Annotated in this window: 56 protein-coding genes and 3 pseudogenes (2 of these 59 cut by a window edge); 20 read left to right on the top strand and 39 right to left on the bottom strand. The window is 50.0% G+C overall.

All coding sequences use genetic code 11. The features are described from left to right. Positions 1-64 carry the 3' portion of a protein-glutamate methylesterase/protein-glutamine glutaminase gene (locus ACTQ33_RS06215; protein WP_441463069.1) on the top strand. It extends 983 nt beyond the left edge of the window, so only the last 64 of its 1,047 coding nucleotides appear in the window; the start codon falls outside the window, past its left edge; it ends in the stop codon at positions 62-64. Positions 65-326: 262 nt separating this feature from the next. Here ACTQ33_RS06215 and ACTQ33_RS06210 read toward each other — a convergent pair whose 3' ends face one another. The 31 genes from ACTQ33_RS06210 to ACTQ33_RS06060 all read right to left on the bottom strand — a co-directional run bounded on the left by ACTQ33_RS06210 (position 327) and on the right by ACTQ33_RS06060 (position 28,437). Continuing rightward, positions 327-821, bottom strand: coding sequence for an ATP-binding protein (locus ACTQ33_RS06210; protein ID WP_441463177.1), 495 nt, complete (start codon positions 819-821; stop codon positions 327-329). Between the two features lie 19 nt (positions 822-840). Next, positions 841-1,068, bottom strand: coding sequence for an ATP-binding protein (locus tag ACTQ33_RS06205; RefSeq protein WP_441463067.1), 228 nt, complete (start codon positions 1,066-1,068; stop codon positions 841-843). Positions 1,069-1,070: 2 nt separating this feature from the next. After that, entirely contained in the window at positions 1,071-2,069 is a 999-nt protein-coding gene (locus ACTQ33_RS06200) for a Mu transposase domain-containing protein (RefSeq protein WP_441463065.1), read from the bottom strand. Positions 2,070-2,116: 47 nt separating this feature from the next. Then, complete coding sequence (locus ACTQ33_RS06195; RefSeq protein WP_441463063.1) at positions 2,117-2,395, bottom strand: hypothetical protein; 279 nt, start codon at positions 2,393-2,395, stop codon at positions 2,117-2,119. Between the two features lie 147 nt (positions 2,396-2,542). Then, entirely contained in the window at positions 2,543-3,769 is a 1,227-nt protein-coding gene (locus ACTQ33_RS06190) for a DUF362 domain-containing protein (protein ID WP_441463061.1), read from the bottom strand. Beyond that, positions 3,762-4,784, bottom strand: coding sequence for an asparagine synthase-related protein (locus ACTQ33_RS06185; RefSeq protein WP_441463059.1), 1,023 nt, complete (start codon positions 4,782-4,784; stop codon positions 3,762-3,764). Before ACTQ33_RS06185 ends, ACTQ33_RS06190 begins: the two co-directional genes overlap by 8 nt. A gap of 829 nt (positions 4,785-5,613) precedes the next feature. After that, complete coding sequence (locus tag ACTQ33_RS06180) at positions 5,614-6,081, bottom strand: adenylyltransferase/cytidyltransferase family protein (protein ID WP_441463057.1); 468 nt, start codon at positions 6,079-6,081, stop codon at positions 5,614-5,616. Positions 6,082-6,119: 38 nt separating this feature from the next. Continuing rightward, positions 6,120-6,914: a radical SAM protein gene (locus ACTQ33_RS06175; RefSeq protein WP_441463055.1), complete on the bottom strand. Its 795-nt coding sequence runs from the start codon at positions 6,912-6,914 to the stop codon at positions 6,120-6,122. Positions 6,915-6,929: 15 nt separating this feature from the next. Continuing rightward, the gene (locus tag ACTQ33_RS06170; protein ID WP_441463053.1) at positions 6,930-7,781 is read right to left on the bottom strand and encodes a TylF/MycF/NovP-related O-methyltransferase; all 852 of its coding nucleotides are present in this window, start codon (positions 7,779-7,781) and stop codon (positions 6,930-6,932) included. Continuing rightward, positions 7,765-8,811, bottom strand: a complete 1,047-nt coding sequence (locus ACTQ33_RS06165) for an asparagine synthase-related protein (RefSeq protein ID WP_441463051.1) — start codon at positions 8,809-8,811, stop codon at positions 7,765-7,767. Before ACTQ33_RS06165 ends, ACTQ33_RS06170 begins: the two co-directional genes overlap by 17 nt. A 284-nt stretch (positions 8,812-9,095) precedes the next feature. Beyond that, positions 9,096-10,004, bottom strand: coding sequence for a LicD family protein (locus ACTQ33_RS06160; RefSeq protein ID WP_441463049.1), 909 nt, complete (start codon positions 10,002-10,004; stop codon positions 9,096-9,098). A gap of 135 nt (positions 10,005-10,139) precedes the next feature. Next, a complete protein-coding gene (locus ACTQ33_RS06155; RefSeq protein WP_441463047.1) occupies positions 10,140-11,249 on the bottom strand; it encodes a saccharopine dehydrogenase NADP-binding domain-containing protein in 1,110 nt (369 codons plus the stop codon). Continuing rightward, positions 11,231-12,019: a DUF6564 domain-containing protein gene (locus tag ACTQ33_RS06150; protein WP_441463045.1), complete on the bottom strand. Its 789-nt coding sequence runs from the start codon at positions 12,017-12,019 to the stop codon at positions 11,231-11,233. Before ACTQ33_RS06150 ends, ACTQ33_RS06155 begins: the two co-directional genes overlap by 19 nt. Continuing rightward, positions 12,004-12,954, bottom strand: a complete 951-nt coding sequence (locus ACTQ33_RS06145; protein ID WP_441463043.1) for an NAD-dependent epimerase/dehydratase family protein — start codon at positions 12,952-12,954, stop codon at positions 12,004-12,006. Before ACTQ33_RS06145 ends, ACTQ33_RS06150 begins: the two co-directional genes overlap by 16 nt. An 18-nt stretch (positions 12,955-12,972) precedes the next feature. After that, on the bottom strand, positions 12,973-13,668 hold the full coding sequence (locus tag ACTQ33_RS06140) for a metallophosphoesterase family protein (RefSeq protein ID WP_441463041.1): 696 nt from the start codon (positions 13,666-13,668) through the stop codon (positions 12,973-12,975). 2 nt (positions 13,669-13,670) lie between these two features. Further along, a complete protein-coding gene (locus ACTQ33_RS06135; protein ID WP_441463039.1) occupies positions 13,671-14,729 on the bottom strand; it encodes a thiamine pyrophosphate-dependent enzyme in 1,059 nt (352 codons plus the stop codon). Further along, entirely contained in the window at positions 14,726-16,318 is a 1,593-nt protein-coding gene (aepX, locus tag ACTQ33_RS06130; protein WP_441463037.1) for a phosphoenolpyruvate mutase, read from the bottom strand. Before aepX ends, ACTQ33_RS06135 begins: the two co-directional genes overlap by 4 nt. Next, positions 16,311-16,607, bottom strand: a complete 297-nt coding sequence (locus ACTQ33_RS06125; RefSeq protein WP_441463035.1) for a hypothetical protein — start codon at positions 16,605-16,607, stop codon at positions 16,311-16,313. Before ACTQ33_RS06125 ends, aepX begins: the two co-directional genes overlap by 8 nt. Positions 16,608-16,733: 126 nt before the next feature. Then, positions 16,734-17,387, bottom strand: coding sequence for an IS5 family transposase (locus ACTQ33_RS06120; protein ID WP_441463033.1), 654 nt, complete (start codon positions 17,385-17,387; stop codon positions 16,734-16,736). A gap of 42 nt (positions 17,388-17,429) precedes the next feature. Continuing rightward, positions 17,430-18,875: a CDP-glycerol glycerophosphotransferase family protein gene (locus ACTQ33_RS06115; RefSeq protein WP_441463031.1), complete on the bottom strand. Its 1,446-nt coding sequence runs from the start codon at positions 18,873-18,875 to the stop codon at positions 17,430-17,432. A gap of 14 nt (positions 18,876-18,889) precedes the next feature. Then, entirely contained in the window at positions 18,890-20,086 is a 1,197-nt protein-coding gene (locus ACTQ33_RS06110; protein WP_441463029.1) for a hypothetical protein, read from the bottom strand. A gap of 41 nt (positions 20,087-20,127) precedes the next feature. Continuing rightward, on the bottom strand, positions 20,128-22,245 hold the full coding sequence (locus tag ACTQ33_RS06105) for a glycosyltransferase family 2 protein (protein WP_441463027.1): 2,118 nt from the start codon (positions 22,243-22,245) through the stop codon (positions 20,128-20,130). 152 nt (positions 22,246-22,397) lie between these two features. Beyond that, positions 22,398-23,222: a flagellin N-terminal helical domain-containing protein gene (locus tag ACTQ33_RS06100; RefSeq protein ID WP_441463025.1), complete on the bottom strand. Its 825-nt coding sequence runs from the start codon at positions 23,220-23,222 to the stop codon at positions 22,398-22,400. A 248-nt stretch (positions 23,223-23,470) separates the two neighbouring features. Then, complete coding sequence (locus ACTQ33_RS06095) at positions 23,471-23,659, bottom strand: YjfB family protein (protein ID WP_441463023.1); 189 nt, start codon at positions 23,657-23,659, stop codon at positions 23,471-23,473. A 6-nt stretch (positions 23,660-23,665) separates the two neighbouring features. Continuing rightward, positions 23,666-23,914, bottom strand: a complete 249-nt coding sequence (locus ACTQ33_RS06090; RefSeq protein WP_441463022.1) for a carbon storage regulator — start codon at positions 23,912-23,914, stop codon at positions 23,666-23,668. Beyond that, entirely contained in the window at positions 23,914-24,360 is a 447-nt protein-coding gene (gene fliW, locus ACTQ33_RS06085) for a flagellar assembly protein FliW (protein ID WP_441463020.1), read from the bottom strand. The genes ACTQ33_RS06090 and fliW overlap by 1 nt, the downstream gene beginning before the upstream one ends. 22 nt (positions 24,361-24,382) lie before the next feature. Then, positions 24,383-24,988: a DUF6470 family protein gene (locus tag ACTQ33_RS06080; RefSeq protein WP_441463018.1), complete on the bottom strand. Its 606-nt coding sequence runs from the start codon at positions 24,986-24,988 to the stop codon at positions 24,383-24,385. Between the two features lie 63 nt (positions 24,989-25,051). Next, positions 25,052-26,110 carry a flagellin N-terminal helical domain-containing protein gene (locus ACTQ33_RS06075; RefSeq protein ID WP_441463016.1) on the bottom strand — a complete coding sequence of 353 codons (1,059 nt, stop codon included), beginning with the start codon at positions 26,108-26,110 and terminating at the stop codon, positions 25,052-25,054. Between the two features lie 21 nt (positions 26,111-26,131). Beyond that, on the bottom strand, positions 26,132-27,796 hold the full coding sequence (gene flgK / locus ACTQ33_RS06070) for a flagellar hook-associated protein FlgK (protein WP_441463014.1): 1,665 nt from the start codon (positions 27,794-27,796) through the stop codon (positions 26,132-26,134). A 13-nt stretch (positions 27,797-27,809) separates the two neighbouring features. Next, entirely contained in the window at positions 27,810-28,277 is a 468-nt protein-coding gene (flgN, locus tag ACTQ33_RS06065) for a flagellar export chaperone FlgN (RefSeq protein ID WP_441463012.1), read from the bottom strand. A gap of 1 nt (position 28,278) precedes the next feature. Further along, positions 28,279-28,437 carry a flagellar biosynthesis anti-sigma factor FlgM gene (locus ACTQ33_RS06060; RefSeq protein ID WP_441463175.1) on the bottom strand — a complete coding sequence of 53 codons (159 nt, stop codon included), beginning with the start codon at positions 28,435-28,437 and terminating at the stop codon, positions 28,279-28,281. A 438-nt stretch (positions 28,438-28,875) separates the two neighbouring features. Between ACTQ33_RS06060 and ACTQ33_RS06055 the strand changes: the two genes are divergently transcribed. From ACTQ33_RS06055 to ACTQ33_RS06040, 4 genes are all read left to right on the top strand, one after another. Further along, the gene (locus ACTQ33_RS06055) at positions 28,876-29,274 is read left to right on the top strand and encodes a bacteriohemerythrin (RefSeq protein ID WP_441463010.1); all 399 of its coding nucleotides are present in this window, start codon (positions 28,876-28,878) and stop codon (positions 29,272-29,274) included. A gap of 41 nt (positions 29,275-29,315) precedes the next feature. After that, positions 29,316-33,053: an EAL domain-containing protein gene (locus tag ACTQ33_RS06050; protein WP_441463008.1), complete on the top strand. Its 3,738-nt coding sequence runs from the start codon at positions 29,316-29,318 to the stop codon at positions 33,051-33,053. A 66-nt stretch (positions 33,054-33,119) separates the two neighbouring features. Continuing rightward, a complete protein-coding gene (locus ACTQ33_RS06045; protein WP_441463006.1) occupies positions 33,120-34,889 on the top strand; it encodes a methyl-accepting chemotaxis protein in 1,770 nt (589 codons plus the stop codon). Positions 34,890-35,071: 182 nt separating this feature from the next. Further along, positions 35,072-36,346 (top strand): DUF1576 domain-containing protein, encoded by a 1,275-nt coding sequence (locus ACTQ33_RS06040; RefSeq protein WP_441463004.1) that lies wholly within the window; start codon positions 35,072-35,074, stop codon positions 36,344-36,346. Between the two features lie 55 nt (positions 36,347-36,401). Here the strand turns inward: ACTQ33_RS06040 and ACTQ33_RS06035 are convergent, their stop codons facing one another. Together ACTQ33_RS06035 and ACTQ33_RS06030 are read right to left on the bottom strand one after the other, a co-directional pair. Beyond that, the gene (locus tag ACTQ33_RS06035) at positions 36,402-37,766 is read right to left on the bottom strand and encodes a uracil-xanthine permease family protein (RefSeq protein WP_441463002.1); all 1,365 of its coding nucleotides are present in this window, start codon (positions 37,764-37,766) and stop codon (positions 36,402-36,404) included. A gap of 95 nt (positions 37,767-37,861) precedes the next feature. Then, positions 37,862-38,704, bottom strand: a complete 843-nt coding sequence (locus ACTQ33_RS06030; protein WP_441463000.1) for a pyridoxamine kinase — start codon at positions 38,702-38,704, stop codon at positions 37,862-37,864. 143 nt (positions 38,705-38,847) lie between these two features. Between ACTQ33_RS06030 and ACTQ33_RS06025 the strand changes: the two genes are divergently transcribed. Beyond that, the gene (locus ACTQ33_RS06025; protein WP_441462998.1) at positions 38,848-39,648 is read left to right on the top strand and encodes a polysaccharide deacetylase family protein; all 801 of its coding nucleotides are present in this window, start codon (positions 38,848-38,850) and stop codon (positions 39,646-39,648) included. A 48-nt stretch (positions 39,649-39,696) separates the two neighbouring features. Here ACTQ33_RS06025 and aspS read toward each other — a convergent pair whose 3' ends face one another. The 5 genes from aspS to ACTQ33_RS06000 all read right to left on the bottom strand — a co-directional run bounded on the left by aspS (position 39,697) and on the right by ACTQ33_RS06000 (position 44,577). After that, positions 39,697-41,478, bottom strand: coding sequence for an aspartate--tRNA ligase (gene aspS, locus ACTQ33_RS06020; protein WP_441462996.1), 1,782 nt, complete (start codon positions 41,476-41,478; stop codon positions 39,697-39,699). An 86-nt stretch (positions 41,479-41,564) separates the two neighbouring features. Beyond that, positions 41,565-42,911 carry a histidine--tRNA ligase gene (hisS, locus tag ACTQ33_RS06015; RefSeq protein ID WP_441462994.1) on the bottom strand — a complete coding sequence of 449 codons (1,347 nt, stop codon included), beginning with the start codon at positions 42,909-42,911 and terminating at the stop codon, positions 41,565-41,567. A 79-nt stretch (positions 42,912-42,990) separates the two neighbouring features. Next, positions 42,991-43,404: a methylglyoxal synthase gene (locus ACTQ33_RS06010; protein WP_441462992.1), complete on the bottom strand. Its 414-nt coding sequence runs from the start codon at positions 43,402-43,404 to the stop codon at positions 42,991-42,993. A 46-nt stretch (positions 43,405-43,450) separates the two neighbouring features. Next, complete coding sequence (locus ACTQ33_RS06005; RefSeq protein WP_441462990.1) at positions 43,451-44,194, bottom strand: nucleotide-binding protein; 744 nt, start codon at positions 44,192-44,194, stop codon at positions 43,451-43,453. Between the two features lie 206 nt (positions 44,195-44,400). Beyond that, the gene (locus ACTQ33_RS06000; protein WP_441462988.1) at positions 44,401-44,577 is read right to left on the bottom strand and encodes a DUF362 domain-containing protein; all 177 of its coding nucleotides are present in this window, start codon (positions 44,575-44,577) and stop codon (positions 44,401-44,403) included. A 172-nt stretch (positions 44,578-44,749) separates the two neighbouring features. Here ACTQ33_RS06000 and ACTQ33_RS05995 point away from each other — a divergent pair, with 172 nt between their 5' ends. From ACTQ33_RS05995 to ACTQ33_RS05930, 14 genes and pseudogenes are all read left to right on the top strand, one after another. Beyond that, positions 44,750-45,151 carry a Fur family transcriptional regulator gene (locus tag ACTQ33_RS05995; protein WP_441462986.1) on the top strand — a complete coding sequence of 134 codons (402 nt, stop codon included), beginning with the start codon at positions 44,750-44,752 and terminating at the stop codon, positions 45,149-45,151. A gap of 63 nt (positions 45,152-45,214) precedes the next feature. Continuing rightward, the gene (locus ACTQ33_RS05990) at positions 45,215-45,784 is read left to right on the top strand and encodes an NADH peroxidase (protein WP_441462984.1); all 570 of its coding nucleotides are present in this window, start codon (positions 45,215-45,217) and stop codon (positions 45,782-45,784) included. A 352-nt stretch (positions 45,785-46,136) separates the two neighbouring features. Beyond that, a complete protein-coding gene (locus tag ACTQ33_RS05985; protein ID WP_441462982.1) occupies positions 46,137-47,309 on the top strand; it encodes a tyrosine-type recombinase/integrase in 1,173 nt (390 codons plus the stop codon). A gap of 110 nt (positions 47,310-47,419) precedes the next feature. Continuing rightward, positions 47,420-48,232 (top strand): ParA family protein, encoded by an 813-nt coding sequence (locus ACTQ33_RS05980; protein ID WP_441462980.1) that lies wholly within the window; start codon positions 47,420-47,422, stop codon positions 48,230-48,232. Then, positions 48,192-48,563 (top strand): ParB/RepB/Spo0J family partition protein, encoded by a 372-nt coding sequence (locus ACTQ33_RS05975; protein ID WP_441462978.1) that lies wholly within the window; start codon positions 48,192-48,194, stop codon positions 48,561-48,563. Before ACTQ33_RS05980 ends, ACTQ33_RS05975 begins: the two co-directional genes overlap by 41 nt. 348 nt (positions 48,564-48,911) lie before the next feature. Next, complete coding sequence (locus tag ACTQ33_RS05970; protein ID WP_243129000.1) at positions 48,912-49,169, top strand: helix-turn-helix domain-containing protein; 258 nt, start codon at positions 48,912-48,914, stop codon at positions 49,167-49,169. Positions 49,170-49,323: 154 nt separating this feature from the next. Beyond that, positions 49,324-49,539: a helix-turn-helix domain-containing protein gene (locus ACTQ33_RS05965; protein ID WP_118748396.1), complete on the top strand. Its 216-nt coding sequence runs from the start codon at positions 49,324-49,326 to the stop codon at positions 49,537-49,539. Continuing rightward, positions 49,529-50,809: an AAA family ATPase gene (locus ACTQ33_RS05960; RefSeq protein WP_441462976.1), complete on the top strand. Its 1,281-nt coding sequence runs from the start codon at positions 49,529-49,531 to the stop codon at positions 50,807-50,809. Before ACTQ33_RS05965 ends, ACTQ33_RS05960 begins: the two co-directional genes overlap by 11 nt. Positions 50,810-50,819: 10 nt before the next feature. Then, a complete protein-coding gene (locus ACTQ33_RS05955) occupies positions 50,820-51,482 on the top strand; it encodes a retron system putative HNH endonuclease (protein WP_441462974.1) in 663 nt (220 codons plus the stop codon). A gap of 93 nt (positions 51,483-51,575) precedes the next feature. Then, positions 51,576-51,875, top strand: coding sequence for a helix-turn-helix domain-containing protein (locus ACTQ33_RS05950; RefSeq protein WP_441462972.1), 300 nt, complete (start codon positions 51,576-51,578; stop codon positions 51,873-51,875). Positions 51,876-51,937: 62 nt separating this feature from the next. Next, positions 51,938-52,074 (top strand): annotated as a pseudogene (locus tag ACTQ33_RS05945) (NADH peroxidase); the annotation flags it as partial. Between the two features lie 352 nt (positions 52,075-52,426). Next, positions 52,427-52,528: pseudogene (locus ACTQ33_RS05940) on the top strand (Arm DNA-binding domain-containing protein); the annotation flags it as partial. Between the two features lie 233 nt (positions 52,529-52,761). After that, a pseudogene (locus tag ACTQ33_RS05935) lies at positions 52,762-55,476 on the top strand (DEAD/DEAH box helicase family protein); the annotation flags it as partial. Continuing rightward, positions 55,473-57,371, top strand: coding sequence for an NlpC/P60 family protein (locus ACTQ33_RS05930; RefSeq protein ID WP_441462970.1), 1,899 nt, complete (start codon positions 55,473-55,475; stop codon positions 57,369-57,371). The pseudogene ACTQ33_RS05935 and the gene ACTQ33_RS05930, both read left to right, overlap by 4 nt. Positions 57,372-57,578: 207 nt before the next feature. Here ACTQ33_RS05930 and ACTQ33_RS05925 read toward each other — a convergent pair whose 3' ends face one another. Further along, positions 57,579-57,671, bottom strand: the final stretch of a protein-coding gene (locus ACTQ33_RS05925; protein WP_441462968.1) for a hypothetical protein. Its footprint extends 1,173 nt past the window's final position; the window shows 93 of its 1,266 coding nt (coding positions 1,174-1,266); the start codon falls outside the window, past its right edge; its stop codon occupies positions 57,579-57,581.

Here is a 57,671-nt window from a genome sequence, read left to right as displayed (position 1 = left end):
GACAATTCAGGCATCCTGTGATAATATTGCATCGGTGCTGTTGCAGCATCTGAAAACTATGTAGATACGAAAATCCGGGCGAACCGTCAAGCGGTTCGCCCGGATTCTTCCTGGTCGGTCAGGTACAGAAAGGCCCTGTTGACAAAATCCCCAGATGTGCGTACGACGGGTCAAAACTACACCTTGGCCGTTGGTAGTCCTACACCCTGACCGCACAAAACAGACACCCTCGCCGCCGGTCCGACACCGGCACAATGATGCACCCATTCCGCCGAAATGGTGCATGGTGGCCGTAGGCGTGGTGCACGGGGCCGCCATGGGGAAAATTACTCGGGGATGCTCTTGCGCTTGCGCATGGACTCGCCCTCGATCTGGATGGTATAGGCGTTGTAGATGATCCGGTCATAGATGGCGTCAGCCAGGGTCAGGTCGTATAGGTTTTCGTGCCACTCGCTGGTGTCGTACTGGGAACAAAAGATGGTGGACGCCACCTTGTTTCTTGCCTCTACCAGTTCCAGCACATCCCGGGCCTCTGCCTCCTTGAGAGGGTAGAGCAGCCACTCGTCCAGAATAATCAGCTTCTCTTTCCTGATCTTTTTCATATAATCCCGGTAGGTTCCGTTAGCCCGGGCCACAGAGATCTCCACCAGTAGATCCGGCAGGCGGATATACTGCACGGAATAAAAGCTGCGGCTGGCGGCCATACCAAGGGCGCAGGCCAGGTAGGTCTTTCCGGCCCCAGTGGCTCCCAGGATGATGATATTGTGTGCTTCCTGGAGATAGGCACAGGATGCCAGACGCAGGGTCTGTTCCCGGTCCAGCCTTCGTTCCGGATGGTACTCAATATTCTCGACACAGGCGGCAGGGGTCTGCGTAGCCAGCGTTGCGGATAAGCCGGGTCAGGCGGTTGCTTTTCCGGGCGCTCCACTCCGCATCTACCAGCATGGCAAAGCGGTCCTCAAAGGACACCGTCTGGAACTGCGCATCCTCCAGTTGGGCGGAGCAGGCCTCTGCCATGACGCCCAGGCGCATTTCATGTAATTTCCGTACCGTTTCATTGCTCAGCATGGTCATTCCCTCCTCTTGTAGTAGCCGACGCCCCTGGTAAACTTATGAGCCTTTGGCTCTTCCGGCCTGGCCGGAGCGTCCTCAGCAAGCAGCTTGTCCTGCCCGGATTTCAGGATGGACTGGACGCTTTTGAGGCTGGGGGAAGCGGTGTAAGAGAGGGCTTTCGGGCAGGCACTCTTCAGCCGCTGAGAGGAATAGCGGTCCGCCAGTTTCAGGAGGGCCATACAGGACTTGTAGTCCTGCTGCTCCACCTTATGGGCGGAGAGAAAGAGCCGCACCACGGCAGCGGTATGCTGACCAATCTGTTCCGCCCAGCGGATGAAACGCTCGCCGTTCCATTGCAGGTAGGTCTGGTGGTCCGGCGGCATATGGTCCTCCACCGTGCTGTACTGATTGGGACAGCCATGGAGACGCAGGTGAGAGGCAATTCGGGTACCAGAGAAGAAGATTTCTACTGTGGTCCGGGTAAGGCGCACATCCACTTGCTGCTTGATATACTCATACGGCACGGAGTAGTTCATGCGCTCCACACTGATATGGTAATTGTACTGGACAGTGGCGACCTTCCAAACAGCCAGCTCAAACGGCGTAGCAGGAAGAGGCAGCAGAAACAGCTTCTCGTCCTCAAAGCAGGACGCCCGGCTGCCCTCCCGTTTCTGGAAGGGCTTGTGGTTGAAGGCCTCCAGTTTTTCATGGATTGCTTCATTCAGTTCCATAAGAGATAGAAATTGGCGGTTACGCAGGGCTGCCAGGATCCAGGTAGAGACCACGCCAACGGAACCCTCCACAAAGGCCTTGTCTTTGGGGCTGCGGGGACGGGCTGGAAGAATAGCGGTGCTGTAGTGCTCTGCCATCTCCTGGTAGGACTTGTTGAGCACAGTCTCTGTCCGGGAATTCCTGACCACACCGGTCTTGAGGTTGTCCGGTGTGCAGATGCGGGTGACGCCGCCGAAATACCGGTAGGCGTTGACATGACCGGTGATCCAAGCCTCCTGTTTCATGTCCAGAAAGGCCTCTGTGTAGGCGTAGCCGCTGTATGGCAGTACAGCTACAAAAGATATGCGTCCAGCCGTTCCCCGGTGTCTGTGTCCATTAGAGCCGCCGTCTGGCCCGCCCAGTCCACCTGCATAGTTTCACCGGGTTTGTGTTCCAAGTGCATGGTGGCTTTGGTTTTGTGGACATAGTCTGCGTAATACTTGTTGAACTGAGTGGATTTGTAGGGCAGCTCACCGCTCTGGCGGCATTGCTCACAATATTCCACCCATAGCAGACTCAGGGTGACGCCGCTCTTCTGCATCTCACGGTGTACCCATTCATAGTCTGGCATTTTATAGTGCTGGCCCAGTGCAGTGATCTTTTCTATGATCCAGACAGCGCTGGAAAACCACCTGGAGCCCTACCGCTACTTGACCTGGCTGCTGAAAGCAGCCAACGGCGCAGATTTGACCAGACAGGAAATACTACGGAGTCTCCTCTATTTGCACTCAAATTTTATACCCTTCCAATTATTTACAACATAAAAGTCTTTATATTTTGTCGCTGACGAGAAAAAATTTGGGCATGGAACTCCGTCAATTGTAACAGAAATGTCTTGATCTAACTGAATCTTATTTTCTTCAATAAAATACTGAAGATATTTAATTTTTTCTGGGTCAATGCCCATATAACGAACGCCCACCAAATCCGCCAAAAGAAGGTCCGTGCTTCCAATCAAGCAAGAAGCATACTTTGCCGTAACACAAAATGGTCCCTGACCTTCGCCACCCATTATGCCATCAATAATAGTGATGCATTTACGTTCTTTTTTCATAAACGAGTGATACAAATCAACTACCATTCGCCAAATAGTGTCATTTCCGGGCCATGCGCCTCGATGTGTAACTTTTGCACGCCGTGCTTGCTCATAGCTTCTCATATCTGGATATTCGTCTCCGCCAGCTTCCGGAGTGCCAACTCGCCAATGAACAAGCTGATTTTTTTGTGTAATTGCTCCAACCAACCCTTTTAGATTGAGAGTTGCTCCGACCTTCTGGTGGGTCTTTAACTTAGGAATAGAAATATACACATCAGCCGAATAAATACTATTAGCAAATGTATATAATTGCATTTCTCCTGTATGTGCAGAAACTGTCTCCTCTCGTTCCTCAAAAACCCCTCTAAATAAAGACGAATCAACATCATATAATAATGAGTCTTTTCCTAAATTAACTTTATATTCCCCATTTGGATCGCCTTTGGAAGCAACCATTTCCTCTTTTTTCCCATATACATCGAGGGATGGACAAATTAAGGGTCTTAAATCGCAAATACAGCAAGGGACATCGTATTTTTTTTCAAGTCTCTTTATTCCAGTATGTTCCATCAATTCTGCAAAATCAGCATCAATCGATGGATTATCTCCTATAATAATTTCACCTTTTCCTTTTAATGCAACAGCTACTCGATCCGCTACCGCCTCTATTACAGCAGGATGTGTAATCACACAATACAAGTCATCTATATGGCTACACGACTCCCTCCATCGGGACGCAACCCAATTTGGCTTAATAAAAACACGCATCCCCGGCTTTATTAAATCTGCAAACGGATTTGACGGATCAAGACCCAAACTCTTAAACAAAATATCAAGTGCCTCTGATATACTATTGTCCCTGTAGCAATCACATGATACTATCCCAACTGTATTTAACATATTATTCATTATTTTTTGCTTCTTCCTCTTCTATTAAATCTAAAAACTTCTCAAGGCAGCAGACTAGCCATTTTTGGTCTCCAGACATATGATCCGTACTATGTGGCCAAAATTCTGCTCTTCGAGGACCCTCCCAATTTTTGAGCCACTCATTCATCGGGCGTGGCATAGGTGTTTTAGGAGGAATCTCAAAGCCGTTGTACAGGCGATTAAATATTTCACGCACTAAGTACTTATTTTCCCCACTTCGGATGCGATTATAGTCCAAAGAATTACCCATATATGTGTGTGCATAGGGTGTGACCAAATCTATTTGAGCTGTGCTTGTCGCATTTTCATAGCTTCCCATTGCTTCAATAAAAAATGGATTTCTACAAAATTCATGCACATCAATATATCCATCATTTTCAAATGCAAGAATTGTATCCAACACGAGTTGAGACTCCTTAAGAACCTCAAATGGCATCACATATGAATATCTCTTAATGAATTCTCCAATTGTCCAGTCCCGTGAAAGCAAATCACTTAATCCACCAAAGTTTAAGTCTGCGCTTTCTCCAAAAATTAACTTTGTAAATCCGTCCTGTTTTGCGCGGAGGGCCGCCTTGTATATTTGGACTTCTATGGAATGAATCGGTGCTCCTTTATGTTTCATCAAAGGTAATGTATACTTCTCAAAATCATCCCAGTATATTTCAATCACTTGATGGTTTAATCCACATTCTTTAGCATACTTGGCTGCTATTATCGTCTCATCTGTAACTTTAACGCCTGGCACAATACATTTAAACGTATATACAGTCGATCCTCTTGGCATAAATTTAGCTAATACTGCTGAATCTATGCCGCCGCTCAATGCCAATGCTGCTTTACCATCAGCTGTAGCTTGTTCTATCTGGTTGCGCAATTCATTCTCTAATTCATAACTATCGTAAATTGGTTTTCGTTCTATGTCGCAAATATAAAATCTTGGCGGCAAATATTTAGAAAAAGCTTTGGAATGATCAGCAATCGTACGCAGCATCAGGTAAGAACTCATACAATACTTTTTGTCTATCATAGCTATTCTCTTTCTTATACCTCAAAATAACTATATTTTGGCATATATTGACCAATTTTTACACTTTTAGAGGATCTCCAGACCGTAAACAGGTGTATGTGCCCTTGGCTAGTCAATACTCATCCTCTCTATGAGCCATCGGTGCCATTGGAGAATCGAAGCTCTGATCGCATTCTCATTTCTGTGCCATAGCATACACGTTCCCTCTGCTATTTATAGGTAACACGCTCAAGCCGCTTTTGCTGTACTCAAATACGAATTGGTCTACTGTGCCGGTCTGTTTTGCTTGCTGTATACTCGTAGTGCACTATTTATAAGAATACCTCCGCTTCGCCGACAGTATACGACACTGTCACACACTGTCCGACACTACACGGAGGTACTGTTTCATATTGCATGTGCTGAAACAAGTTGTGGTAAATTTGCGTTTACATTTGAACCAGTTCAAATACTTTTTTCTGCCACTTATAGAGCGTGAACGCGCAGGAAGGTTCTCACAGCACCGCCCATTCTAGTTGTCCTAGCCACTATTCCAACAAGCGGAACTTCGGTCGGCTGCTATTGCCAGTTTCGCTTGCTGATTCAATGTGCGTAATTCTCTTCTATAAACTCACCTTCGCATCTCGGTCGCAAAATAACTCACGGATACTATCTGGAACAATACGAGAACATTGTTTCATGCAATATGAGAATTTACAATTCGTAGTAGATTGGACGGTTTTGGGAAAACTGCTCGTCGGGGAGAGCTTTATATTTTTTATTATTCTCTTGACAAGGTGAGGTTTGCAGGTGTTTATAATTCCGCTCTTAGTTTTAACAATGTTTCATTCAATAAAGTGGAAGACGTATTTCTTGTATACGGAAAATAGACGATATCTACTCCGATAGCATTAAATTCTTTTTCATAGTTATTCCATTTTTCTGTGTTTTTCCAATCATCTCCGACAAACATTACGTCAAAATGATATTTTTCCCACGCTTCCATTTTATTCATATTATATTGCGGCACAGCTTGATCTACGTACCTAATCGACTGTACAATCTGGATTCTCTCTTCAAAAGGAATTACAGCCCGCTTATTTTTATATGACACTAATTCGTCACTACTCACTCCAACAATTAAATATTCGCAGCGCTCTTTTGCCCTTTTTAGAAGATTTAAGTGCCCAATATGGAATAAATCAAAAACACCTGTTGTATATCCGATTTTATATTTCTCCATTTCTACTCCGTTCTTTTTGGCATCCGCACATAAATCCAAGCATATCACCTTCTGTACGCTAATACCAAACTGTCATTTTATAAAAAGTCTTCCCATTTATCTCCTGAGTTCATCTGTACTGCTGGTTCGACCTGTATCGTATTGTCTGTCCCGTTACAGTGTCTGCATGCCTCCATAAAATGCGGATGTTGAACATAATTTTCTAGCTCTTCCCGTAATCCAGGTCGTTCTGAAACAAGAATATAATCTCCCTTTTGGATTGAGTCCTCCAGATCATACCCTTGTATTTTCCAAGATATCACAGATCTGGCGCATCTACCGATTTTTCCTTCCTCCAATGTATAACAGTCTTTGAACAGGCAGTTGCAAAAACGTTTTTCAACGTCGCCCGGCACATTCATTTTCTTTCCGCAGTCATACCATTTATCCTCTCCTGAGATAAAGTGATATACTTCATGCCGGATATGATGCTTTTTCAGCCATGCCTCCGCCTTGTTTTCGATAGCAATTGCAGGATAGTTGCTAACTCTTACAATGAACTTTTCATCTGCAAGAATCTGAGGACTTACATTTGGCACCACAGTTCCGTTTGTCGCTATCAGGCACTTTTCTATATCTTCTTCATCTTTTACGAATTCTAATAATTTTTCAAGTGCAGGATGCAGGAAAGGCTCTCCACCCTGAATTTGTAACAGACGGATCCTCACCCCCCCCCCGTAAATTAATGTTTCTAGACTTTCTATAATATGATCCACATTATACCGCTTTGTCTCATGGGGTGCAAACGGAGTCAAGTTGCTGCAGTTTAAACATCTGAGGTTACACGCTTGCCCTACAATAGCAGCTAAAAATCTCATATAAAACTTTTCCATTTTTTCGCATCCCTTTTACTTGAAAAAAACAGCAGAATCTGAGAAAAAATCCACAGTATACATAAGATTATTTTTATCTGCAAAATCACGGACAGCCTGTTTTGCCATTGGGAATGACAGATTATAAAAGTCATGCACTGCAATGTAACCGCCTTTATTTAACCGTGGATAAAAGTACTCAAGTCCTGCCAAAATGGGTTGATACAAATCGCAATCGATATGCACAAAGGCAAAACGCTCCTCGAGACCATTTAGTGACTCCGGGAAAATGCCCTCTTTAATCACACATGTCTCCGGATAAGGCATTTTTTTCAGTACATTTTGTGCATTGGAACGGATATTATACATTTCCAGTGTTTGCGCATTTTCCGCCTGGGACGGCTCTTTATCTCGCTCATCAAATCCGCAGAACGTATCAAAAAGATAGCAGGGGCGATCCGGAAAATAAAAATTGAGGTATTTTGCCGTATCTCCGTAGTCAACCCCTAATTCGGCAACAGCTCCATCCACTTGGCGGCGGTAGATTTCATTGATTAAACTCTGATGTAAAATATACTTTTCTTTATCGTACACATGGACAAAATCCAGAATTTTCTCAAATGGAACACCTTTTTTTACATATTCGCTTTGGAGCCCATGAAAATCCGGAACCGTGGATACAACATAGTCAAACTCTCCCGATGTTTTTTCCAAGAATTCATCCAAATTACGATAAGAGGAATATTGTTGTGATAAAGGCTCTTGCAAATGTGCATTTCGATCAATAAAGCCAATAATATCAAAAATATATTCCACTCTCTTGGCAATCTTCCATCCTTCTCTATGTGCCCCGTGTATCAGTATTTTTCTTTTATTCATAGCTTTCATTATGCCGTCTCTCCTCTGGCTCATACATTTCAAGGAATTGTTCCAGACAATAAAGTTGCCACTTTTGATTGCCTGTCAGCAAATCCATATTTATGTCTTTTCTAAACTCTTTTCTTTGAGGTCCGCTCCATTTTTCAAACCACAGATCCACAGGCCGCGGCATAGGAAACTTATCTGGAACAGGATACGCTGGATACTTCATTTTAAACAGATCTCTGATTAGATATTTGGGTTCTCCATTACGCACTCTTTTTAAATCCAGCTCATTTGCCATTACAAGGTTTGCATGTGGATCCGTATACGGCATTTTTGCAGCACCAAAAGCATTTTGGTAAGAGCCAGGACTTTCAATTGCATATACATTATCCATAAAACCCAAAAAGTCGATTTTCCCATCCTCCTGGCGATATTGCTCAAACAGATACGACATATCCTCCGGCTCATTCAATATCATTTCCGGCTTTGTAAAGATATACCGATCCTGAAACTCCTCCACCGTCCAGTCCCTAGAAAGAAGCTGGTTCATTCCGCCAAAGACCAAGTCCGCGCTTTCTCCGATAATCAGTCTCTCAATCCCATCTCCTCCAGCCTGCATCGCAGCTTGATACAGCATTGGCTCAATAGAATGCACTGGTGCGCCTTTTGCCCTCATGACAGGGGCCAGATAACGTTCTATCGTTGACCAGTCGATATCGATATAGTGAAGGTTCAGTCCGTAAGTGTCAGCATAGTACTCGGCGCGCTTTAATTCGTGTTGAAAAAGGGCTCCCTCAAAACGGAATGTATATGCATCGCACCCACTCATGTAGGCTGCAAGGCAGGCAGAATCCATTCCACCACTCAACATAAGGCCCAGTTTTTCCGCACCGATTCTCTCAAATATCTTTGTCAACTCACGGTCGATCTCTTCCGCCGTTGCAACCCTGGTTCTCTGTTCCAATGGCAGCGGAACAAAATTATGGTGCCTTGTATTTCGATAAAAGTCCATATCTTCTCTTTCAATATAGCGAAAAGCAAGATAGGAACTCATACAATACCTTTTATTTGTCATGTTTTTCACCATTCCTTTCCGCTATGCTTCAATGTATAAAAATAATACTTTTCACACAGCAGATAATAATTTATTAAGTTTATACAAGTACTTTTAGTGAAGCAGACCAATTAACTGCTTATAACAATACTCCCAAACATATATCCTACAACCCAAAATATTCTCAAAAGAGTGTCCACTCCTACACACATAAGCAAAAGTTCTTATAGAAGGAAAGTGCATCATTACCCTAATCTAAAATTTTTATGATTATAGCATGTATATCATGAAAAGCTTAAAATAAATGCTTCTTTGAGCTTTTCATCCACTTGAATTTCCTCCAGCTTTGGCAGAACACATTCTGATATACTAATTGGTGGAAAACATACAGGTGTCAGATAATCCCCATACATCCGGCTCAGCGGCAGCTGGCTCTGCCGAAATCCTATGAGTCGATAGGTTTCAAATTCATATTCAACGGTATCCTCCAGCCATTCCGTTCGGTACCTCCAATATCCAGTGTTTCCCTTTGCACAAACTATGGGGAGTCCTAGGCATCTTAGATATCCCGTCGGGCGACGGTTGGTCCAATCGATAAACTTTTTATATGCCTTGTTATATGTTTCCATTGGAATGCACGAGAGCAAATGGTACAGCCCTCTGTAAAAAAGATTCTTTTCCTGCTTTTTCCCCACCTCTGACCATCCTGTCTTTCGGAGCAGAAATGCCACAATGTTACAGAGTAGTTGTCCCGCCCTATGCTCCGGGAGGTAGTCCAGAGGCATAATGTCGATATATATTCCCTGTTCATAGGGAAATTCTTCTGTGTTCGGCCGCACAAAGGCTGTCCCTTTTCTTCTGAGTTTTGCATACCCCCAGCGGTATCCCTCTGTCACAAACTGATCCTGAAAATAATATTTTGTACCATTCAGTTCTGCTTTACATGCCTCTTTAAATTTTTCATACTCTGTACGGAGCATTGCCACATCTGCATCATCATCCCACGGGATAAATCCTTTATGTCTCACTGCTCCCAGCAGGGTACCTCCAATCATCGTATATTTGATGCCGTATGTTCGGCAAATTCGGTCAAACTCCAGCAGAAGTTCTAGCTCCGTTAACTGCAAAAGGCGCAATTCCTTCGGCGTTAAGTGCTTCTGAGTCTCCGCCTCCTGTGCTGCTATTTTTTTCATTCGCAGTCTCCTCTTTATAGCAAAATATTTTCCTGCAAAAGTAAACATCCGGACCAATGTATTCCAGTATAAATTAAGGAGAATATCTAGTTATTATAGCTGTATTTCTTGCAAAAAGAAGAGAGAATATTAGGCTTATCTGCTTTTCTTGTTTATATTTTTCCATCTTATGATTCCCTCTGAGATCTGCTCTGCAAAGCGTCCACAGTCCTCAAGCGCTATTGTTTTAGGATAAATAAGCCCAAATACTTTTTTCATCTGCCAAATTACTTCATCCGTAAAGTGAAGTCCATTCCCATCAATGGCTTCAATTCCATCACACATAAGACTCTTTTTGTTGACATTTATCATTTCCTCTAATGAGAAAACAGACTCATCAATCTCCATCTGTCCTCCCCGAAAAATCAGCGGATAACCACCTATTTTGCCGTACGCTCCAGGTGCATGTATCCGATGTTCTACACTGCTTTTATCCAAAATAAACCGGGTCAGCATTACCACATCAGATGCGATCATAATATTGCGATCCGGACCGGATGCGGTCGGCAGCGCACAAAGACGGAATATTGTTTCATCTTCTATAGAGGTATTTCCTCTGATGTCCATCAGATAAGCGGATCCTTTTGGTGTTCCCTCTTTTGATATATAAGTATTCGCATAATGTGAGCCCACAAAAGTGACATCTGGTGCTTTCAGTCTAATGCCTGTCAAAGTCTTATAGGCATGTACAATGCGAGGTATCAAATGATTCAGATTTCCCGCACTTGTATACGGAGCAAGTCCTTTTGCTTCCAGTAGTGGAGATACCGCATCTCCGTAACTTGTGTTAATGACTTTTGTCGAAATGCCGGATCTTTTTACAGCTTCCATGACTTTCTCCACCAGCACGGCAGACATCGGTGCCCATACTCCATATCCAATCCCGTTTGGATAAGAAAATTCCCCGTACTTGAATCCTTTCATATACCTTCCAGTATATGCGATTACATTCGGTTCCTTTTGGGCAATCAGTTCACTGAGTCTGTTTGTGTCCTCGATATCACACTGCTCATATGCAATTTTAGGGTACATACCGAAGATCCCCGCAGAAACTAAAGTAAGGTTTATTCTTTTCTCTGCCTCTGTTTTTTCACTTCTCGAGATTACAGTAATTTCGCAGTCTGCAAGTTCAGGCAGACGTACCATCATATCAAGCACATATTTTCCGGTGCTCCCATATCCGATAATCATGATCTTATCAGCCATTTTGTATTCTCCGCCCTTCTTAAGTCTTCTGGCGTATTTAGATTAATCCATGCATCAGGCTGTTCTGAAAAAACAGGTTTGATCTTCACACCCAATTTATTGATGGAATATACACCGGAGTGAAGCATAGGCTCTTTTGCTTTTTTGACTCTCAGTGCATATTGCTCCAGTTCTTCTTTTAGTCGTCTAAGCGTATTTCCAGCAAATATCCACATTTGCATGCTCTCACCGATAATTTCTTCGCCGTTTTCCACCCAGGTCAATCTGCCGCTGTGCGTAGTATCATACTCATACCGATTGATTTTTCCCTCTATTCCCATCGCTATGACACTTCTTTTCGGATCAACATACTCTGGAGAGCGTACAAGAGATGCTGCCTCTCCCTCTTCTTCTGCTATTTGAAGGATTGAGTCGCCGTGCAGCAGTGAGTCACCTTCAGTTATGATCAGTCTTGCACACTCCTTGATACAAGCCGCTTGAATGGCACAGCTAAGTGAGTAGTTGCATCCATATCGGTCATATAGAGGATTCTCAACAAACTCTACTACTCCGCATTGCGCAAAGTCCTTTAGTGCTTCTCTTACTGAAGAAGCAGCATATCCTACAACAACAGCCACTTTGGGAATACCCGCCTTAACAAGTTTCGATATCGTATATTCAGCCGGGGAAATACATCCGATAGTTTTTGCGCATTTATTCACTCCATCTGGCAAATGTAACCGGCTGCCCATTCCAGCGCAGAGAACTACTGCCGCTATCTTGTTATCCATTCAAGCGTCCTCCTCACGCCTTCTTCCAGCATCACTTTGGGACTGTACCCAAGTTCATCCTTCGCCCTTTTAATATCTAATACTCTTCTTGACGGATCTCCTGCTCTTGTTATATCCAGTATAGGTTCATGGCCATATCTAATTCCCAATTTTGCAGCTTCTCTTACTGCGATGTCAAAAAGTTCCAAGATTGTCTTTTCCTCTGGGTTTCCGATATTATACGCTGTTCCTGTATGCATTCCCGTCATGGCAAGATAAGTTGCCTCTGCACAGTCAGACATATATAAAAAGGAGCGCCTAATTTCTCCTGCCATAGCATTAAGATGGCACGGTCTGTTGTTGACGATACAATTTAAAATATATGGAATCACATGGTTGTCATCTACATCATACGGTCCATATACATTTGCATAACGAAGATGGCATACTTTAATTTCACTTTTGTGGTAGTTCAGCAGATATTCTGTCATGATTTTTCCGTGGGCGTAAGACCATCTGGGCGTGGCCTCCACAGAGTCGTAGAGAGAAGCTGTTGTCTCTTTTGTAGGAAATTCCCCTGCATGTCCGTAGATTTCTGAACTCGAAGCATTGACAAAACGGGGAATATTGTTTCTAAGCGCCCACCGGAAAATGTCATATGTACCTTGACAGTTTACCTCATAAGTAAGGCAGGGAGCTTCATAAAAATATCTGGTCGGAACGATTGCTGCAAGATGATAGATACCGTCAAATTCAGTTTCCTCTCCATGCAAGATGTAATCGCGAAAATCACATTCATGAAAAGCAAACCTCTCATGACCTAGCAAGGTTTCTATATTTTCCTTCGTGCCTCGGAAAAAGTTGTCCACGCCAACAACTATATCTCCCTCGTCAAGGCATTTTCTTGCAAGATGTGCACCAGTAAGTCCTGCAACTCCTGTAATCAGAACTTTCATCTCCTATACCTCCATAGTCTATCTTCCAATGTACAGCCTTTTCCAAAGATAATCCGGCAGACCTGCTCTTTTGATTGCCTCGGCCGCTCCATCTACATCATAACTGACACGACGAAATATTACTGAATCGTCATCCAATATTGCATAAGATGCTTTTGGACAGCCATCCCTTGGCTGCCCCACGCTTCCTGGATTTAAAATCATACGACCGTTTTGGCGTATAAGAAAACTGACGTGTGAATGCCCCATTAGCATTAACTTAATATCAGATTTTTCCATGAATTGAAACAACTGTTCTAAATTTTCTTCTGGCCGAATTTTCCCCCAATATGGGTCTTCTGGTGTTCCATGAACCAACAGTGTTTTTTTATCTATAATATGCTTTACTGGAAAATTGCTTATTTTTTTCAAAAGTGAAAACTTTGATTTATTTTTTTCAATAATTTCCTTTGTATATTTATATGCAAGTTTCCCATGTTCTGTTTCGCTTGAGCGAACCTTTTGTAGGTACTGGCATGCGTCATGGTTTCCTGCAATCATATGTTCAGCCCCTGCATTCACAACCAATTCCATCACTTGCACAGGATTTGCGCCATAGTCCACATAGTCACCAAGCATCCACACTCTTTCTACTCCCTGCTTTTCGCAGTCTTCAAGAACTGACGTAAGTGCCTGTAGATTAGCATGGATATCAGAAAAAACCGCTGTTTTCATCTTCACTCTTTGCAAAATCTTTTTGCCTGCCCATAAAGTAGTGCCTTATCCGGCCTTGGCAGATTTTTCATGGTTCCTTTTCTGGTCCTTACATATAACTGCGTATATTTTCCCTCTTTTTGAAAAATCCTAATTGCTTTTGCCATCTCTTCAGCAGAACAAACCTCTTTTGTTGGGTACATACTACTCATGACATCAAAAAGCCTACTTTCTCCAAGGCTGTTCACCTGTCCACCTGTAGACTCATTTGCTTCATTGTCCAAAACAATATAGCAGAGATTATCTGGTTGCTTCTCCGTTAACGTATATAATGCTCCCAGCCTCATTAGGCATGCGCTGTCCCCATCTACTGCTATAACCCGGTTACCCGGCATACCCTCAGCAATTCCAGCGGCCAGAGAAGAAAGACAGCCCATGGAACCAACCATATAGAAGTTCTGAGGCCGATCTTTAATGCAGAACATTTCACGGCTTGTAAATCCAGTTGTAGTAACAATTACTTCTCTGCCCACACAATCTGCCACTGCACTTAGAATGTCGCAACGTGCAGGTTTCCCCAATTCTTTATTTTTATCGTTTTCCTGTAATAAAACCGGCGAGAATGTATCCTTTGTATTCACAAGGAGGGCAGCACAGTGGCTTTTTAAACACTCCTTTGCCTTTTCAATAGCTCCTTCTTCCTCTGCACAGAAATATGGAATACCAAGCGTATCAAGAAAAGGTTTTACCGCTTCAGCCATGATCTTATGCTGTGGTTCGTCATCCTTGCCGCGGTTTCCAATAATAAGTAGTACATGCAGGCCAAATAATTCATTTAGGGATGTAAGCGGAGAAAGCGCATTTGTTAGGCCAGAATTCTGCATAATCACGGCAACCTTTTCTCCTGCAAGGCATGCTCCAGCAGCATATGCTACAGCATCACCTTCGTTCACAAACGGCTCATAAATTTTGCGATTCAGCGCCTCGTTAATGAGATGTGTTAAAAAGGAACAGGGGACACCTGCAAACTTGCGGATGCCGATATTTTCCAAACAATCGATAAATTCCGCTGTATTCATCATAGTATTTCACCTGCTTTCATCAGATCATTCAAAGAATTTATATCCACAACATCTTCCCTAGATGATAAGATCACAGAGAGTTTCAATCCCACATCCAACAGTTTTTTCATAAAATCAGCCATATGCATCTGTTCTATATCCTTTTGATTAAGAACTTTTCTTACCCTCTCATGATTATTTACCATTAAAAATCCGCTAAAATAAACCCTAAGGCTTTCATCTTCTGCAAACGAATCTGTCTGAATCTTCTGAACCTCAAGCGTTTCATCATCTCCAAAAATATCCGGTCGCTTATTTAAAATCAAGGAATAGCCTGCATTGATATAATCATCTCTAACACACACAAGAATCACATCTGACTCCTGATGCTCTCCTGCGTAGCTGAAAATCGTCCTTAACAGAAACTTTTTAAAAAATACATCGCCATACAGTACTAAATATGGCTTTTCCACAGAAGCTGCACCAAGGAAAAGGGAATATGGAGAATTAGTACTCTCCCATTTTGTATTGTTAATTAATACTTCGGTTTCTCCCTGAATTTCTTCTGCTCTATATCCTCGTACAACTCGAATATCAGAGATGCCCACAGCCTTTAAAACGTCTAACTGATGTTCCAAAATGCTTTTCCCATTAATCCTGAGCAGCGATTTCGGCTTGTTAAAATTGAGTGCGCCGGGAGAACCTGCCGCCAAAATCACAGCACTGACATCCGGGTAGGTTGGAAGATATTTTTTCTCCATTTCCAGATATTCTTCATTCTTCTGAAGTCTAAACAATTCTGATACAGGTGCCACCATTTCTTCCACGCCGGCGATTGAGGATTCCTCATAGATCTTCTTACATATCTTCTGCATCGCCGTAACACATGCCCGCACATTGTGGTTTGCCCATATAATTCCACGTATTCTTTTATCTTTTGTAAAGTGGCTTATCGGTACAGTATAATATTTTGTCGGAACAATAAAAATCGGAATATCTATTGGAAATGATTCCAGAAAATCATCAATATCCTTTGATGTAGATTTCTTTGAATGTACCAGTAACGCATCAGCACCCGCCTCCAGATACATCTTTGCACGCTTTACAGCATCTGCGACGCCTGCTCCAACAATCAGGGATTCGAGCCTTGCAATCACCGTAAAATCTGGCGTTTCCTGGGCGGCTTTCATAGCTCGGATTTTCCCAGAAAACTCCAGTGGGTCTGCAAGCGCTTCCATCTTTGTCTCCAGAAAAGAATTCGTTTTTGGAAATTTTTTGTCCTCAATACACACAGCAGCAATTCCCATTTTTTCTAGTTTTTTTAAAAGCCTGCATGCGTTATTAAAGTTCCCATATCCTGTATCTCCATCAACAAGAATAGGAAGTTGGGAAGCATCGTTCATGTATTCCAGAACATCTAATAGCTGAGTATATGAAATTTCATTATTGTCACGTACCCCAAGAGAAGCTGTAATAGATAAGCCACTGGCCCATATAGCCGGAAATCCTGCCTCCTCTACAATTTTTGCTGAAAGGCCATCATGTGCTTCCATTAGGAAAAAATGCCCGCCAGATTCTATCAATTTTCGAAATTCTTTTGCTTTATTCATATAAATTTCCCCTTAGTTTGGAAATGGCACATTCATGTTTTTTTACTTCTGCCGTTCCATTATTTGCAAAATAACCGCGATACTTCTTTTTCTGCATCTCACTGTACTGCATGATCACATTTAAATACACAACAAATCCTTCAAGACTGACACTTGCCTGAATTTCCTCGTTTGAGTCCAACAGGATAAATGTATCATAATCGGATTTCGCTATCAGGAGCTCAACTAATCTTCTTGCTTCCGCTTGGCCCATATAACGGTCCTTTGTTTTCCTAATGTCCTGTATCAAACCTGTTTTCCTATAACTATAAATAGAAGTAGATAGTTTATCGAGCATATATCTCCAAAGCACGTATCTGCATATACTAGCGTCGATCCATATCTAGAGCGTATCTAAAAACACCAAATAATTGTGCTATTTTGCCAAAAGCCGACTAGCAGCAAGCAGAACAAACGCAAAGAAAGCAGATGCCAGTTTATTATAACGAGTAGCAACTCTGCGAAATGCTTCCATTTTGTTAAAAAAGCACTCCACTGCGTGTCGCTCCTTATAAGTGCAGAAATCACAGAACCACAGATTAAGAAGGTTGTTCTTAGGTGGGATGGTATACACTGCTCCTTGAGTAGTAATATATCCACGGATTTGTTCCGATCCATAAGTTTTATCTGCAAGAATATTGCTTCCAGTTATTTTTACTCTGGACAACAATTCTATGGCAACTTTAGCATCATAAATTTTCCCTCCAGTCAGAAGAAACTGGACAGAATTTCCTAAGGCATCTACAATAGCGTGAATTTTTGTAGTTTTTCCACCACGGCTTGTTCCAATAAATTGGTTGTTTTCTGAATTTACAGCCCCTTTTGCACCCGCACTGTGCGGATGCGCTTTAATAGAAGTGCCGTCAATACAAAGGTTTTCGTAATGGGCATCTTCGTTCAAAGCATGAAAAATCCGCAAAAGGATTTCGTTATCCCGCCATTTGCAAAAACGGCTGTAAACAGTCTGGTATGAGCCATCGTGTTCTGGGATATCTGCCCAGAACATACCGCTTCGGGCTAGCCAGAACAACAGTTCCTCTATAGTGCTGAGCGTTAAAAGGGAAAGATTATGTCATACTCCGATACATTCCCGATATAGATCATCATGCAGACAGTTACAAATACGGGCTGCTGCATTTCCATCAGCCAGAGGTAGATCGTTTGTGCAAACTTCTTCGCGAAGAGCACGATTGCAGTCCTCTCCTTTGGCGATTCTCTCCATAAAGTCAATCACGTCAACGGGCGTAGATGCCTTCTCCATCCATTTGATACTTACCATGCAGTCGCTCTGCCGTTCCAGTTCTCTGATGAGGGGGTTTTGAGTCCAAAGCAGGGGTTTGTTCAATATCAAGTATTCGAACATCATACCACTATAATCGGAAATCTGAGCTGTAGAGCAGGAGAACGCCGGCCCGTAATCAACTCCATTATCGAATATCATGTTGTCCGAAGCAGCTATTATCTTTATCATCTCTTGGAATTTACGATACTGCTCCGGCTGATATAACTTCATCACCACTTTTGATATAGGGTGGGGACGCCAGATCAAAGCAAACTGCTGATGCTCACTAAACCATGGAAGCAACGCTTGGAGCAGATCAATAGAAGATGCCTGGCTGTCATACCATGTGTTCCAAAGCAATACGATCCGATCCTTGATCTTATCCCGCCATGCGTCAGGTACTTCACACGGATTCTCCCTTAAATGAATTGCATAATCCATTTTGGGGATTCCAGTTAACATCAGGTTTTCTCCCTTGGACAAGCTGTATTTACGACAAAATTCCAAAAACTTTTGGGATATTCCAGCAATTCGCCATGCATAGGCGTGTATAGGCATATTGAACAGTGATTTCTGATTGCCGGTGTTGACCAGTGCAGGTATAAAATAGGGCAGATATACCAGACGTGTATATTTTGCGATGTTTTCTGCCCAGAATTCCGGTATTGTAACACTCTCGTAGGGTTGGCATGTAAATGCCAATTCTGGGCAATCCTCGTCGGGCATATATTCCCAGTAGTTCTGAAATGGGATCCCCATTTCAGTCAGATAGTCCTCATAAATGATTTCTGTCTGAGTGTTTCCGTCAATTTCGTTAGCCCGGAAAATCGGAGTTAATACTACCACCGGGTCAAACCGGGGGTCTTGACACATATAAAAGTAGACAGATGCCATAGAGTCCCATTTGCTACCCATTTCCGCAAAAAACACAGCACGTATTTGAATCACAATATCTTCTTTTAAAGATATACGCAATTCCTCCAGACGTTCTGTAATTGTATCTGGCAGAGGATCCTGCCAGATACAATTAATTTCATCAAGTATATCCTTTGTTTTTGTATTTTTCCAATCCGACTGATACTGCATTAGAACCGCATAAAATTCCTGGAGCATTTGTGTTCCATTATCGAGTAGTTCCTGGCATAAATCAGAGTCATCATGCCCTTGTATATAGTCTACTGCTTCCATCAGTGTGCAGCACACTTGATTTAGCTGTACATATCTGGAAAATCGCATAACTTCCAACCCCTTTAGTCTTTGCTGAGAGCGAGTAACTCTTTTAAGAATGTGGTAACTTTTTCCGCTCCTTGCGGTCCCAGATGGTCTTGATCCAAATAATCTTGATCGTCAAAAATATCGGCATCATGAAAGTCAAGAAACTGATAGGTTCCTTCAATGGTATCCAGTGCTGCAAAATAACGCTCTCGAAATTCCGGCAGCAAATGTCGTAAATAGTATTTGGTTTGCGGCATACACAAGATATAAACCTCAACACCAATAGTATTACATAATGTAACAAATTGATTCAAAATTTCCTTATTTTCTTCATAGCTTTCTATATGGCGAAGTAATTTATTATGATCACGGCAACGTTCCACAGCAAATGCATCTTTAACCATAGGTGACAACAGATGCCAAGTCATTTCATCGGAATGTGTTTGGTCAAAAGTTGTACGGACAAACCTACTGTTCATTTCCCAGCTCGTTTTTTCTGCATTATATACAAAATTTTTTGACAGCTTTGCACTTTCACCATTTTGCTGCTGGTAGAGTAGACGACAGTAAAAATCCATTGCTTTTTCTTCATTTAGAAAATCCATATCAGCCGACAGGTAACTCTGTGGTTCCAAATTGTTTAAATTGGAGGCATGGTGTGCATCCTTTAAAATTGGGTAATAGGTATTTGTGATTAAACCTTGGGCATATGCTGAATTTGCGCGAGAAATATCAGAATAAAACCAATAGTATCCGCTAGCCAAGACAACCTGTTGAATATTGGGGTTACTCTTAACCACAAGCTGTCCCAATTTGCAGGTATAATATATGTCTTGCGCATCTAAGCCCAAATTTACGCATTGTGCCCCCAGTTGCTGCGCTGAAATACCATATTTTGCATAAGATGAGCCTAATACAATTGTGTTTGTAGTAAGTTTCTGCACTGTTTCCAACGCAAGCTGTAAATAACGCCACTCTGAATGGCAATATGCCTGCCAAGCACAGGCTATTAACACTTTCTCTAATTGGTCCCACAATACTATGGGAACATTCTGTACTTGTGAATATTTCCAGACTTCTTGTGCAGCAGCCATGTCTGCGATAATTACTAACACAGTGCCTTGCACCAAAGGTTCTTGTGGAGAGAACGTTTTTAGCACTACATTGTCGGACAAAAATGATTGTAATGTTTGCCTCTGTTGCTCTTCCAGCCGATAACTATAAATATACAACTGTTTTCCTCCTGTTTGTCCTATAATAATCGCAGGATTGATTACATATTGCCCAAATTTGGATCTTCAATCAAAAACTTCATCTTCTGGTATTGTTCACTGCTTTTTAGCATGAACACCATAGGAGAATTCTCCGGATATTGGGCCAACATTGCACGTACCTGCTTCGCCATTGCAATCAACTCTGGTGTAATGCCTGCTCTCATTCGACGTTCCTCGGTCACACGTTTGGCTCGCTCTGTCATAAACAGAATCATATCACGCATATTGGGCGCTAAGTTCACCAAATCTTTTAATATGTGAACACATGTAGCAGCATTATCCGCTTGCAACTGCGCCTCTGCCCGTACACAGCCGTAAGCAAATCGATAGCGCTGCGGCAATATCGCGTGTACATATTCCGATTGCAATACCTCCATGGAGTACACTGTTGTCAAAAAGGTTTCTGTTGCCTTGCACAGCGTCACAAGCAATTGCTCGGACAGTTCTGTGTTTTTCCATTGAAAGCATGCACACGCCTGTATCAACAGTTCCATCCGCCAAGTTGCCATCCTAGCATCGGAAGCTTCCAATTTGTTGATAAAACCCAGAAACTGCTTTCCCACATTATCCATGTCCCCGGCCAAAAACTCGCTGATCCCACAAATGTCTTCGAAATCCATCGTACAGAACAGCGCATCAGGAAACTGTATGCCCGATTCCATTATTTTTTGAATTGCTAAAAACGGAATGCCTTTCCAGCTTTTGATGGATTGAGCAATCCGCTCTATTTCCGCTGTATCCGTCGATGCCATAATAGCCGCTGCAGGGGCAAAACTATCATCTTCAATTCCTTGCAGTAACTTCACAGGAAGCTGGTATTGATTGGAAGGCAAAAACAAACCGGTCAATGCCTGGCGCAACGCATCCCGCCGACGCCATTCCTCTTGAGTGCTCGGCTCGTCCTGTAAAATCTGCCTGGCATCTGCACAGAAATACTTTGCCACATCGATTTTTTCCGTCAATTTGGCTAATAGATCTACTAAATCAGCTATATTGAGATCACACACAGTACACAGTGGAATCTTGTCTAATACTTGCATGGCCAGTTCCGAACGATTCAAATAATAGCATGCATCTGCCTGATACAAAGCAATTTTTTCTCGGGAAATATCCGAAGCACAATTTAATGTAGCTGTAGCAAATTCATCAATGCGCAATTTCCCCTGGTCTAGTTGCTGGATACCCTCCCAATACGCATCGGCAGCTTTCAGGCACAGATTCCACTGGAGAGAGCGATTGTAGAATTCACATAAAATTGCGTTAATATCAATTTTGATCAAAGCTGAATCAGCGTAATACTTAAAGGCTAGATCAATCCACTCCTGCACCTCAGGTATACCCGTACATACCCCCAGATCAATAGCACTTCGCAGTAAACTGGCGCCTTGCTGTTCCCAACCTGGAGCGCCTGAGCGAATAAGTGCAAGTCCTCGCTGAATATATTTTAACTTTTCCTGTGAATTCCGGCTGGATTCTATACACTGCACAATTCGCAGCGGATCTTCCGGCGATTTTTCCAGTTCTTCTTGCAGCAGCCGCATATTTCGCTCCATTTTGCTGCGTGCCTGTATCCGTGTATCAAAGGCATAGCCATCATGCCATAAAATAACCGTAGACAAGTCATACATGGGATCATCTGGTGATAAATTAAATCGCTCATGAACCTTTCCTTCAAAACACAATCCCGGAGTTCGGCGAGCCAAGCGAGGAGACAAAAACGAGATAACCGAGTCTTTATTTAACGTGCTGTCTTTAAAATTTGATATGGTTATCATACCATACTTTGCCGTTGTTTCCGGCATACGCAAAAACTCTACTAAATCCTCGATATTGTCATCCAGATATTCATCCGCGTCTACAGAAAGATACCATTTGCCGCTGCACCGGTCCAACACCGCATTGCGTGCAGCCGCAAAGTCATCTTGCCAGGGAAACTCAAAATAAATATCCGCATAGCGGGCCGCGATCTCTTGTGTGCCGTCATTGGAACCCGTATCTGCGATCACCAGTTCACTAGGAACGGCTCGCCGCAGCGGCTCTAACGCTTTCAAACATTTTTCCAGGCAGCGAATTTCATTTTTTACAATCATTCCGATGGAGAGCAAACGTTCAGACATAGTAATCACCTTTCTAATTTTGACAGGTCGCAAGAACAAAGGTACATGCTCCTTTGTTCTTGCCGCCTGTCATCAAAGATTATAGAAATGCGGGCCGGCCCAAAGAGCCGGCCCGCACACCATGAATATAAAACTGCTGGCTGGATATGAAATTACTGCAGCAGCTGCAGCACGCCCTGCGGCACCTGATTGGCCTGGGCCAGCATAGCCTGAGCAGACTGGATGAGGATGTTGTTCTTGGTGTAAGCCATCATCTCTTCTGCGACGTCCGTATCGCGGATGGTGGACTCTGCATCCTGAATGTTCTCGATCATGACGCCCAGGTTGTTGATGGTATGCTCCAGACGGTTCTGGTTGGCGCCCAGCTTGGAACGCATTTCGTTGACGAACTTGATACCGGTGTTGTTGATTGCAGAAATAGCCGCAGTCGCACCAGCCATCGTCGCGATGCTGACAGCACCACCAGTAATGCCGAGGGATGCCAAGGTCAATGCACCGATGGAGAACGTCAGCGTGTAGGCGGAAAGCGCTTTCTCACCGATCTGCAGCGTAACAGTATCCTTTGTAAAGATCTGCTTACCGTTGAAGTTACTGGCGGTAGAAATACGGGTGATTTCATTCTGCAGCTGCTTATACTCCTGATCCAGGTACTTCAAATCAGTATTCGAATCATAGGTGCCGTTGGCAGCCTGGGTGGACAGCTCCACCATACGGTTCAGCATATCGTGGACTTCGGTCAGGGCGCCTTCAGCGGTCTGCACCATGGAAATGCCGTCCTTAGCATTCTTCTTAGCCATGGTCAGGCCAGTGACCTGAGCACGCATCTTCTCGGAGATTGCCAGACCAGCAGCGTCATCGCCGGCGCGGTTGATCTTGTAACCGGAAGACAGCTTCTCCAGGTTCTTGGACAGTGCACTGGTATTGGTGTTGTAGTTGCGGTAGGCATTCATTGCCATAATGTTGTGTTGGATACGCATAATAAGTTCCTCCTTGAAAATATTTCAGGACCAGTTCCTTCTCGTCCTGTGTGATTCCACCGCCATCCGCAGGCCTTCACAGTTGACGGTGGATTGCTTACATTTTATATATCGTACGTTCGGGCAAAAAGTTAAGGGAAAATACGAAATTTTTTTCCGCCTGGCAAAAAAGTCTCCCTTGCCCTTGTTGTGAAAAAAGCGGAAGCGCACTTTTCCGGCGCTCCCGCTCCTTGATACCGACTGGCTACTTATGCGTACACGTCGATATACATACCCTTAGCCGGCGCACTCTGCTGCGGCAGCATCTCCAACAGGCCCTGCAAGGCCAGTTCTTGGCTGTCCATGGCCTTTTTGGTCATGGACACAGAATACTGCTGCATAGTCTGGGCGTTCGACATAGTCATGGATGCCGAAGCCATACTATTGATCATATCCATATTGGGTCATTCCTCCTTTCGTTGCTCTGTGGAAAACAGCGCATTTTCCAATGCTGTCACCAGGGCAGCATCACTTGCTGCTGCTTCTTCATTGGCCACCATTGCCTGCTGCAATTCGCTGCGCAGAATCAGCACATCCTTTGGCGCGTCAATGCCTAGATTTACCGTACCATTGGGTTCCATTCCCAGGACCGTCACAGTGATGCGCCCGCCCAACAGGAAGGCTTCACCCACTTTACGCCGCAGTACCAGCATCAGCCGCACCCCCCGTCGGAGAACTCCTCCAGACGATGGCGCATGCCATAGTGGTCGGTCTCCAAAATAGTTTGCATCGCCTGACGGGTCTCTGCATTAACCGCCACAGGACAACGAAGATTGACTGTGCTGGCCCCTACGGGTTGCCGTACCACACAGAGCACATAATAACATAGGTCCTCGCTACGCTCCACCTGCATTTCCCGCAGCTCTTCCGCCGTCAACACCGGGGCATAGTTTGGATTCAGCGAAAACGGATTCATGGCCACAAAGGCCAAGGATGGCGTCTTTAAACTTTGAAAGCACAGCATATTTCCGTCGCTTCCCGCAAAGGGCAGAAGCAAAAAAGACTGCTCCTCCTCAAAACCAAACGGCCCTTGTGAGAACGTCAAGACATCCTCCGGTTCATATTCCACAATGCCAAAATATTTGGTGTCGGTTTGCAAATGGGCACCCTCCTATCCGCTATCAGGCTTTCACATCCACCGGTTCATAATTGGGGTCTGAAGACGGCGGTACATATAGCGGACCGCCTACATACTTAATCACTACATCGGGTCGCTGCGTCATAGTGAACTCAATATCCCCCGGTACAAATGTAAACTGCATCTGTTCCATCCGCCAGTCAAAATTCAGCTTATCCATCTCATACCGGACGCTGAGTTCGCCGCCACTCCAAGAAATCTCGGGGCCTGTCGACGGCAAAAACTGAAGATTCAAATCAGCAGGACGTTCCAGCACCGCCTGTCGGGCCAGGTTTGGGATGACCTGGCCGTCTACTGTGGCTTCCATCATCATGCGGCCCTCCCGTGAAATGCTGGCCGTGGCCTCATAAGCAGCCTGACGGCCTGTTCGCGCACTTTGCTCAATGCTCCGCATGGTGGTAGGTACAATGGAGTTCCGGGCCTCAAAGGTGTCGATCTTTACCTGGATGGGTTGGCTGCGAATTTGCAGACCGCCTTTATCCCGGGAAATCTCCAAATTGGCCGTTCCCCTGGCATACTCCAGCCGGGCATTGGCCACTTTCATTTGAATTTCTATCGGTATGGTTTGTATCTCAATCAATGGCTGCATTTCCTATGCGCTCCTTCTATCTGCCTGATCCTTCAGGCGCTCGGCATCTTACTTACAAATGTTTTATTTCAGATAGTCCATGAGAGATTGTGGAATCACGTTGACACCCACCTGCAACGACGCGCTGTAGCAGGTTTGTGCCCACATGAGTTCTGTAATGGCGTCGGCCGGGTCTACCATTTCCAAATTGTACCGTTCCGTGTTCAATGCATCAAAATTAGACTCCAGTTGGGTACCATTGGTATTCAAAAAGCCGGTTTTGACATCTATCTCAGCATGTTTGTCAATAACCGCTTTTTGAGACGTATCAAAAGCGTTGACCAACGCCTGGGCCTGGTCATAGTCAGGATTATGGTCATAGTTTTCAAACACATCTGCCAACCGCAGCATAATGGATGCCAAATTTTTCGGGTTCCCGTCATCGTCCACGCCGTAACCCAAAATATCAATGCCAGAAATGGCAGAATCAAAAGCCGTGGACTCAATCACCTTATTGTTATTGTCCAACGCGAAGCCCAGGCCCACATCCACAAACAGCGGGTCTTCCTCCGCCCACTGTTTTAGAATATCCCTGTTTGTTATAACGGTACCGTCCGGTTTTGTCTCGTACGTCTGGTCCAGTGTCCCGGTTTTATCAATATACACGCCCCGGTAGGTAATATAGCCGTCGTCGTCAATAGCAAAGGGTGGGTTCCGATTATCGGAACCGGCAAAGATATAATCGTCGTCATATTGGGCGTTCATACTCTGTATGATGCCCTCCGCTGCACCCCGTAGCACCAGCGCCTGAGAATCAAGGTCATCCATTGCATTGGTACCATTCAGGCCCTGTAGTGCCGGTACTCTGCCCAACTCATCGGACAAATCATCCAAAATGCCCTGGATGTTGCTCCAAGCCGTCTCAAACTTACTGGTCACCATCTGATTGTTGGAATGCTGGGCCTGAACGGCATTCAAAGAACTGTGCACCTTAAACGCCCGGGTGGCCGCTGCCGGATTGGTGGCATAGGAGTTAAATTGGCGCTGTGTCATGACCTTAGTCATGGCGTTATTCATCAAATTCGTGTTGTTCATCAGATTATTCTGATAGTTATAGAGCATTGCGTTGGTAGTGATGCGCATAATCTTGTCTCACCTCGTATCTCACATAGCCATAAGGGCGTCCAGTGCTTCCTCCAGAGTAGTCATCAGACGGCAGGCCGCCGTATAGGCTTTCTGATAGACCATCAGGTTGGTAGCCTCATCATTGAGGTCCACGCCGGAGACGCTCTCCCGGCTCATATACAGTTCGTTCTGGGTAATGCTGTAGTTATTCAGCACTGCCGTGGTACTCATTTGATCCTCGCCCAGTGTGGACTGAATATGCAGCAGCATATCCTCAAAGGTGCCGGAGTAAACCGCGCCAACAGCAGCATCGCCATTTCCCGGCACGGTTTCCGGAACAACAGCCTTAGGATCAAATTCATGAGTCTTATTAAACAAATTCAAAAAGGCCGCCAAGTTGGAGTTATCGCCGCTGGAAGCACCAGGATCCCGCGTAGCAATCATGGAAACCACGCCGTCATTCCATGCCTTGGAAACGGAAATATTAGCAGCTGTGATGCCCTCAATGTCATTGCCGTTGCTGCCTGTACTAAACAGGGCACCTTCCCCTTTTACGGCCGGGTTATTGGGAACCGGGTTGGCCGCATCCGCGTTGATCATGTTCAACGCGTTCATCTGCTCAGCAAATTCCTGAGCCAAATTATCCAGCACCTTACGGTAGTAGGGAATACCACGCTTACTGCCGGCCTCACCATCCACATTGTTCACATAGTCCTGTCTGCTGTACTCGCCGGACTCCGTCAACAGCTCCCGCAGGGATTGCAGGGAACCATAGAGGTCGTTGTCTGCCAGATCCGCACCTGCACCCAGGGCGTTATTTTCAGGATGTATCCGTCCATTGCCGTCCAGCAAGTCCGAAACGCTGATATCATAGTTGGGGCTGCCATTGGAACTGATTTGCGTACCGTACACACCGTCGATCAGCGTATTTTTACCGCCAGTGCCCAGGGACACCGTCAGCTTCTCCACCTGCAGCCCCGCTCCGATGTCTTCCATGGAGTACTTGACATCAATTTTCATATAGCTGCTCAGCTTATCCAGCTGGCGGTTGCGCTCGTCCCGCAGCTCCAGAGCGGGATCCCCGCGAATTTCTGCTTCCCGGATGGTTTCGTTGAGATCGCGGACATTTTTGAGAATATTATTGATATCCGCCACATTTTGTTCAAACTGCGTATCGTATTTTGCCTGCAAATCTTCCAGTTCTTTGGCATATTGGTTAAACAGGGTGCACAAAGCCTTTGACGACTCACGGATCATGCCGTCATAGCCGTCGATGCCGTTGGTAAGGGCCTTGCTGATCAGGTCCCGCAGATCGTTCATCTGCCGCAGAATCACGCCATCGTCCTGATCCTCGTCGGTGCTGCCCTTGCCCACCTCATCCAGAATGCTGGCAATGTCATTGAGGCCCGTCAGCTTCTGGCTGGCCGAGCCCACGTTGGCCGAAGCGCCCCGGTACTGCAAATCCAGGCCCGGGTCCCGCAACTGGACCACGCCAGCGGTGAGAACGCCCTGGCCAATTCGGACATCGTAGATGGAATGGTATTTATCCGATGCCGAAGAGCTCAGGCTCACCAGATCCAGGCGCTGGCGGGTATAGCCCTGCGTATTGATGTTGGTGATATTGTTGCCCGTAACGTCCAAGCCCGACTGAGCCGCATAAATGCCCAGTCGTGCCACGCCAAAGGCGCCAAATGTTCCGCTCATATATGGTTCCTCCTCAAGCCCTGATATCGGTCCGCATGGTTCTGGGGGGGACGGTGGGTTGTGCGCCGTCTTCGGGATCTGTGGCGACGCCCCGCCGCTCCAGCTCTCCGTTGACTCGCCGCAAATCTGATTCCACCACCGCCCGGGCGGCGTCCTGCGCACTGCGCAGCTCCTGTCCCTGCCGGATCAGACGCTCCACGGCCCGGCTCAGATCGCCGCGGCAGGATTCCGGGCAATGGCCCGCCACCTGCCGGATGGGTACGCCGCCAACGCCCAGCGCTTTCGCCATATTGGCGCGCTTCTGTTCCAGTCCCCGCAGGGCCAGAGACGCCGCCTGCTCTCGCTTCATACAGTCGTTCAGCACCTCCAGATCATGGGCCCGTACGGCTGCAATTTTTTCCGGCTGCAGGGCCGTCAGGTCCCGCAGCGTCTGCTCCAAGTCCTGAAGCATCTGTACATAATCGGTGAATTGTACCGCCATATCAAACCTCCCGGTATTCCGTCATCATCATCCGCGCCGCAATTTCCCGGGCGTTGGGCTGATAGGTGCCGCTGGCAATCCGGCTCTTAAGTTCGGCCAGTTCGGCATGGGTAGGGCGGGTCCGAACCTGGCGAATAATCCGGCTTACCGATTTCTGCACTGTGGCTTCCTGGCTGTTGGGCTGGGCCGACAGCTGAAATTGATCGAAATTCGGCTGTTTGACCGTCTGCTCCCCATGGGTCGGGGTTGGAAGGCCGCTATGGGCCGCAGTGCCGGATACCGGGTAGGCTCCCGGAGGCTTGATCCCTTGAAACATTGCGCATCCTCCTCTGATCCGTCCGCATCCGCCTGATTCTGAAATGCGGCGGGCTCGCTTACCGGTCGTGGTTCTTGTACTATACTTATCGTCTTCTTCCCCGGAATGTTAAGCGTCTGCACCCAAAAAATCAGAAAAACTTTTTTTCTGATCTGCAAAATATCTTTTCCATTTCCCATTAACATTCCGGAATATATGCCGATATAAATAAAGAATATCCATTATTCCTAGTTTGCAGCTATGCTGTACAACACCATTCTAAAAGAACAGGAGACCAGTTCTATGCGTTATGAATTGACAAAAGATCTGCTCACCGGCAATGCGCTGATCGACTCTGAACACAAGCAGTTATTTGACGCTATCAACGCCCTGCTGGACGCCTGCGCCCAGGGAAAGGGCCGTGATTCTCTTCCCAAGACCGGCCAGTTCCTCAACAGCTACGTCACCAAGCACTTCAGTGACGAAGAGCAGTTGCAGGTCTCCAGCAAATATCCCGGTTATCCCGCCCACAAGACGTTCCACGACGGCTACAAGCGCAAGCTTCAGGACGCCACCAACAGTCTGGTGCGCGATGGAGCCACCGTCCGGGCCCTTGGTGAAGTCAACCAGCTGGCCGGCATCCTCATTTCTCACATCCGTACAGAAGACCGGAAGCTGGCCCAGCATCTTCGCGGCAACTGAGGCCGTGCCCCTTGGGGCGGCTTCCAGGAAGGTTGTAGATCATGGAGAAAGATTTTCTGGCGTATTACAACATACTGAACTTTCTGACGGACAGCACCGGCGACTACTTTTTTCTGCTGGATATAGCCGGAGAGAAGCTATATATCCCCAAGCAGCTACATAAGACGCTGGCACTGCCTAACGCTGAAGCCGATTACTGCACCTTGCCGGAATGGTTCGGCATCGTATGGCCCCAGGATTTTACACGGCTGCAGGAGGGGCTGGTTCATGTCCTCTCCGGTGCCTCCGCCGACTATGACGCCGAGTACCGGGTCATGGACCGCACCGGCGGCCTTCTTTGGATCAATTTCTGCGGCAAGGTACATTTCGGCAGCAGCGGCCATCCCCAGTGGATGATGGGCCGTCTGGCCATTTTGCCCTCCCACAGCAAGGCCGATCACCTCACCGGCGCATTCCATATGGATGTGCTGCAGGAGGAGATCAAGCAGCTGCTGGAAAGCGGGCAGGATGGGTTTTTACTGGTGCTGGACGTGGACGATCAGCAGGCCATCAACCTCAAATACGGCCAGACCTACGGGGATCAGCTGCTGAAGCAGGTGGCCGATTCGCTGGAGGCCGCCACCGGCGGCTCCCAGCGGATCTACCGCATGAACGGCGACTCCTTTGCCGTCAATCTGCCGGGCCGCAGCAGCGGCGAAGTCCGGCAGGTCTTTGATCAGCTGCTGGTCCGGTTGCGGAACCAATGTACTCTATCCGGCGGCTGTGTCCCATACCAGACCTACCGGGTTCCCGATGAATGCGTCCTGTATCAGTACGCCGAGACCGCGGTGGACTGCGCCAAAGCCCACGGCAAAAAGATGCTCTGGTTCTTTTCCGCCGAGGACTACCGACGAGAACTGGCCGTTCTGGAACTGAAAGAAGACCTGCAGCGAAGCGTGGACAACGGCTTTGAGGGGTTTTCCGTGTTCTATCAACCCCAGGTGATCTCCCATACCTACGCCCTCCATGGTGCGGAGGCGTTGCTGCGCTACAATTCGCCCCGTCTTGGCCCGGTCAGTCCTGTGGAATTCGTCCCTCTGCTGGAAGATATGCGGCTCATTTGCCGGGTGGGTCTGTGGGTGCTTGCCACAGCCCTGGAGCAGTGCCGCATCTGGCGGCGATACCTTCCCAATTTCTCCATGAGCGTCAACGTGTCCCACGTACAGCTTTGCGACGCCGATATCACCAACCAAGTGCTCCAGTGTGTCCAGCGCAGCGGCCTGCCGGGCAACGCCTTGACCCTGGAACTGACCGAGGGAATCCAGCTGCTGGATTCCCCGCACATCAATGCGATTTTTGCCCAGTGGAAGCAGCAGGGCATTGCCATTTCCATTGACGACTTCGGCACCGGCTATTCCAGCCTGCAGCGCCTGGAGGAAATGGAAATCGAGGAAGTGAAGATTGACCGCTGCTTCGTCCGGGATATCCATAAAAGCGCATACAACTACCGGTTTCTCGGCAATATGCTTCAGCTGGCAGAAAGCAGCCGTATTCGCGTCTGCTGCGAGGGCATCGAGACCGCCGAGGAACTGGCTGCTCTGGAGGAGCTGCGGCCGCGGCTGCTTCAGGGTTTTCTCTTCTCCCGTCCCATCAGCGCCGCCGACTTTACGGCCCGCTATTTTGAAAAAGACTCTCCGGCTTATCAGGCCCGCCTGGAGCAAGAGCACGGCTTCCGTCGTCTGCTCCATAACTACGATCAGGTACCTCTGGCGGAACTGGCGCCGGATGATCTGGCCCAGGCCGTTCTGGACGCAGAAGAGGACATTTTTTACATCAGCGATCCGGAGACGTATGAGCTCTACTATCTCAACCCCGCAGGCCAGCAGCTCTTTGGCGCGCGGGATTACCACGGCAAACGATGTTACAAGGTTCTGCAGGGGAGAGACAGTCCCTGTGTCTTCTGTGTCGGCGGCCAGCTGGATACAGATCGTTTTCTCATACGTGACCATATGAACGAATACTGCGGCCGACACTTCATCCTGCGCGACAAGCTGATTCTTCTCCAGGGAAAGGCTGCCCGGCTCAGCACTGCCATCGACATTACGGAGCAGGAACTGACCAGCCGGGATGTCAAGGATCGGCTGGAGTGCGGTAAGCGCATGGTGCAAGCCGCCGAACGCCTGTCCGAATGCCGCTCGTACCACGAAGCCGTTCGGACGGCTCTGGCCATTCTGGGCGACTTCTATCAAGCCGACCGGGTGTTCCTCTACAAAGCCCCCTGCGGCCCGGCGGAATGCTGGACCGCCAGCTGCCGTTGGGAGCGGCCGGATCTGCTGCCTCGGCCGCCGGAATTGCAGAGTCTCCCGCCCAATCCCCTGCGACGCTGGGTGGAGATGTTCCAACGGGGTCAATCGGTGATCACTCTGGGCGCCGGCCCGCTGCAAACACCGGAAGAGCTGGAGCTGCTTCACACACTGGGTATTTCCCAGCATCTGGCTGTCCCATTGCTGCGGGAAAAGAAGCTGCTGAGCTTTGTGGGCATCAGCAATCCCCGCCACTGTCCCCACAACGACGCCCTGGCCCGAGTTGTGACCCGGCTGCTGGTTACCCGTATGGGCGAATCGCGGTTACAGCATCATCTCAAAGAGCTGAGCCGGTCCAATTACCGGCATATTCTCAGTTCTATGGCGGTAGGCCTGTGGACCATTCGCATGCCTTCCGACGGACGTCCGCCGCAGATGGTGGCCGACGAGACCATGTACCGCGTTTTGGGCGCCCCCACCTCGCTGACACCGGAGGAGTGTTACCAGTTCTGGTACAGCCGCATCAACGCCGGCTATTACAGCTATGTCCATGACGCCGTGCGGAGTATGATTGACACCGGGCAGAAGGTGCAGCTGGAATACATCTGGAATCACCCCAGTCTCAACGAGGTTTTGGTACAATGTACCGGCATTCGGGCCGAAGACGACGGCGATGGCGTTTGTCTACAGGGCTATCACCGCATTCTCAGTGGCACCCACTGTCCGCAATTCCTGCCAGAGCTGGACAAACGGGAGTTATTCGAGTACAATGAGCTAAAACAGACCATCTTCTTCCATACAGACCGGCATCTGATCGCCGGTGAATGCCGCCATGAAAACGGTTTTCCCCAGTGCTGGATTGACAATCACATTGTCCATCCCCACTTCGCGCAGGAGTTTCAGGCTGCATTTTCCCGCGTGTGCCTGAAATCCGATCTGGTTTTGCCGGAGATTTTGCTTCAGTCCAAGGGCGGCACCTATGAGTGGTTCCAACTGGCCCTGCGGCACCCCGGACAGGAGGAAGTGGATCTGAATACCATGGTGGTGTCCGTGGAACCCATTGGCGCCCAGCGGGTTCAGCAGCTGGGGACTATGCGGATTCAGCGGTTTTACCACGCCGTTCTGTCGGAAACCACAGCCCACGCCGAGGTGGACCTGGAAAGCGGTCAACTGCTTTCCGTGGGCGGACTGTGGCGAGAACTTTCCCAAGATTATCGCAACCATTCTGATCACTTTATCCGGATCCTGCAAGACCAGCTTGCCTCGTATCTGTCCCCGGAGGACCTGACGTTGCTGGACGATTATCTGTTCCGAGAACGCTGGTCCAGTTTGCTGGAGCGCAGCGATGAGGCCCGGCGGATCATCTTCCGGATGCCGGTGGATGGAACAGAGCGGCGAGTGGAATTGGTTATTCACCTGTTCCAGGAATCCATGACGCAGAGCGTTTATGCTCTGCTCTATATCCGCAACTGCCGGTGTCAGGAAAGCCCCGACTGAGCATCCCACTGTCCCGCCGTCGCAGAACGGCACTGTTCGCAAGACAAAAAATGAGGAGGAGCCTGTATGTTTCACAAAACAAAAATTAAAACGTATCTGTTGACCATTTTTTCAACCATTATCGTTTTGGCAACCATTATTTGTGCCCTGGGTGTCGCGGGTCTGCTCAACATTCGTGCCAATACGAATGTTTTGACCAATCAGATCATCGCCTCCTCTACCGCGGTCAAGGACTGTCGGATTGCCATCAACTCTGCCGCCCGCGATCTGCGGGAAATGATTATTGCGCTTTCTGTGAACGATACGCAATCCATTCCCCAGCTGAAGTCCAGTGTCCAGAGCAGTCTGGAGGAAGTGCAGAAAAATATTGACCTGTTTGCCGAGATCCACGGCACCGCCGATGGATTGTCGCAGAAATACCAAAACGCATTTGATAATTGGACCGCCATCGCCTCTCATGTTATGGAGCATGTGGAGGAAGGCAATGTGACGGAAGCCGCTGACGCCGTGATCAATGAATGTTCTCCTGCGCTGGCTGAGCTGCGGTCCATTTCCGAAGAGCTGGACAGCTCCGTCTCCAGCCTCGAGTCCGCCCAGGAAACAACGGTAATGAACAATCTGCGTGTATTTATCATCGTTCTGATTGTCTTCTTTGTCCTGGCGCTGGGCATCAGCCTGTATGTGGCCTTTAACACCACCTATCAGCTCAACAATGTGCTCAGTCAGATTTACAAGGCCGCCGATGACCTGTCCCAGGGCAAGCTCAACGCCCATGTGGAATATGACGGCGCCAATGAATTTGGCAAGGTGGCCAGACGCCTGAACTTCTCCTTCAGCGAGCTGAACAAGTACATTTCCGCCATTGACTACGGCATGAGCGAGTTTGCCAGCGGCAACTTCTCCTACGAGTGTCCGCTGCCGTTCCAGGGCGACTTTGCCAATATTCAGCACTCCATTGAGAACTTCCAGGACAAACTCTGTGTGGCTTTGGGTGACCTGGGTACCTCTGCCGCTCAGGTGAATGCCGGTTCCGATCAGGTGGCTGACGGTGCCCAAGCCCTGGCCCAGGGTGCCACGGAGCAGGCCAGCAGCGTCGAAGAGCTGTCCGCCGCCATCAGCGAAATCACCAGCCGGATCAACGACACCGCCGAATTCTCCCGCAAGGCCAACCAGTTGGGTCAGACGGCCCGCGAAACCGTCACCCGCGGCAAGGAGGAAATGGCCCAGCTGCTCAGCGCCATCCGGGATATTGCCGCCGCCTCCAACAATATTCAGAGCATCATCAAGGTCATTGACGATATTGCGTTCCAGACCAATATTCTGGCCCTCAACGCCGCTGTGGAGGCCGCTCGTGCGGGCAACGCCGGTAAGGGCTTTGCCGTGGTGGCCGATGAGGTCCGTTCCCTGGCCCAGAAGTCGGCTGACGCAGCTCAGGAGACTACCGGTCTCATTAAGAACTCCCTACAGCATGTTTCCCGCGGTGAAGATATCGCCCATCGCACCGACACGGCGTTCAACGATGTTGCCACCTCTGCGGAGGATATTCTGACCATGATCGAAAAGATTGCCCATGCTTCCAGTGAGCAGGCTGATGCCATCTCCCAGATCTCTGTGGGCATCGATCAGATTTCCAGCGTGGTGCAGACCAACTCCGCCACCGCCGAGGAGAGCGCTGCTGCCAGCCAGGAGCTGTCCAGCCAGGCCTCTCTCATGAAGAATCTGCTGGACCAGTTCCGTCTCAAGGGTGTGCCTGCCACGTCCGCTGCCGCAGCGGATTCCCGCGACTGTGCCGTTCGCGGGTTCCAGACCGCTGGTTATGTTTCCGACAAATATTGATTCCAGGATACCCAGGCCCGGGGGATGCGACCGCATCCCCCGGGCTGATTCTTTTATTGCACACGTTATAATTTTATGGTATGCTTTTTCCATGAGAAACGTCCATTTTTGCCGTATTATTGTCGGCCATTTGGCATATTTATAATTCTGATCCAAAACTCTGACGGCAAGGAGTTGTTCCGATGCAACATGAATTCTATCGCAGGCGCAGATTTTTGCTGCTTTCCCTGTCTCCTCTGTATTTTCTGATTATCTCTTTTTGTATCCAACCCTTTAACGAGATTCTACAGGGTCTGGTGGCCATTGTGGTAAGCCCCGACTTTCTCATCACCGACTACTTTGTGGTAGGCGGTCCTGGCGCGGCCCTATTCAACGCCAGTGTCTCCACCTTGCTCTGCATCTTAATCATCTATTTACTGGGCATGGAATTTGACGGGCATACCATTACCTCCACAGCTCTGTTATTTGGATTTTCTCTGTTCGGGAAAAACATTCTCAATATCTGGGCTATTATGCTGGGCGTTTGTCTGTACGCCCGCTTTCACCGGGTCAGCATCACCAAATACCTGTACGTGGGGCTGTACGGCACCTCGCTATCTCCCATTATTACACAGATCATGCACATTGCCACGCTGCCATTACCGGCGCGATTGCTGCTCTGCGGCGCCACAGGCTTGCTGCTCGGCTTTATTCTGCCGCCCCTTTCCACCCACACCTATTACGCCCACAAGGGCTATTCCCTGTACAATGTGGGTCTGGCCTGCGGGATCATTGCGACGGTGGTGGTGTCCCTGTTCCGTTCCTTTGACATCACCATTCAGTCCCGACTGATCTGGGCCACCGAGTATGATTTACTCTTCGGCCGCATCCTTCTGGGTCTATTTGCAGTCTGGATACTTCTGCCGCTGATTTTCCACCGGCAGGAGGTTTTGGTGGGCTATCGAATGCTGCTGCAAACCAGCGGCACGTCCCATATGGACTATTTCAAAGTATTTGGCCCTGCCTGCGTCTACTTTAATATGGGCATCAACGGCATGGTGGCCACGCTGCTGCTGTTGGCCGTAGGCGGCGATATCAACGGTCCTACCATTGGCGGTATCTTCACCATTGTGGGCTTCTCCGCCACCGGCAAGCACATCCGCAATATTCTGCCCATCATGGCCGGTGTATACCTGGGCAGCCTGACGAAAAATTGGAGCATTACCGATCCCAGCTGTACCCTGGCGTTCCTGTTTTCTACGACTCTGGCACCCATTGCCGGAGAATTCGGCATCATTGCCGGTATCATTGCCGGGTATCTGCATTCATCGGTGGCCCTCAACGTGGGCATGATCAACAGTGGTATGAACCTTTATAACAACGGATTTGCCGGCGGTCTGGTGGCTATCATTCTGGTTCCGGTCATTCAGTCCTTGATTGACCGCCGTGCCCGTGCCAATAGCGACCTGAGCTTGTAATATCGCAAAAAAACCACCCGAAATCGATGATTTCAGGTGGTTTTTTTATGTATCATCAGGATTCTTTCTGCTCTTTCGGCAGCAGCAGGTTCAGAACCACAGCCAGAATGGTGGCAATGACCACAGGGCTCTTGCCGAAAATCATAGCCACGCTTTCGGGGAACTGGCTCAATGCTGCAGAGGACTGGGAGATGCCCACGCCCAGCGCGGCGCTGAGTCCGACAATGGTGGTGTTACGAGCGTCCAGCTTGGCCGAGGCAATGAGCTTCATACCGGTCATGGCAATGGTAGAAAATACGGTAATAGTAGCGCCACCCAGGACACACTGGGGAATGGTGGTCAGCAGCGCCGAAAACTTGGGCGAAACGCCGGCCAGCAGCAGAAATGCCGCCGCCAGTGTAAACACCGTCCGGTTGACGACCTTGTTGGTGGTGACGATACCCACGTTCTGGGAATAGGTAGCCGTGGGCAGGCCACCCAGACAGGCCCCGATAATATTGGTGATGCCGTAGGCCGTAATGCCGCCCCGCAGCTCTGCATTGGTAGGCTGACGATCCAGGCCACCTACTGTAGTGGCAGTAAAATCGCCGATGGCCTGAATGGCGTTGATGGCAAACAGCAACCCAATGGCAATACAGGCCGACGGCTCAAAGGTGATGCCAAAGGGCAATATTTCCGGCAGAGCAAACCAGGCCGCCTGCCCCACCTTATCAAAGCTCACCATGCCAAAAAACGCCGACAGAATATAGCCGAACACCATACCCAGCAAAATGGACGCCAGCTTGCAGATGCCCTTGCCTTTCTGATTCAGTACCATAACCGCAATCAGTGTTGCCGCAGCCACCAGCCAGTTCTGCCAGGAGCCGTAGATCATGGACTCGGGCAGGCCAGCCGCCGCGACAGCCTCCGCCGTGTTGCCGGTACCGCCGGCCATATAGTTGATGGCCGTGGGGTAGAGGGACAGGCCGATGGTAAAGACCACGGTACCGGTAATGACCGGCGGGAACAGAACGCGGATTTTATCCACCGCAAGTCCCACAATCAAGGCCACGATACCGCCCACCACCATGGCTCCGGCAATCGCCGCCACACCGCCGCCGCCACTGGCAATGGCCTGCATACTGGGAACATAGGCAAAGCTGACACCCAAGATCACCGGCAGACCGGCGCCCAGCCTCATCGCCTTGGGGCCTACGGGAAACAGCTGCAGCAGCGTTGACAGGGCTGATACCACCAGGGAGGATTGGATCAGCAACACCTGTTGGTAGTGGGGCATCCCTACCGCGTTGGCAACGATAATCGCCGGCGTCACACAGCCGACAATCATTGCCACCAGATGCTGCAAGGCCAGGGAAAGGGCAGCACCCATCGGTGGCCGGCCCGTGAACTGGAATAGAGTGTCTCTGTTGCGCTTCTCCATGTCAGCGCTCCTTTCCTGTGGGGCGTTTTTGTTGGTTTGCACCACTTCTATTCCTATTCTACCACAAATTTTGTAAAAGGCAAACAAAAAATTTGTTAGCCTTTCAATCTTTTTAGATGCTCCAGCAAATCGGGAATGGCACGCTCAAATTCCACGCCATACCAATTGGAATCAGGGGTATGGGTGGTAACGTCGATGGTACGGCGGGTGTAGTCGGCGGCCAGGGTCAGCGCCTGTCCCAAATCCAGCCCATTCATCAGTCCGCCAACACAGGTGGAGGCAAAAATGTCGCCGGTGCCGTGGTAGGAGACTGGCAGCAGTTCATTATAGTAGGTAAAGGTCTCGCCGGTCTTCTGATCGTAGGCCATGACACCTACACGGCCTTCAGCAGGCCGCACGCCGGTGACGACCACATGACGGGGCCCCAAGGATGCCAGCCCCTGCAACAGCTCTTTCAGATAGCCCTCATCGTAATCGGTGCGGTAGGGGAGACCGGTCAGCAGCGACGCCTCCGTCAGATTGGGCACAATGATATCGGCTTTGGCGCAGACTTTTGCCATTTCCCTGGGAAACGCTTCGTCAAAGGCGGCGTAGAGTTTGCCGTTATCCGCCATGACCGGGTCCACGAAAATAAAATTGTCCTCGGTTTTAAACTGGTCAAAGAAGCGGCACACGTCGTCAATCTGCTCGGCAGAAGCCAGATACCCTGTGTAGATGGCGTCAAAGCGAATATTTTCCTGCTTCCAGTGGTGGGCAATGGGTCCAATCTGGTCTGTCAGGTCCTTGCAGGTGAAATTCTGGAACATGGTGTGGGTGGACAGCACCGCCGTGGGCAAAATGGCGCATTCCACGCCCATGGCGGAAATGACGGGCAGGGCCACGGTCAGGGAGCATTTGCCCAGGCAGGAAATGTCCTGGATGGTGATGATACGTTTCATGGGTCCTTCCTCCTTTGGTTCTAGGTCCCATTGTACCGTCCCAACTGACTGTATGGAATATCCAATTTTATATTATTTTATGGTATCAGATTTCGTGTCTACCCCGGCAACCTGTCCCATAGGATAGAGGGGAGGTGGTTGGCATGACCAAAAAATTCTGGCAATACCGGGTCCGTCAGCGGATTTTGATCACCGTCTGTCTGCTGGCGGCCCTGAGTCTCTTTCTGCTGCTGGGCGGCGGCAAGGCGATTCCCGTCGGCTCCTGGGGCCTCAGCTTTCAGCAGGAGGGGGAAGCGCCCATCGGCACCGTCAGCAGCGAGGCGCTCTCCGGCTATGACGCCGTCTATGTGGGCGACACATCGGAGCCTGTGCTCTATCTGACCTTTGACGCGGGGTATGAAAACGGGTACACCACGCAGATTCTTGACGTGCTGGCAGCCCATCACGCCCCGGCAGCCTTTTTCCTGGTAGGCAACTATCTGGAAACGGCGCCGGAACTGGTACAGCGGATGGTGGACGAGGGCCATATTGTGGGCAATCACACATACCATCACAAAAATATGTCGGAAATCTCCGACCCGAATGCCTTTGCCGCTGAACTAAAGGCCGTGGAAGACAGTTACCGGGAGATCACCGGTCAGGAGCTGCCCCGGTACTACCGGCCGCCCCAGGGCGAGTACAGCCCGGAGAATCTGCAAATGGCAAAGGAGATGGGGTATCGGACGGTATTCTGGAGTCTGGCCTATGTGGATTGGAATACCGACGACCAGCCCACCAGGGAGGAAGCCTTCTCGAAGCTGATTCCCCGTATCCATAACGGCGCTGTCGTGCTGCTCCACTCCACCTCGGCCACCAACGCGGCCATTCTGGACGAGTTGCTGACCAAGTGGGAAGATATGGGGTACCGGTTTGAAAGTCTCGATCATCTCTTTGATACGCCATGACAAACACGCCCGGATTTCCGTGGAAATCCGGGCGCGTATTGTTGTAATTTATTGGGCGGTTTCTTCCGTGGCGGTGATGGCGATGTGCAGCTCGTCCAGCTGCTTCTGCTCCACGACAGAGGGAGCGCCCATCATAATATCCTGGGCGTTCTTGTTCATGGGGAAGGGGATGATCTCCCGGATGGACTCCTCGCCGGCCAGCAGCATAACCATGCGGTCCACGCCGGGGGCGATGCCCGCATGAGGAGGCGCGCCGTAGCAGAAGGCGTTGTACATGGCCGGGAACTTGCTCTTCACGTCTTCTTCGCCAAGACGGACCATCTCAAATGCCTTAATCATGATCTCCGGATCGTGGTTCCGCACAGCGCCGGAGGACAGTTCCACGCCGTTGCAAACCAGGTCATACTGGAAGGCCGTAATGGACAGAGGATCGATTTCGCCCCGCTCGGCCTTTTCCAGAATCTCCAGGCCGCCGTTGGGCATGGAGAAGGGGTTGTGGCAGAACTCCAGTTCGCCGGACTCCTCGCCGATTTCGTACATGGGGAAGTCCACAATCCAGCAGAACTCATAGCGCTCCTTGTCCATGTGACCCTCACAGGCATAGCCCAGCTTGGTCCGCAGGACACCGGCCGTCTTCTGCGCAGCCGCTTTCTTGCCGGCAGTGAAGCCCACGAAGTCGCCGGGCTTCAGGCCCAGGGCAGCGGTCAGTTCATCCTTGCGGCCGGTGAGGAACTTGGCAATGCCGCCGGCCAGTTCGCCGTTCTCGTCCACCTTGACCCAATAGGCTTTATTACCCGCTTGGACCTCCACCTCAGCCAGCAGCTTGTCGATGGCTTTCCGGGCCAGCTTGCAGTCGGAGACCACCACAGCCTTGACGGTATTGCCCGCAAAGGGTTCAAAGCCACAGTCGGCAAACGCGGTGGCATCCTGTACCGTCAGATCAATGCGCAGGTCCGGCTTGTCGGAACCATAGGTCTCCATAGCTTCGTTGAAGCCGATACGGCGGAAGGGTGCGGAGGACGCCACGTTGTATTTGCCGTACTTGGCAAAGATGGGGGGCAGCACATCCTCCAGAATGGCAAACACGTCGTCCTGAGTAGCAAAGGCCATTTCCATATCCAGCTGGTAGAACTCGCCGGGGCTGCGGTCGCCGCGGGCGTCCTCGTCGCGGAAGCAGGGGGCAATCTGGAAATAGCGGTCAAAGCCGGAGGTCATCAGCAGCTGCTTGAACTGCTGGGGCGCCTGGGGCAGGGCGTAGAACTTGCCGGGATGCTTCCGGGCAGGCACCAGATAGTCGCGAGCGCCCTCGGGGGAGGAAGCCGTCAGAATGGGCGTGGTGATCTCCAGGAAGTCATGGGCGGTCATGGCGGCACGCAAAGCCGAAACCACGTTGCAGCGCAGAATGATATTGTTCTTCACCGCAGGATTCCGCAGGTCCAGATAGCGATACTTGAGCCGGAGGGTCTCGTCGGCATCGCGGCTGCGGTTGATCTCAAAGGGCAGCTCATTGTAGCGGCAGCGGCCCAGGACGGAAATGCTGGTGGGCACCACTTCGATCTCGCCGGTGGGCAGCTTGGGGTTCTTGCTGGCCCGCTCCCGGACGGTACCGGTCACGGAGATGGTGGACTCCTTGTTCAGGGGCTTGATGATCTGCATCATCTCTTCGGTCTCCACCACCACCTGGGTCGTGCCGTAGAAGTCCCGCACCACCACAAAGGCCAGATTGGCGCCCACTTCGCGGACGTTTTCCATCCAGCCTACAATGGTGACCGTCTTGCCGGCATCGGAGAGCCGCAGATCATTACAGGTATGGGTTCTCGATTGAAACATAGTGAAAAATCCTTCCTTTTTCTCTGGAATTATCAAGATAGAGACAGACGAACCGCCGGTACGGTCTGAGCCGTCCGGGTCCAACCTTATTCCACGATGACCGGACCTTCGTTGAGGGCAGCAATACCGGCGGCGATCTTCTCCGCCGCTTCCTCGGGGCTGACCGTCTCCTGTACACCGGTGCGCAGGTCCTTGACGGAGCACTTGCCCTGGGCAATTTCATCTTCTCCCAAAAACAGGACATAGGGGATGCCCAACTTGTCGGCATAGCTCATTTTGGCCTTGAACTTCTTGGCCTCGGTATAGAGCTGGGTCCGGATGCCATCGGCCCGCAGGGCCGTGGCCAGACGGATGGCGGGACCCAGATCACTGGTCATTGGCAGAATCAGGGCGTCGGCCGGGGCCGTGGGCAGGGCGGGATTCAACATCCCCTGTTCGCCCAAGACGTAAAACAGACGGGTCAAACCGATGGAGATGCCCACGCCGGGCAGGGGCTTGTCGATATAGTATCCGGCCAGATTGTCATAGCGGCCGCCGGAGCACACAGAACCGATTTCCGGATGATCCAGCAGCATGGTCTCATAGACCGTGCCGGTGTAGTAGTCGAGACCGCGGGCGATGGTCAGGTCTACGGCGAAATTCTCTGTGGGAACGCCGAAGTTGGAGAGGTTCTCCACCACGGCGGCCAGCTCGTCCAGACCCGTGTCAAAGACCTCGTTCCGGCCCCGATACTGGCCCAGGGCGGCCAGCACATCGCCGTCAATGGCCATAAATTTCAAAATCTCGTCGGCCTGCTCCGCCGTCAGTCCCACATCCTCCGTCAGCAGGACCCGGACCTTGTCGGGTCCGATCTTGTCCAGCTTATCCACGGTGCGCATGATATCGCCAGACCGCTCGGACAGGCCCTGCATGGCATAGAAGCCGTTGAGGATCTTCCGGTTGTTGACGCGAATCTGGAACCGCTTCAGCCCCAGGCGTGAGAACGTCTCGTAGATGATGGCCGGGATTTCCGCCTCGTTGAGAATGGACAGCTGCCCATCACCGATGATATCGATATCGGCCTGATAGAACTCCCGGAAGCGGCCCCGTTGGGCCCGCTCGCCCCGGTAGACCTTACCGATCTGATAGCGGCGGAAGGGGAAGGTCAGTTCGCCATAATGGAGGGCCACATATTTCGCCAGGGGTACCGTCAGGTCAAACCGCAGGGCCAGATCGCTGTCGCCCTTCTGGAAGCGGTAGATCTGTTTTTCGGTCTCACCGCCGCCCTTGGCCAGCAGCACCTCCGCCGACTCGATGGCCGGGGTATCCAGGGGGGTGAAGCCGTAACGGCTGTAGGTCTGCCGCAGAATTTCCATGATGCGCTCCATCTGCTGCTGCGGCGCGGGCAGCAGTTCCATGAAGCCCGACAGGGTGCGGGGTTTCATCTGTGCCATAGTTTCTTGGGTTCCTTTCTCATTTCTAAACTGAACTGCCCTCGCTCCGCCAAAACGGGCGAGGGCAGGGGATATGGACTTAAACGGTCTTTTTGGGACGGATCATCTCACGCCAATCCAGATCGCCGCGCTGGAGACCCAGAATCAGCATTTCCGCCGTAGCCAGATTGGTGGCGACGGGGACGTTGTGCATTTCACACAGGCGCAGCGTCTGCATGACCCGCTGATCCTCCCAGGGGTCGTTATCGTTGGGGTCCGAGAAAATAATGACCATATCGATTTCATTGTAGGCAATGCGGGCGTCCACCTGCTGATGGCCGCCCTGGGACCGTGCCAGGAACAGCGACACGGGCAGGCCCGTGGCATCTGCCACCAGACGGCCCGTGGTGGCCGTGGCGGATAGGTTATGCTTGGCAAAGATGCTCTTATAGGCGGTGCAGAACTGCACCATCAGTTCCTTCTTCTTATCGTGGGCCATAACCGTAATATTCATACTATCACTCCGTATCGTGTCCAGGGATGGAAGATTGGGCAGCGCCTTACAGGCGCAGGAGAGCAGCGCGCCGCCCGCAGAGGCGGCGGGCAATATGGAGACAGGCCACGGCCGCGCCGCGGCTGGTATACAAAATCAACGGCTCCGACGCGGCAGCCGCCAGCGTCACCGATACATCGTCCGGCACAATCCCCAGCAGGGGCAATCCGACGCCGTCCATCACATCGTCCACCGTGGCCCGCAGCTTGCGGTACATCCGCCGGGACACCCGGTTCACCACCAGACGCATGGGCCGGTCCCGCCGGTCTTGCAGTTCAATCAAATCGGCGGCCCGGGCCGCATCCCGCATGGACGCCGGATCGGCAACGGCCACCACCACCAGCTCATCGGCATATCGCGTAGCCAGCTGAAACCCCACGCCCACACCAGCGGGCGCGTCGATGAGACACCAGTCATACTGCCTTCGGGCCTCTTCCAGAAGCCGCCCAAAGGCCTCCTGATCCACATCTTCCGGCAGCTTGGTCACCGGCGCCGTCAGCAAATCCAGGCCCGGTATGCGGGGATGGGTCACGGCATCCTCCAGGGTATACAAGCCGTCCATGACATCTGTAAACGCCACTGTGGCCTCGTCGGCCAGCCCCAGGGAGAGGTCCAGGTTCCGCAGGCCCATGTCACAGTCGATGCACAGCACCTTCTGACCTTCCGCGGCCAGACAGGACGCCACGCCCGCCGTGAGGCTGGTCTTACCTGTGCCGCCTTTGCCGGAGATGACGGCAATCACCTGTCCCACGACGGTTCCTCCCCCCTCTGCCTGCTTCTACAGGCTGTAATCTTTCATATTATACCCGCAAATCCATGGAAGTTCAACAGGGAATGGGGATTTTTCCCGCATTTTTTGCGGCAACCGCCTTCATCTGCGGGCGGAGGTGGCAGGACGTTCTCCCAAAACGAAAAACTGCCGGACCGCAAGCGCGATCCGGCAGGAAAGGACTGGAATCAGTCAACCTCCAGCACGTCGACAGGACAAGCGTCGGCGCACAGGCCGCAGCTGACGCAATCGTCGCCATTGACGATCTCGACATTGTCCTCAACCTTCAGGACCTCCTGGGGGCAGGCCTCAGCGCAAGCGCCGCAAGCAACGCAATCGCCCAGGTTCTTGATGGAAACACCCATTGTCGTGAACCTCCTTTTATAAGATGTACCTACCATACCACGCCGCGGCCATCTTTGCAACCGCATGACCGAAAGTTTCACAAAAAATTTTTTCAAAAAGCCCTTTACAAAAATAAGAATGTATGCTATTATCATCATGCAAGCGATAATCATTACTGAAATGGAGAGACAAATGGAAAAAATTCGCAAACGGTCCAAGAAGCGCGATGCGATTCTGGCCTGTATCTGCGGTACCGATTGTCATCCCAGTGCCGAGTGGGTGTATACCCAGCTCAAGCCCCAGATCCCCGATCTCAGCCTCGGCACAGTCTACCGGAACATCAGCATGTTCCGCGAGGAAGGGATCATTGTATCGGTAGGCGTAGTCAATGGGCTGGAGCGGTTCGACGGCGAAACCCGGCCGCACGTGCACTTCATCTGTGAGGATTGCGGTGCGGTTTTGGATATTAGCGCCATTGAGGTACCCACGGAGCTGGCGGCCCTGGCTGAACAGGCCACCGGCGGTATGGTTTCCGATTGCCGTCTGACATTCCGCGGCCGCTGCAAGCATTGCATGGCTGAGGAAATCGCCTGACGCATCACCTTTACAAGCAAGTTCAATTCCTATACTACATTATTACTATTGGAGGAAATTACTATGAAGAAGTTCGTATGTCCTGTCTGCGGTTACGTTCATGTTGGCGACAGCGCCCCCGAGAAGTGCCCCCAGTGCGGCGTTCCCGGTTCCAAGTTCACCGTGCAGGCTGAGACCAAGAGCTGGGCTGCCGAGCATGTTGTGGGCGTGGGCAAGGTCTTCGGCGCCGATGTGCCCGCTGAGGTCCAGAAGGAGATTCTGGAGGGCCTGAACGCCAACTTCCAGGGCGAGTGCACCGAGGTTGGTATGTACCTGGCCATGAGCCGCGTTGCCCATCGTGAGGGCTACCCCGAGATCGGCCTGTACTGGGAGAAGGCCGCTCTGGAAGAGGCTGAGCACGCTGCCAAGTTTGCCGAGCTGCTGGGCGATGTTGTCACCGACAGCACCAAGAAGAACCTGGAGATGCGCGTGGAAGCCGAGAACGGCGCTACCCTGGGCAAGTTCGAGCTGGCTAAGCTGGCCAAGCAGTACAACCTGGATGCCATCCACGACACCGTCCACGAGATGGCTCGCGACGAGGCTCGTCACGGCAAGGCTTTCGAGGGCCTGCTGAAGCGTTACTTCAACAAGTAAGAAAGTCTGTATATCCGTGCTGGAGCCAGTCTCGGTAATGGCGAAAAGCCAATGATTTCAGCGGTTTTCGGCACAAAAGATACGCAGTAACAGAAATGCGGTTCACAGGTAAGTGTGAGCCGCATTTTTGCGTCTATATGCTGGCCCGGCAAAATCCGTGGGCACTTGGTGGGCACTTTTGCCATCTCACTCTCATTTTTCAAAAAGTGCCCACGAAAATGCCGAAAACCCTAGACGCCATGCGGGTTTGCGGGCACTTCACCCAACTAAAATCCGTGGGCACTTTTTTTGCTGTCATTCATTAGGGCTGTTATACTCTCGTTAGAAAATCAATCTATGGGAGGTTCCAGAAATGAAAGGCAGTATTCGGAAACGGAAGAACAATGCCTGGTCATATCGCATTGATTTAGGCTATGTAGATGGTAAACGTAGACAAGTTGAAAAAGGCGGCTTCAAGAGTGAGCGCGAAGCAACCAAGGCCATGCAGGATGTACTCTACCACCTGAACAACACCGGCGACTATGTGGAGAACAAGAAAGTTTCCTTCCACACCGTCTATGAAGAGTTCATCGAACGCGAGGGTAAAGCTACCAGAGCCTATGCGACCTTGAAGCGATACGATTCCCTCTATCGGAACCATATCAAGGACGAGTTCGGGCCGCTGTATGTCTACCAAATTTCGGACACTATGATTATCGACTTCTTAAATCAGAAGCGGATAAAGTACAGCGAGGAGTATGTGAAGGGAATGTACAAGTTCTTCAATGTGATCCTGCGCTATGCCCACGACCACAAGTATACGAAAAAGAATGTGATGGACTTGGTACCGCCCCCTCCTGATCCGCGCCATGTGGGTGACATCGTGACTTATAACCGCAAGGAGTTGGAGCAGATGATCGAGCGTATCGAATCCACCCGTTCCAAAATCGCATTCCAGCTTGGATTGCAGGCCGGTCTGCGGGAAAGTGAGTGCTTTGCCCTCACATGGAGTGACATCGACTTTGAGAAGAAAAAGATCAAGGTCTGCAAACAGCTTCTCTATCAGGATAAGCAGTGGTGCTTTGCACCACTGAAAACGGTCAATTCCTATCGGTCTGTGAATATCACAGCCGAATTTGCCCAATATCTTGCGGACATGAAGATGCAGCACGACGCAGAGCGCAAACTGTACGGTGATGGCTACAAGCGCAACTTCGTGACGGACCGGCGCGAGCCTAAGAAAGAGGAGGTCATCGAAGTTCCGGACTTCATCAATGTCAAAGCCAACGGCGAGATGCTGACCACCAACGGTGCGAAGTTTCTTGCCCGTATCATCAAGAAGGACTTGGGTATCCACTTCAAGTTCCATAATTTGCGGCATACCTACGCCACAGTGCTGGCGGAAAACGGACTCAATCCCCGTTATGTGCAAGAAATGCTGGGGCATTCCAAACTGGAGTTCACTCTGCGGTACTACACGCACATCACAGAGAAGATGTCTGATGCCGCAGAAAACGCACTGACGGCGGCATTTCGATTTGACTGAATCGTAATAGTATATAACAACTTCATAGACAGCATCAGCGGAGTATTTCATTTGTTTGAAATGCTCCGCTTTTTTATGCAAAAAATCAGAAAGAAAGGACGGAAAAACCTATGCAGACCATCGCAATCGTAAACCAGAAGGGCGGCGTGGGCAAAAGCACCACAGCGGTCAATCTGGGCGCAGGACTTACGCGGCAAGGTAAGCGTGTCCTGCTCATTGACGCAGACAGTCAGGCAAACTTGACCGAAATGCTTGGCTGGCAGCAGCCGGACGAACTATCGCCCACACTGGCTACCATGCTGGAGCGCATCATCTCAGACCGCCCAATCGAGCCGCAGAACGGCATTCTCCACCACAAGGAGGGCATGGACTTACTGCCTGCCAACATTGAGCTTTCCGGCTTGGAGGTGTCCCTTGTGAATACCATGAGCCGCGAAACGGTGCTGCGAACCTATCTGAACGAGGTCAAGCGGCAGTACGACTACATCTTAGTCGATTGCTCCCCGTCGCTCGGTATGCTGACGCTGAACGCGCTGACAGCGGCGGATCGTGTCATTATCCCGGTGCAGTCCCATTATCTTCCCGTAAAAGGCTTGGAGCAACTGCTCCGCACAGTGAGCAAAGTGCAGCGGCAGCTCAACTCCAATCTGAAGATCAGCGGCATCCTCATCACGATGGTAGACAACCGCACGAATTTCGCAAAGGAGATCAGCCAACTTGTGCGGGATACCTACGGCAAGGCAATACGAGTGTATGACACAGAGATACCGCGCGGCATCAAGGCGGCAGAAATGAGCGCCGTGGGTGCCAGCATTTTCAGCTTTGAACCCCGAAGCGCCGTGGCCAAAGCCTACGAGCAATTCACAAAGGAGGTGCTGGAACATGAAAAGTGCCGCGAAAAATATCCAACTCGCCAGCTATGACGACCTGTTCAAGACAGACGAGGAACGGCAGGCAGACACGCAAGAGCGTGTGCAGAGCCTTCCGCTGGATAAGCTGGAGCCATTCCCAAACCATCCGTTCAAGGTAATAGACGATGATAAAATGCTGGAAACGGTCGAGAGTATCAAGGAACGGGGCGTTTTGGTTCCCATTCTGGTACGCCCCACAAATGACGGCAATTTTGAGATCGTATCGGGACACCGCCGTCATCACGCCAGCCTACTTGCGGGTAAGACCGAGATACCGGCTATCGTGCGGGAAATGGATGATGATATGATGAGGACTTGTATCAGGAACTCCAGTTCAAGCTGATAAAAGAAATTCAGAACCGGTTTGAATTGAGCTAAGCAGATTTGCCTGTCCTTCACAGGGAATAACTGCGCGTTGTCCCTTGTGAAAGGCTGGCAAGCGTTTACCAGTCTTACTGTACTTTGAAAACAAAATGAGCGTCCGTATCAGATACAGCGCAGGGGAAGCAGGCCATGACCTCCGGAGAGGAGGTTTCAGGAGCGAGCGTGCCAATGCGTAGAAAACGGTGTCCTGTCACAACAGGCAGTCCATCAGGAACAGGATACGGGTGATACGCCAATAGGACAAAACAGTGGAGCCGCTGCCTTTGTACAGCGGCTCCACATAATATTGGATATAGGAGTGATCAATATGTCATTATCAGAACAGCGGCAGAAAGCCAATGAAACCGCAATGGAAATCTTGGCTTGCCGCGATATTTTATATACCGTCCCGGAAGCAGCAAAACTGTTGCGCGTCAATAAAAATCTGGTCTATGACCTGATCCGCTGCGGGTATCTGCGCTCTATTAAGCTGGGCAGCCGCAAAGTAAGCCGTAAGGCTCTGCTGGACTTTGTTGAGCAGTTTGAGGGTCAGACGGTGGAACTGCCGGGTGTGCGGTCGGAGTAGTGCTATCCGTATAAATTAAAATCTAATGTCACCCAAACTGTCACTCAAGGTATAAAAACTTGAAAATTATATTGGGTACGATGGATTTCGACTTGTTCCCATTTATAACACCTGCTATAATAATAGCAGCTGATGTGATAAAGGGGGCAGAGCAGTGGAATACTCGGATTTGATTTTATGCATTCGCAAACAATGTGCCTTGAGCCAAGAAGAACTGGCAAAGGAATTAGGCGTTAGCTTTGCCTCGGTCAACCGCTGGGAGCGCAAACGAACCAGGCCATCGCAAATGGCAATTCGCTCTATTGAAGAGTTTTGCAAAACACATCAAATCAACTATACAATGAATGGAGGTGTCACCCATGCAGATTAACAGCATCGAAATCAAAAATTTCCGTTGCTTCGAGCGCTTTGAAGCAACGTTCCACCATGAACTGACTGTGATCGTTGGCAATAATGGAAGTGGTAAATCTACGCTTTTGGATGCTGCCTCCATTGCTGTCGGCACATTTTTGGCAGGATTTGATGGAATGAGCAGCCCTGGTATTTCTAAGGATGACGCACTGAATAAGTGTTACGATATGGGCAGTGTGGTTGAACTGCAACCCCAATTTCCTGTTTCTATCAGTGCTTCTGGAGTTATTGGCGGAACGCCTATTGCATGGAAGCGTGAGCTGAGAAGCGCAGAAGGCAAGACCACGGTGGTCGATGCAAAGGAAATTACCGCGATTTCGGCGGCACTGCAAGATCAAGTACGGAATGGAGAAAAACCGGTACTGCCCCTGATCTCTTACTATGGAACAGGACGCTTGTGGGCTCAAAAGCGGGAAAAGAAATCTTCAGAATTGATGAAGTTTAACCGTCAGATGGGTTATGTGGATTGCTTGGATGCAGCATCTAACGAAAAGATGATGCGAAAGTGGATTGAGAAAATGACCTTGCAGAGTGCCACCAATGGCACACAGGCTCCCGAACTGTCCGCAGTCAAGTCTGCGATCATTCAGTGCTTCCAGGGTATCACAGGATTTAACGATGTAGATGTCCAATTCAACTTGGATACACACGAACTCGATATCCTGTACCGGGATGGTAATTCGGATCGAGAACGCTATCCGATGAAAGAATTGAGTGATGGCTACAAAAACACCCTCAGTATGGTGGCTGACATTGCTTATCGTATGGCCGTCTTGAACCCGTGGCTGCTCGATGATGTTCTCAAGGAAACGACTGGCATTGTTTTGATCGATGAGATCGATTTGCATCTGCATCCCCAGTGGCAGCAGCGGATTATCGGCGATTTGCGGACAATTTTCCCGAAAGTCCAGTTTATCGTATCTACCCATGCGCCGCTGGTCATCAACTCCGTGAAGAAAGAAAATCTGCTCATTCTGACGGATCAGCAAGCGGTCGAACCGCAGAACGAGGTGTTTGGTAGGGATGCAAACGCAATTCTGAGCAGCGTCATGGGGGCCAGTGAGCGTCCATCTGAGATCAAGCAAATGTTCCAATCGGTGTACGATGCCATTGACGAACAGCGCTATGACGATGCTGCTTCGATCTTGCAGCAGATTGAAGATAAAATCGGTTCTGCCGATCCTGAACTGACCAGCGCACAAGTGAGCTTGGAACTGGAACGGATGTAGGTGGATCGCAATGCTGTATATAGAGAAAAAGCAAGAGCCAAATGAACTGATTCAAGAGAAATGGAAAGGACTGACGGACTATAGCAATTTGTCCGGAAAACCCAAAGAAGCGGTTCAAGTATCTTTGCTGGAGGAACAAGGGTGCCTGTGTGCCTATTGTATGCGGCGCATCTCGCTGGAGAATGTGCAAATTGAACACTATCTGCCGCAGCATCCCCAAAGTGAGAATTACGACCCTGCCTTGACGATTGATTACCGCAATATGCTCGCTGTATGTTCCGGCAATAAAAAGCAGGCAGGAAAGTTTGAAAATCTGACTTGTGACCAGCATCGAGGAAACGAGCCGTTGACCGTTGACCCGCGAGACCCAGTGTCCATTGAGAAAATCAAGTATAAAACAGACGGAACGATTTGTTCTGATGATGCAGAGATTGAAAAGGATCTGAACATCACACTCAATCTGAATTGTCCGGCATCTTATCTGAAGGAGAACCGTAAAGCGGCGTTGGATGCAGTCAAGCAAGCGTTACATGACAAATTTCCGGGAAAGAAAGTGCCGAAGCAGCAGTTGGAACGTATGCTGAAACAATTTCAGGCCAAGACGAATGGACGATATGCTGAGTTTTCCGGAGTGATTATCTGGTATCTGAAACGACAGATCGCCAGAGTATGAAGGAAGCGAAAAGGCCCTGACTAAAATTAGGTCTGTAATTTTTTGCGAAATGCTCATGCACCCCCTATACTTTTCGGTAGGAGGTGCATGAGCATGAATGCAATGAATGAACAGACCCGTGCTGCGGTAGAGGAAGTCCGGCGAACTGATTGCGAGTTTTTGACGGTTCCACAGGTAGCTAAGATTTTGAAGGTCAACAAGAACATGGTGTATGACCTTATCAGCGTTAAGCTGCTGCGGGCGGTCAAGCTGGGCAGTACCAAAGTGGCGACCATTGCCGTGGAGGACTTCATCCGCGAGATGGATGCCGGACTGATCGAGTACGACCATGTGACCAAGAAAGCCACACGGCACCGGTCTAAAACCAAAGCTGCATCGAGCCAGAATAAGTAAGCATTTCCCTTGTGGAGCCTGACTCGGTACTGGATTTGCAGAGCGTATTTTTTGTGGGCAAAGCGTGGGCAAAAAACTTTTCGATTACGCTGAGAGCCTTATATAGTCTGATTGATACGGTAGAAGAATCCTATCACCAGACGAGGCCCGCCACGGCAAGGCTTTCGAGGGCCTGCTGAAGCGTTACTTCAACAAGTAAGAAAGTCTGTATATCCGTGCTGGAATACGCGGAGGGAACGGCGAAAAGCCCGTAAAACCAGCGGTTTTCAGCACAAAAGATACGCAGTAACAGAAATGCGGTTCACAGTAAAGTGTGAGCCGCATTTTTGCGTCTATATGCTGGCTTGGTGAAATCCGTGGGAACATTGTGGGAACATTTCTCTGCGAGGAGAGATTTTCTAAAATGTTCCCACGAAAATGCCGAAAAACCCAGACGCCATGCGGGTTTGCGGGTACTTCACCTAACTAAAATCCGTGGGAACATTTTTTGCCGTCTTTTCAGATGCCTGCTATACTCTCGTTAGAAAATCAATCTATGGGAGGACCCAGAAATGAAAGGTAGCGTCAGAAAAAAGCGAAAAAACGCATGGTCTTATCGTATTGACTTGGGTACGGTCGATGGTAAGCGCAAGCAGGTTGAAAAGGGTGGCTTCAAGACAGAACGTGAAGCGACCAAAGCGATGCAGGATGTACTCTACCACCTAAACAACACCGGCGACTATGTGGAAAACAAGAAAATTTCGTTTCACACCGTCTACGAGGAGTTTATCGAGCGTGAGGGCAAGGCCACCAGAGCCTATGCTACCTTGAAGAAATATGATTCTCTCTATCGGAACCATATCAAGGACGAGTTCGGGCCGCTGTATGTCTACCAAATTTCGGACACTATCAGATCAACGCCGAGGCATTGGCGCAGGTGCAGCCCACCGACCTCACCGCCAGCGAGATCTCCGTCCGGCTGGGCGCTACATGGCTGGACACTGAATATGTGCGCCGATTTATTTTTGAAACGCTGGGTACACCCCGCAGCGCACAATGGGGCATGAAGGTCCACTATTCTAAAATCACCGGTGAATGGCGCATCGAGGGTAAGAGCAAGGATCGCGGCAATGTCAAGGCCATTAGCACCTACGGCACACAGCGCATCAACGCCTATGAAATCATCGAAGTTACCTTGAATCTGAAGGATGTCCGCATTTTCGATTATGTGTACGATGACGATGGCAGGAAAACCGCTGTCCTCAACAAGAAGGAAACCGCCATCGCCCAGAGCAAGCAGGAACTCATTAAAGATGCCTTTGCTGAGTGGATCTGGAAAGACCCGGACCGGCGCGAAGCCATCTGTAAGACCTATAATATTCTGTTCAACAGCAACCGCCCCCGTGAGTATGATGGCAGTCACATCAGCTTTTCAGGCATGAACCCGGAGATCACGCTCCGCAAGCACCAGGTCAACGCCATCGCGCACATTCTCTACGGTGGAAATACGCTGTTGGCACACGTTGTCGGTGCCGGCAAGACATTTGAAATGGTCGCGGCGGCGATGGAGTCAAAGCGGCTGGGCCTGTGTCAAAAATCTCTCTTTGTGGTGCCCAACCACCTGACAGAGCAGTGGGCCACTGAGTTTTTGCAGCTCTATCCGGCAGCGAACATCCTTGTCGCTACCCGCAAGGATTTTGAGACCAAAAACCGCAAGAAATTCTGTGGCAGAATCGCCACCGGCGACTATGACGCCGTTATTATCGGGCATTCGCAGTTCGAGAAGATCCCTATGAGCGTAGAGCGCCAGCGGGTCATTCTGGAACAGCAGATCGACGAGATCATGGTGGGGATTTCCGATGCCAAGCGAGAAAAAGCCGAGAACTTCACCATCAAACAGATGGAGAAAACCAAGAAGGGCCTGCAAGCCAAGATCGACAAGCTGAATGACCAGAGCCGCAAGGACGATGTGGTCACCTTTGAGGAATTGGGTGTTGACCGTATCTTCATTGATGAGAGCCATTATTTCAAAAATCTCTTTCTTTACACGAAGATGCGCAATGTGGGAGGTATTGCCCAGACCGAAGCGCAGAAATCCAGCGATTTATTTATGAAGTGCCGCTACCTCGACGAGATTACTGGGGGACGCGGCATTGTCTTTGCCACCGGCACCCCCATTTCCAACAGTATGGTGGAGCTTTACACCATCCAGCGTTACTTGCAGATGTCGGCGCTGGAGGAACAGGGCTTGCAGCACTTTGACGCATGGGCGGCGAACTACGGCGAGACCGTCACCGCAATCGAGTTGTCTCCGGAGGGTACCGGCTACCGGGCCAAGACGCGCTTCGCCAAGTTTTATAACCTGCCAGAGTTGATGTCCGTTTTCAAAAATGTGGCGGACATCCAGACGGCGGATATGCTCAAGCTCCCCGTGCCGGAGGCGCATTACCACAACATCGCCCTGAAACCCTCCGAGTATCAGAAAGAGATCGTGGCGTCGCTGGCGGAGCGCGCTGAGAAAGTCCGCAACCGCGAGGTGGACAGCAGCGTGGACAATATGCTGATGATTACCAACGATGGCCGCAAGCTGGCGCTGGATCAGCGACTGGTCAACCCCATGCTTCCCAGCGATCCCAACAGCAAAGCCGCCAAGTGCGCCGAAAATGTGTTTGAGATCTGGCAGCGCACCGCTGGCCAACGCTCCACCCAAATGATTTTTTGCGACCTCAGCACACCGAAGGATGACGGCACCTTCAGCGTTTATGATGATATTCGCGCGAAATTGCTGGAATTGGGCGTTCCCGAAAACGAGATCGCCTTCATCCACAACGCCAAGAGCGAGGTACAGAAGAAAGACCTGTTCGGCAAAGTGCGGAGCGGTCAGGTGCGTATCCTGCTGGGCAGCACCCAGCGCATGGGCGCTGGCACCAACTGTCAGCAAAAACTCATCGCACTCCACCATCTCGATTGCCCGTGGCGTCCGTCCGACCTTCAGCAGCGGGAGGGCCGCATCATCCGGCAGGGCAATGAAAACCCGGAGGTAGACATTTACAGCTATGTCACCGAGGGCACCTTCGATGCCTACTTGTACCAAACCAATGTAGATATGAGCAGCCGCATCATGCTGTTCGACATCTTCGATTTAGGCAGTCAGCTCAAGACCGTGGGAATGCTTGTCATGCTGGACGCGATTTTGAACCGCGTCATTGAGAACCACCGGCGCGGACGGCGCACATGGATCTACATCGACGAAATTTACCTGTTCTTCGCCAACGAGTACAGCACCGGCTTTCTGGAGGAGAGCTGGAAGCGTTTTCGTAAGAAAAATGCCGCCGCGACCGGCATCACGCAGAATGTCACTGACTGCCTGCGCTCTCCCACAGCGAAAAATATGCTGGCGAACTCGGAGTTTCTGCTGATGCTGTCACAGGCTCCCACCGATCAGGAGGAGCTGGTGCGGATGCTCCGCATTTCGGAAGAACAGCTCGGCTACATCAATAACGCTGAGTCGGGACATGGGCTAATCAAGGTTGGCGGCGCACTGGTGCCGTTCATCAACCAGTTCCCGCGGGGTACTGCGTTGTACCGTCTGATGACGACAAAGCCGGGTGAGTCGCTGTGAAAGAGATAAGAACACGCCCCAAAGGCCGGGACATCCAGACCCGGCAGACCACAGCGTTTCTCCCCGAGCAGGCGGCGAAGGTGCTGCGAGAGAACGCAGCCCGTCGTCAGCTCACGGCCAAAAACACAGAGCAGCAGGAAGAAGCGCAGTCTGTGTTCTCGGAACCGGCAAGTCGGTTTGAGACTACCGCACAAAGAGCGGCAGAGATCAGCGCACGGACAGCGTTCCGCTCCGGCAAGGCGCTGGCGCAGAAGCAGTTTGACCGCGCCGTTATTTCCACCAAGCCGAAAGAGAGGGTGGAAAATGCGGCTCCTCTGCGTCAGAGCGATCCGCCGCAAGTCATGCGTGCCAAGCAGCAATTCCGGCAGGAGCAGGCGAAAAAGCAGACTGAACGCCGCCGGGAAACTGTGGTGCGGGAAGCAAAACAGGAGGCCTTTCGAGTGCAGGACGATTTTGCGTTGCAGGAGCATCGCTTTACGGATACGCCCTCCTCTGTCCCTGTCGATACGCCGAGTGTGCATACGCACCGGCGCAGGGAAACCGCATCGACACCGCCCCAAAAAGCAGAAAAGCCGCCCCGTGAACTGATGTTCACAGGGCGGCAAACGCAGTCCATGCGTCAGCAGGCGGCGGCGAAAGTGCAGGCGCAGGTCGCAGCGAAAACAAAAGAGAAAATGCAGCAGCAGTTCGTGCAGGAAACCGCACAAAAGACCGCACAGACGGCAAAACGCACCGCAAAAGGCTTTGCATGGCTTAAAAATGCCGTCATCCGCACTGGACAGGCTGCGGCACGAGCGGCGGTAGGACTTCTGGGCGGTGCTGGTGCGCTTATTGCGCTGATCCTGGTCATCGGCGGTGCGGCGGCGGTCATGGGAACGCCCTTCGGCGTGTTCTGGTCGGGCAACGACAGCGATGCCCAGTCCGTGCCGCAGGCGGTGGCGCGCATCAACAGCGAGTTCGCCTCCGAAATCAGCCGGATACAGGTCGAGAACCCGACCGATAGCGTAGTGATCCACCGGGAGCCGGACGGCGGCAGTGACCTGACCATCCGCAACTGGACGGACATCATCGCGGTATTTGCGGTGAAAACTGCCGGTGCGGATGCCGATGCTACAGATGTTGTGACGATAGACGAGGAGCGTATCGACCTCATCCGGCAGGTGTTCCGGGACATGAACGAGGTGAGCTGGTATGTGCAGACCATCGAGCATGAGGACGACACCGAAACCATCCTCCATATCACGATCACAAGCAAAAAAGCGACCGAAATGCCCGACATCTATCATTTCAGCAAGAGCCAGCGCGAAGCACTGACCGAGGTGCTGAAGCCGGAGTACGCACAGATGCTTGCCGAGTTGGTCGGCACCTACGGCGGCGAGGTCAGTCTGGACGAGGCGCAGATCCGCGCCATGCTTGCTGCTATGCCGAAAGATGTTTCAGCACAGCGGAAAGCGGTGGTGGAGAAAGCCTACTCCCTGCTCGGCAAGGTGAACTATTTCTGGGGTGGCAAAAGCAGCGCCATCGGCTGGGACTCCCGCTGGGGAACACCCACCCGCGTGACCGCGCCGGGAAGCCGCAGCACGGGGACAGTCCGTCCTTACGGGCTAGATTGCTCAGGCTTTGTCGATTGGGTATTCAATAATTCTCTGGGCTATGTGATGGGGCACGGCGGCGGTGCGGCCAGTCAGCACGGCTACTGCAAGCCGATCTCCTGGAGCGAAGCCCTGCCGGGTGATCTGGTGTTCTATCCGGGCGACTCCCATGTGGGCATTTTCGTTGGCAAAGACGAGAGCGGCAGCCCGCTCATCATCCACTGCGCCAGTTCACAGAACAATGTGGTGCTGACCGGTTTGCAGGGGTTTACGAGTATCGGCAGACCGGATTGCTTTTCGTAAACGGTTATGAAAGGATTCGAATCAGACCGACTTTTTATGTTACTTATCGTCATCTGCACCGATGCGGGCTTAATATCCGAAGTGACAAGAATTGTTCATCTGTCCCACTGCTCGTGTGTTTGATTTATAGTGATCTTCCTATGCCGTTTACGGCGTTAGATTTTCGAAATCTGTTTGTGTTCAATCACAGAAGAATCTCTTAAATGCTTATTTCGCAGGATCTATCGTGACATAGACAGTCAGTTTATTCTGCCCCACATCGATCCAATCCATGGGCTGGGTACAATCATAATCGTAGTA

Source organism: Candidatus Avoscillospira sp. LCP25S3_F1 (assembly GCF_052117125.1).
GTDB lineage: Bacteria > Bacillota > Clostridia > Oscillospirales > Oscillospiraceae > Avoscillospira_A.
The sequence above is the reverse complement of the archived record's forward strand: the minus strand, read 5'-3'. Positions and strand labels throughout refer to the sequence as shown.

Bases quoted from the DNA above. Each gene is read 5' to 3' on its own strand.
- ACTQ33_RS05955 (WP_441462974.1), top strand. From the start codon at position 50,820: ATGCTGTATATAGAGAAAAAGCAAGAGCCAAATGAACTGATTCAAGAG.
- ACTQ33_RS06205 (WP_441463067.1), bottom strand. From the start codon at position 1,068: ATGCTGAGCAATGAAACGGTACGGAAATTACATGAAATGCGCCTGGGC.
- aspS (WP_441462996.1), bottom strand. From the start codon at position 41,478: ATGTTTCAATCGAGAACCCATACCTGTAATGATCTGCGGCTCTCCGAT.
- ACTQ33_RS06195 (WP_441463063.1), bottom strand. From the start codon at position 2,395: ATGCCAGACTATGAATGGGTACACCGTGAGATGCAGAAGAGCGGCGTC.
- ACTQ33_RS06135 (WP_441463039.1), bottom strand. From the start codon at position 14,729: ATGATGAATACAGCGGAATTTATCGATTGTTTGGAAAATATCGGCATC.
- ACTQ33_RS06165 (WP_441463051.1), bottom strand. From the start codon at position 8,811: ATGAGTTCCTATCTTGCTTTTCGCTATATTGAAAGAGAAGATATGGAC.
- ACTQ33_RS05975 (WP_441462978.1), top strand. From the start codon at position 48,192: ATGAAAAGTGCCGCGAAAAATATCCAACTCGCCAGCTATGACGACCTG.
- ACTQ33_RS06200 (WP_441463065.1), bottom strand. From the start codon at position 2,069: ATGAAACAGGAGGCTTGGATCACCGGTCATGTCAACGCCTACCGGTAT.
- ACTQ33_RS06010 (WP_441462992.1), bottom strand. From the start codon at position 43,404: ATGAATATTACGGTTATGGCCCACGATAAGAAGAAGGAACTGATGGTG.
- ACTQ33_RS05995 (WP_441462986.1), top strand. From the start codon at position 44,750: ATGGAAAAAATTCGCAAACGGTCCAAGAAGCGCGATGCGATTCTGGCC.
- ACTQ33_RS06170 (WP_441463053.1), bottom strand. From the start codon at position 7,781: ATGAAAGCTATGAATAAAAGAAAAATACTGATACACGGGGCACATAGA.
- hisS (WP_441462994.1), bottom strand. From the start codon at position 42,911: ATGGCACAGATGAAACCCCGCACCCTGTCGGGCTTCATGGAACTGCTG.
- ACTQ33_RS05985 (WP_441462982.1), top strand. From the start codon at position 46,137: ATGAAAGGCAGTATTCGGAAACGGAAGAACAATGCCTGGTCATATCGC.
- ACTQ33_RS06080 (WP_441463018.1), bottom strand. From the start codon at position 24,988: ATGCAGCCATTGATTGAGATACAAACCATACCGATAGAAATTCAAATG.
- ACTQ33_RS06095 (WP_441463023.1), bottom strand. From the start codon at position 23,659: ATGGATATGATCAATAGTATGGCTTCGGCATCCATGACTATGTCGAAC.
- ACTQ33_RS06105 (WP_441463027.1), bottom strand. From the start codon at position 22,245: ATGTCTGAACGTTTGCTCTCCATCGGAATGATTGTAAAAAATGAAATT.
- ACTQ33_RS06030 (WP_441463000.1), bottom strand. From the start codon at position 38,704: ATGAAACGTATCATCACCATCCAGGACATTTCCTGCCTGGGCAAATGC.
- aepX (WP_441463037.1), bottom strand. From the start codon at position 16,318: ATGAATAAAGCAAAAGAATTTCGAAAATTGATAGAATCTGGCGGGCAT.
- ACTQ33_RS06050 (WP_441463008.1), top strand. From the start codon at position 29,316: ATGGAGAAAGATTTTCTGGCGTATTACAACATACTGAACTTTCTGACG.
- ACTQ33_RS06045 (WP_441463006.1), top strand. From the start codon at position 33,120: ATGTTTCACAAAACAAAAATTAAAACGTATCTGTTGACCATTTTTTCA.
- ACTQ33_RS05990 (WP_441462984.1), top strand. From the start codon at position 45,215: ATGAAGAAGTTCGTATGTCCTGTCTGCGGTTACGTTCATGTTGGCGAC.
- ACTQ33_RS06075 (WP_441463016.1), bottom strand. From the start codon at position 26,110: ATGCGCATCACTACCAACGCAATGCTCTATAACTATCAGAATAATCTG.
- ACTQ33_RS06185 (WP_441463059.1), bottom strand. From the start codon at position 4,784: ATGCTGCGTACGATTGCTGATCATTCCAAAGCTTTTTCTAAATATTTG.
- ACTQ33_RS06175 (WP_441463055.1), bottom strand. From the start codon at position 6,914: ATGGAAAAGTTTTATATGAGATTTTTAGCTGCTATTGTAGGGCAAGCG.
- ACTQ33_RS06190 (WP_441463061.1), bottom strand. From the start codon at position 3,769: ATGAATAATATGTTAAATACAGTTGGGATAGTATCATGTGATTGCTAC.
- flgK (WP_441463014.1), bottom strand. From the start codon at position 27,796: ATGAGCGGAACATTTGGCGCCTTTGGCGTGGCACGACTGGGCATTTAT.
- ACTQ33_RS06055 (WP_441463010.1), top strand. From the start codon at position 28,876: ATGCGTTATGAATTGACAAAAGATCTGCTCACCGGCAATGCGCTGATC.
- ACTQ33_RS06150 (WP_441463045.1), bottom strand. From the start codon at position 12,019: ATGGATAACAAGATAGCGGCAGTAGTTCTCTGCGCTGGAATGGGCAGC.
- ACTQ33_RS06140 (WP_441463041.1), bottom strand. From the start codon at position 13,668: ATGAAAACAGCGGTTTTTTCTGATATCCATGCTAATCTACAGGCACTT.
- ACTQ33_RS05980 (WP_441462980.1), top strand. From the start codon at position 47,420: ATGCAGACCATCGCAATCGTAAACCAGAAGGGCGGCGTGGGCAAAAGC.
- ACTQ33_RS06035 (WP_441463002.1), bottom strand. From the start codon at position 37,766: ATGGAGAAGCGCAACAGAGACACTCTATTCCAGTTCACGGGCCGGCCA.
- ACTQ33_RS06160 (WP_441463049.1), bottom strand. From the start codon at position 10,004: ATGAAAAAAATAGCAGCACAGGAGGCGGAGACTCAGAAGCACTTAACG.
- ACTQ33_RS05960 (WP_441462976.1), top strand. From the start codon at position 49,529: ATGCAGATTAACAGCATCGAAATCAAAAATTTCCGTTGCTTCGAGCGC.
- ACTQ33_RS06115 (WP_441463031.1), bottom strand. From the start codon at position 18,875: ATGCGATTTTCCAGATATGTACAGCTAAATCAAGTGTGCTGCACACTG.
- ACTQ33_RS06145 (WP_441463043.1), bottom strand. From the start codon at position 12,954: ATGAAAGTTCTGATTACAGGAGTTGCAGGACTTACTGGTGCACATCTT.
- ACTQ33_RS06090 (WP_441463022.1), bottom strand. From the start codon at position 23,914: ATGCTGGTACTGCGGCGTAAAGTGGGTGAAGCCTTCCTGTTGGGCGGG.
- ACTQ33_RS06100 (WP_441463025.1), bottom strand. From the start codon at position 23,222: ATGCGTATCCAACACAACATTATGGCAATGAATGCCTACCGCAACTAC.
- ACTQ33_RS05950 (WP_441462972.1), top strand. From the start codon at position 51,576: ATGAATGCAATGAATGAACAGACCCGTGCTGCGGTAGAGGAAGTCCGG.
- ACTQ33_RS06040 (WP_441463004.1), top strand. From the start codon at position 35,072: ATGCAACATGAATTCTATCGCAGGCGCAGATTTTTGCTGCTTTCCCTG.
- ACTQ33_RS06155 (WP_441463047.1), bottom strand. From the start codon at position 11,249: ATGGCTGATAAGATCATGATTATCGGATATGGGAGCACCGGAAAATAT.
- ACTQ33_RS06025 (WP_441462998.1), top strand. From the start codon at position 38,848: ATGACCAAAAAATTCTGGCAATACCGGGTCCGTCAGCGGATTTTGATC.
- flgN (WP_441463012.1), bottom strand. From the start codon at position 28,277: ATGGCGGTACAATTCACCGATTATGTACAGATGCTTCAGGACTTGGAG.
- ACTQ33_RS05970 (WP_243129000.1), top strand. From the start codon at position 48,912: ATGTCATTATCAGAACAGCGGCAGAAAGCCAATGAAACCGCAATGGAA.
- ACTQ33_RS06000 (WP_441462988.1), bottom strand. From the start codon at position 44,577: ATGGGTGTTTCCATCAAGAACCTGGGCGATTGCGTTGCTTGCGGCGCT.